52 protein-coding genes and 1 pseudogene (2 of these 53 only partly in view) are annotated in these 57514 nt (G+C 54.0%); 19 read left to right on the top strand and 34 right to left on the bottom strand.

Annotated elements, in window-relative coordinates:
- The 3 genes from TH19_RS16960 to TH19_RS16950 form a co-directional block, all read right to left on the bottom strand.
- Positions 1-636 carry the 5' portion of a tetratricopeptide repeat protein gene (locus TH19_RS16960; RefSeq protein ID WP_258548013.1) on the bottom strand. It extends 87 nt beyond the left edge of the window, so the window shows 636 of its 723 coding nt (coding positions 1-636); the start codon lies at positions 634-636; the stop codon falls past the left edge of the window.
- A 201-nt stretch (positions 637-837) separates the two neighbouring features.
- Positions 838-1194: a DUF2794 domain-containing protein gene (locus TH19_RS16955; protein WP_114103578.1), complete on the bottom strand. Its 357-nt coding sequence runs from the start codon at positions 1192-1194 to the stop codon at positions 838-840.
- A 172-nt stretch (positions 1195-1366) separates the two neighbouring features.
- Positions 1367-1792 (bottom strand): hypothetical protein, encoded by a 426-nt coding sequence (locus TH19_RS16950; RefSeq protein WP_114103545.1) that lies wholly within the window; start codon positions 1790-1792, stop codon positions 1367-1369.
- A 498-nt stretch (positions 1793-2290) separates the two neighbouring features.
- Between TH19_RS16950 and TH19_RS16945 the strand changes: the two genes are divergently transcribed.
- The 3 genes from TH19_RS16945 (at position 2291) to der (ending at position 5993) form a co-directional block, all read left to right on the top strand.
- Positions 2291-2941, top strand: coding sequence for a tetratricopeptide repeat protein (locus TH19_RS16945; RefSeq protein WP_114103544.1), 651 nt, complete (start codon positions 2291-2293; stop codon positions 2939-2941).
- 109 nt (positions 2942-3050) lie between these two features.
- On the top strand, positions 3051-4343 hold the full coding sequence (locus TH19_RS16940; RefSeq protein ID WP_258548012.1) for an outer membrane protein assembly factor BamB family protein: 1293 nt from the start codon (positions 3051-3053) through the stop codon (positions 4341-4343).
- A 111-nt stretch (positions 4344-4454) separates the two neighbouring features.
- The gene (der, locus tag TH19_RS16935; RefSeq protein WP_114103542.1) at positions 4455-5993 is read left to right on the top strand and encodes a ribosome biogenesis GTPase Der; all 1539 of its coding nucleotides are present in this window, start codon (positions 4455-4457) and stop codon (positions 5991-5993) included.
- A gap of 82 nt (positions 5994-6075) precedes the next feature.
- Here the strand turns inward: der and TH19_RS16930 are convergent, their stop codons facing one another.
- Both TH19_RS16930 and TH19_RS16925 read right to left on the bottom strand, forming a co-directional pair.
- A complete protein-coding gene (locus TH19_RS16930; RefSeq protein ID WP_114103541.1) occupies positions 6076-6564 on the bottom strand; it encodes a c-type cytochrome in 489 nt (162 codons plus the stop codon).
- A gap of 138 nt (positions 6565-6702) precedes the next feature.
- On the bottom strand, positions 6703-7740 hold the full coding sequence (locus TH19_RS16925) for an aldo/keto reductase (protein WP_114103540.1): 1038 nt from the start codon (positions 7738-7740) through the stop codon (positions 6703-6705).
- 106 nt (positions 7741-7846) lie between these two features.
- On the opposite strand from TH19_RS16925, the gene TH19_RS16920 reads away from it, so the two are divergent.
- A complete protein-coding gene (locus TH19_RS16920) occupies positions 7847-8752 on the top strand; it encodes a LysR family transcriptional regulator (RefSeq protein ID WP_114103539.1) in 906 nt (301 codons plus the stop codon).
- Between the two features lie 50 nt (positions 8753-8802).
- Here TH19_RS16920 and TH19_RS16915 read toward each other — a convergent pair whose 3' ends face one another.
- The 12 genes from TH19_RS16915 to rpsF all read right to left on the bottom strand — a co-directional run bounded on the left by TH19_RS16915 (position 8803) and on the right by rpsF (position 19994).
- On the bottom strand, positions 8803-9516 hold the full coding sequence (locus tag TH19_RS16915) for an SDR family NAD(P)-dependent oxidoreductase (RefSeq protein ID WP_114103538.1): 714 nt from the start codon (positions 9514-9516) through the stop codon (positions 8803-8805).
- Positions 9513-10973: an amidophosphoribosyltransferase gene (gene purF / locus TH19_RS16910; RefSeq protein ID WP_114103537.1), complete on the bottom strand. Its 1461-nt coding sequence runs from the start codon at positions 10971-10973 to the stop codon at positions 9513-9515. Before purF ends, TH19_RS16915 begins: the two co-directional genes overlap by 4 nt.
- Positions 10974-11038: 65 nt before the next feature.
- Positions 11039-11749, bottom strand: coding sequence for a CvpA family protein (locus TH19_RS16905; RefSeq protein WP_258548011.1), 711 nt, complete (start codon positions 11747-11749; stop codon positions 11039-11041).
- Positions 11750-11772: 23 nt separating this feature from the next.
- The gene (gene radA, locus TH19_RS16900; protein WP_114103535.1) at positions 11773-13185 is read right to left on the bottom strand and encodes a DNA repair protein RadA; all 1413 of its coding nucleotides are present in this window, start codon (positions 13183-13185) and stop codon (positions 11773-11775) included.
- Between the two features lie 34 nt (positions 13186-13219).
- A complete protein-coding gene (locus tag TH19_RS16895) occupies positions 13220-13996 on the bottom strand; it encodes an ABC transporter ATP-binding protein (protein ID WP_114103534.1) in 777 nt (258 codons plus the stop codon).
- Between the two features lie 15 nt (positions 13997-14011).
- Positions 14012-14785, bottom strand: coding sequence for an MlaE family ABC transporter permease (locus TH19_RS16890; RefSeq protein WP_114103533.1), 774 nt, complete (start codon positions 14783-14785; stop codon positions 14012-14014).
- 71 nt (positions 14786-14856) lie between these two features.
- A complete protein-coding gene (gene alr, locus TH19_RS16885; protein WP_114103532.1) occupies positions 14857-15978 on the bottom strand; it encodes an alanine racemase in 1122 nt (373 codons plus the stop codon).
- Positions 15979-16026: 48 nt separating this feature from the next.
- Positions 16027-17565, bottom strand: a complete 1539-nt coding sequence (locus TH19_RS16880) for a replicative DNA helicase (RefSeq protein WP_114103531.1) — start codon at positions 17563-17565, stop codon at positions 16027-16029.
- A 210-nt stretch (positions 17566-17775) separates the two neighbouring features.
- Positions 17776-18375, bottom strand: coding sequence for a 50S ribosomal protein L9 (rplI, locus tag TH19_RS16870; protein ID WP_114103529.1), 600 nt, complete (start codon positions 18373-18375; stop codon positions 17776-17778).
- Positions 18375-19313, bottom strand: a complete 939-nt coding sequence (locus TH19_RS16865) for a DUF2232 domain-containing protein (protein ID WP_114103577.1) — start codon at positions 19311-19313, stop codon at positions 18375-18377. Before TH19_RS16865 ends, rplI begins: the two co-directional genes overlap by 1 nt.
- Before the next feature lie 47 nt (positions 19314-19360).
- Positions 19361-19594 (bottom strand): 30S ribosomal protein S18, encoded by a 234-nt coding sequence (gene rpsR / locus TH19_RS16860; RefSeq protein WP_114098362.1) that lies wholly within the window; start codon positions 19592-19594, stop codon positions 19361-19363.
- 22 nt (positions 19595-19616) lie between these two features.
- Positions 19617-19994, bottom strand: a complete 378-nt coding sequence (gene rpsF, locus TH19_RS16855) for a 30S ribosomal protein S6 (RefSeq protein ID WP_114103528.1) — start codon at positions 19992-19994, stop codon at positions 19617-19619.
- A 692-nt stretch (positions 19995-20686) separates the two neighbouring features.
- Here rpsF and fabD point away from each other — a divergent pair.
- The 5 genes from fabD to mltG all read left to right on the top strand — a co-directional run bounded on the left by fabD (position 20687) and on the right by mltG (position 25172).
- The gene (fabD, locus tag TH19_RS16845) at positions 20687-21628 is read left to right on the top strand and encodes an ACP S-malonyltransferase (RefSeq protein WP_114103526.1); all 942 of its coding nucleotides are present in this window, start codon (positions 20687-20689) and stop codon (positions 21626-21628) included.
- Positions 21629-21670: 42 nt separating this feature from the next.
- Positions 21671-22411, top strand: a complete 741-nt coding sequence (gene fabG, locus TH19_RS16840) for a 3-oxoacyl-[acyl-carrier-protein] reductase (RefSeq protein ID WP_114103525.1) — start codon at positions 21671-21673, stop codon at positions 22409-22411.
- Positions 22412-22581: 170 nt separating this feature from the next.
- Positions 22582-22818 (top strand): acyl carrier protein, encoded by a 237-nt coding sequence (locus tag TH19_RS16835; protein WP_007090351.1) that lies wholly within the window; start codon positions 22582-22584, stop codon positions 22816-22818.
- An 87-nt stretch (positions 22819-22905) separates the two neighbouring features.
- Positions 22906-24165, top strand: a complete 1260-nt coding sequence (gene fabF / locus TH19_RS16830; protein WP_114103524.1) for a beta-ketoacyl-ACP synthase II — start codon at positions 22906-22908, stop codon at positions 24163-24165.
- Between the two features lie 32 nt (positions 24166-24197).
- Positions 24198-25172 carry an endolytic transglycosylase MltG gene (gene mltG / locus TH19_RS16825; protein ID WP_114103523.1) on the top strand — a complete coding sequence of 325 codons (975 nt, stop codon included), beginning with the start codon at positions 24198-24200 and terminating at the stop codon, positions 25170-25172.
- A 106-nt stretch (positions 25173-25278) separates the two neighbouring features.
- On the opposite strand, the gene TH19_RS16820 is transcribed toward mltG, so the two are convergent.
- Positions 25279-26058, bottom strand: coding sequence for an SDR family NAD(P)-dependent oxidoreductase (locus tag TH19_RS16820; protein WP_114103522.1), 780 nt, complete (start codon positions 26056-26058; stop codon positions 25279-25281).
- Between the two features lie 193 nt (positions 26059-26251).
- On the opposite strand from TH19_RS16820, the gene TH19_RS16810 reads away from it, so the two are divergent.
- Both TH19_RS16810 and gmk read left to right on the top strand, forming a co-directional pair.
- The gene (locus TH19_RS16810) at positions 26252-27136 is read left to right on the top strand and encodes a YicC/YloC family endoribonuclease (protein WP_114103520.1); all 885 of its coding nucleotides are present in this window, start codon (positions 26252-26254) and stop codon (positions 27134-27136) included.
- Positions 27137-27159: 23 nt separating this feature from the next.
- Positions 27160-27792, top strand: a complete 633-nt coding sequence (gene gmk / locus TH19_RS16805; protein ID WP_114103519.1) for a guanylate kinase — start codon at positions 27160-27162, stop codon at positions 27790-27792.
- Positions 27793-27816: 24 nt separating this feature from the next.
- Here gmk and rsmA read toward each other — a convergent pair whose 3' ends face one another.
- From rsmA to TH19_RS16770, 7 genes are all read right to left on the bottom strand, one after another.
- On the bottom strand, positions 27817-28686 hold the full coding sequence (rsmA, locus tag TH19_RS16800) for a 16S rRNA (adenine(1518)-N(6)/adenine(1519)-N(6))-dimethyltransferase RsmA (RefSeq protein WP_114103518.1): 870 nt from the start codon (positions 28684-28686) through the stop codon (positions 27817-27819).
- A gap of 5 nt (positions 28687-28691) precedes the next feature.
- Entirely contained in the window at positions 28692-29708 is a 1017-nt protein-coding gene (gene pdxA, locus TH19_RS16795) for a 4-hydroxythreonine-4-phosphate dehydrogenase PdxA (protein WP_114103517.1), read from the bottom strand.
- Positions 29709-29730: 22 nt separating this feature from the next.
- Positions 29731-31011: a peptidylprolyl isomerase gene (locus tag TH19_RS16790; RefSeq protein WP_114103516.1), complete on the bottom strand. Its 1281-nt coding sequence runs from the start codon at positions 31009-31011 to the stop codon at positions 29731-29733.
- A gap of 6 nt (positions 31012-31017) precedes the next feature.
- Positions 31018-33210 carry an LPS-assembly protein LptD gene (locus tag TH19_RS16785; protein WP_114103515.1) on the bottom strand — a complete coding sequence of 731 codons (2193 nt, stop codon included), beginning with the start codon at positions 33208-33210 and terminating at the stop codon, positions 31018-31020.
- 4 nt (positions 33211-33214) lie between these two features.
- Positions 33215-34318, bottom strand: a complete 1104-nt coding sequence (gene lptG, locus TH19_RS16780; protein WP_114103514.1) for an LPS export ABC transporter permease LptG — start codon at positions 34316-34318, stop codon at positions 33215-33217.
- Complete coding sequence (gene lptF / locus TH19_RS16775) at positions 34315-35433, bottom strand: LPS export ABC transporter permease LptF (RefSeq protein ID WP_258548010.1); 1119 nt, start codon at positions 35431-35433, stop codon at positions 34315-34317. The genes lptG and lptF overlap by 4 nt, the downstream gene beginning before the upstream one ends.
- A gap of 194 nt (positions 35434-35627) precedes the next feature.
- Positions 35628-37385 (bottom strand): acyl-CoA dehydrogenase family protein, encoded by a 1758-nt coding sequence (locus tag TH19_RS16770; protein ID WP_114103512.1) that lies wholly within the window; start codon positions 37383-37385, stop codon positions 35628-35630.
- 413 nt (positions 37386-37798) lie between these two features.
- Here TH19_RS16770 and TH19_RS16765 point away from each other — a divergent pair, with 413 nt between their 5' ends.
- The gene (locus tag TH19_RS16765; RefSeq protein WP_258548009.1) at positions 37799-39295 is read left to right on the top strand and encodes a S41 family peptidase; all 1497 of its coding nucleotides are present in this window, start codon (positions 37799-37801) and stop codon (positions 39293-39295) included.
- A gap of 83 nt (positions 39296-39378) precedes the next feature.
- Here TH19_RS16765 and TH19_RS23265 read toward each other — a convergent pair.
- The 3 genes and pseudogenes from TH19_RS23265 to TH19_RS16750 form a co-directional block, all read right to left on the bottom strand.
- Positions 39379-40254 (bottom strand): annotated as a pseudogene (locus TH19_RS23265) (NAD(P)-dependent oxidoreductase); the annotation flags it as partial.
- A 115-nt stretch (positions 40255-40369) separates the two neighbouring features.
- On the bottom strand, positions 40370-41404 hold the full coding sequence (ppk2, locus tag TH19_RS16755) for a polyphosphate kinase 2 (protein ID WP_181846455.1): 1035 nt from the start codon (positions 41402-41404) through the stop codon (positions 40370-40372).
- A 241-nt stretch (positions 41405-41645) separates the two neighbouring features.
- The gene (locus TH19_RS16750) at positions 41646-41909 is read right to left on the bottom strand and encodes a DUF1127 domain-containing protein (protein ID WP_181846454.1); all 264 of its coding nucleotides are present in this window, start codon (positions 41907-41909) and stop codon (positions 41646-41648) included.
- 137 nt (positions 41910-42046) lie between these two features.
- On the opposite strand from TH19_RS16750, the gene TH19_RS16745 reads away from it, so the two are divergent.
- A complete protein-coding gene (locus tag TH19_RS16745; protein ID WP_114103509.1) occupies positions 42047-42988 on the top strand; it encodes a transcriptional regulator GcvA in 942 nt (313 codons plus the stop codon).
- Positions 42989-43004: 16 nt separating this feature from the next.
- Here TH19_RS16745 and TH19_RS16740 read toward each other — a convergent pair whose 3' ends face one another.
- A complete protein-coding gene (locus tag TH19_RS16740; RefSeq protein WP_114103508.1) occupies positions 43005-43421 on the bottom strand; it encodes a DUF1489 family protein in 417 nt (138 codons plus the stop codon).
- A 228-nt stretch (positions 43422-43649) separates the two neighbouring features.
- On the opposite strand from TH19_RS16740, the gene TH19_RS16735 reads away from it, so the two are divergent.
- The 6 genes from TH19_RS16735 to TH19_RS23110 all read left to right on the top strand — a co-directional run bounded on the left by TH19_RS16735 (position 43650) and on the right by TH19_RS23110 (position 52243).
- Complete coding sequence (locus TH19_RS16735) at positions 43650-43943, top strand: DUF2849 domain-containing protein (protein ID WP_114103507.1); 294 nt, start codon at positions 43650-43652, stop codon at positions 43941-43943.
- Between the two features lie 11 nt (positions 43944-43954).
- Entirely contained in the window at positions 43955-45610 is a 1656-nt protein-coding gene (locus tag TH19_RS16730) for a nitrite/sulfite reductase (RefSeq protein WP_114103506.1), read from the top strand.
- Positions 45597-46112 carry a DUF934 domain-containing protein gene (locus tag TH19_RS16725; RefSeq protein ID WP_114103505.1) on the top strand — a complete coding sequence of 172 codons (516 nt, stop codon included), beginning with the start codon at positions 45597-45599 and terminating at the stop codon, positions 46110-46112. Before TH19_RS16730 ends, TH19_RS16725 begins: the two co-directional genes overlap by 14 nt.
- 197 nt (positions 46113-46309) lie before the next feature.
- Entirely contained in the window at positions 46310-47980 is a 1671-nt protein-coding gene (locus TH19_RS16720) for a methyl-accepting chemotaxis protein (protein WP_181846453.1), read from the top strand.
- A gap of 248 nt (positions 47981-48228) precedes the next feature.
- Positions 48229-49899, top strand: coding sequence for a methyl-accepting chemotaxis protein (locus TH19_RS16715; RefSeq protein ID WP_114103504.1), 1671 nt, complete (start codon positions 48229-48231; stop codon positions 49897-49899).
- A 214-nt stretch (positions 49900-50113) separates the two neighbouring features.
- Positions 50114-52243: a methyl-accepting chemotaxis protein gene (locus tag TH19_RS23110; protein ID WP_258548008.1), complete on the top strand. Its 2130-nt coding sequence runs from the start codon at positions 50114-50116 to the stop codon at positions 52241-52243.
- Positions 52244-52267: 24 nt separating this feature from the next.
- On the opposite strand, the gene TH19_RS16705 is transcribed toward TH19_RS23110, so the two are convergent.
- The 5 genes in view from TH19_RS16705 to TH19_RS16685 are tightly spaced (at most 7 nt apart) and all read right to left on the bottom strand, a layout consistent with a single transcriptional unit that may run on beyond the window.
- The gene (locus TH19_RS16705; RefSeq protein ID WP_114103503.1) at positions 52268-52759 is read right to left on the bottom strand and encodes a GNAT family N-acetyltransferase; all 492 of its coding nucleotides are present in this window, start codon (positions 52757-52759) and stop codon (positions 52268-52270) included.
- 3 nt (positions 52760-52762) lie between these two features.
- Positions 52763-53692: a hydroxymethylglutaryl-CoA lyase gene (locus tag TH19_RS16700; protein WP_114103502.1), complete on the bottom strand. Its 930-nt coding sequence runs from the start codon at positions 53690-53692 to the stop codon at positions 52763-52765.
- Positions 53692-55695: an acetyl/propionyl/methylcrotonyl-CoA carboxylase subunit alpha gene (locus tag TH19_RS16695; RefSeq protein WP_114103501.1), complete on the bottom strand. Its 2004-nt coding sequence runs from the start codon at positions 55693-55695 to the stop codon at positions 53692-53694. The genes TH19_RS16700 and TH19_RS16695 overlap by 1 nt, the downstream gene beginning before the upstream one ends.
- Complete coding sequence (locus TH19_RS16690; protein WP_114103500.1) at positions 55695-56507, bottom strand: enoyl-CoA hydratase/isomerase family protein; 813 nt, start codon at positions 56505-56507, stop codon at positions 55695-55697. Before TH19_RS16690 ends, TH19_RS16695 begins: the two co-directional genes overlap by 1 nt.
- A 7-nt stretch (positions 56508-56514) precedes the next feature.
- Positions 56515-57514, bottom strand: partial view of a carboxyl transferase domain-containing protein gene (locus TH19_RS16685; RefSeq protein WP_114103499.1) — the 3' portion only. The gene runs 611 nt beyond the window's last position; only the last 1000 of its 1611 coding nucleotides appear in the window; its start codon lies off the right edge, out of view; it ends in the stop codon at positions 56515-56517.

Here is a 57514-nt window from a genome sequence, read left to right as displayed (position 1 = left end):
CGCGCCAATCGGATCCATCGGTATTTCCATTTCAACACCGGGCGGCAAGGTGATCGGCCCCAGTGTCGCACGCCGCAGCCAGTAATAGGCTTCTTCGCGGTTTTCTTCCCGTCCCCAGCCACGTTCCAGCATCGCCCCAAACATGAATTGGGCTGCGTGATGATTGGTGTTGGCGGCCAGTTCAAAATATCGGGCGGCTTCGACAAAGTTTTGCCGCGCACCGCGTCCATGAAAATACTGGGCGCCGATCAAATAGGCGGCATCGCCATTTTTCGGATCGGCCTCAAGGGCGCGCTTGAAATATTGGGTGGCACGAAACTGGTCATAGTGAAGGCCATGACCATTGAAGTACAAAAGGCCGATATAGTAGATCGCGCCGCTATGATTGGCGTTTGCGGCCTTTTGGAACCATTTGGCGGCCTCGACATAATCAGGGTGCCCAATGTCGCCGCGATAATTCATCAGGCCCAGCGCGTATTGCGCATAGGGATCATCTTTGAGTGCGGCGACTTCCCAGCTTTGTCTAGCCTCTTTGAAATCACCGGATTTATAGGCGTAGTAACCGGTCTGATATTCCCGGCTCATTGTCGCACTTTGTACGACGGGTACAGATGCCAGCAAAAGCGCGCCGGTCATTGCTGTGATCTTTAATTTTCGGGGAATAGCAAAGGCCAAAGGACGCACGTTCATATCCGTATTCAAAAAAGTCGTATTCAGCACAATCAATTGGGGTGTCTGGAAAACCGCCTATATCGTCAGGTGGGATCAGATTTCCGCAACCGGTGACAGCCGCATAAATCAGATATCGGAATGCGGCTCATTGATATGGATATGTGTTCAGGAATTATTTTTAAACAGCGGGACGACCTTGCGCGCGCGCTTTTCAATGGCATCAAGCACATTCATGATATCGGAGCTTTGCTTGATCCTCTCGCCGCTATGCAATGCAAGATACTGCCCGGCATTTTGATGTTCGCTGCTAAGCTTGATAACGGTGAAAAGCGGTGTCTCGTGGGTCGAGCGGAAGATGGAAAACATTGCCATCCCGTCGAGATGATCAATCGCATAGTCGCGCCAGGCACCACTTGCGACCTGCCGGGAATAGGTGTTCATGAGCCGCATAAGTTCAGACCGGTCAAAATGAACAAAGCTTTTGGCTTTGCGGTATTTTGCCAAATCGAACAGTGTTCCCATGTCATTCTCCGGCCATGTGATCGTCTGATCGTCCGGCTCTGAAAAACAGAACATGACAACCATATGACACGGTATCGCGGATTGGCTTCTGTCTCAAGTTTCAATGGACAAAAACCGGTTCACAATAATCGTGACCGGTTTGAATATCCCTGAGATATCAGAAGGCTGACAGTTACAGGCTGCGTGACCGGGTAGGGGGCCAGTCAACGGTCTGTGCGCCGGTGTTATAGGGATCAGGCGTGCGATAGCAGCTGACAGCTGCAAGCGTACGATAGCAATAAAGTGGTGTTTCCGGCACCGGGTCCTTTTTGCAATAGGACTTGCCGTCGATTTTGCGAATGGTCGAGCAATCCTTGCCGGTCGAAAGCGACACAACATGGTCGACCAGCGTTTTGTCGGTATTGATGATACTGATCACGTCAAAGGCCAGATACCATTCGCCGCCGGTAAAGATGTGCGTACCGGTGATGTCAGACATTGTGGTGCTGCAACCTGCAACCCCCGAACCCAGCAAAGCCGCAAATAATCCTGCCAGAATACGCTGTCGAATGACGCGCTTGGCATCGAACCGGCTATACACTTTTTGACAACGTCCCATGGTGTCTCCGTCCCTTCACCGGGCAAATTTGACCGATGAACTTGTGAAATCTGTTCCCTTGCCGGATATCAAAGCAATCACTGTGCCGGAATTGTCGTGATTTTCTTCTAAACCTGCAATATGGGCAAAGTTGTTTTAATTTCAGCCGTTTCTTGCGCGATCAATTTGTATTTTTGTGATGTCGATAACACGCAAAGAAAATGCAAACCGGCGCTTTGGAACCTGTTGCAGGGGCCGAACGGGCAATTCTTTCCCTGTTTGGTGCAATGTGCCGCTTTTTTGCCCCAATGGCAGGGTTTGTCTCGATGCGAAAATTCAAAAATCCAGGGTCGAGACAGGCGCTAAACCGCCAATCTTGCAAAATAATCGACCGAATGCCCTGATTGGCTTCGAGCAGACTTGACCCTGTGCGTGCTGGCGCGTTAAATCCTTGCCAGAATTAATTCAGATAAGCGGGCAGGTTGCCCGCTTTATTGTGACCGGATTGGAGCCGTTTTCGTGGTTGATATTTTCCAGGAAGTCGAAGAAGACCTGAAGCGCGAACGCACAGAAGCCCTGTGGCGCAAATACGGGAAATATGTCATCGGCACTGCTGCTGTGATTGTTTTGGGTGTTGCCGGTCGTGAAGGCTGGAAAACCTACGAGCAGACCACCAGCATCGAAAATGGCACCCGCCTTGCCAATGCTGTTGAGCTGGCAAATGCAGGTGACGATAAACAGGATGCCGCGCTAGAGGCGCTTGATGCGATCATCGCGAACGGCAATGCCGGTTTTGTTGCCCTTGGTCATTTCCAGAAGGCTGCTGTTTACCTGCGCGCCGGTGCGGCCCCGTCTGCGATCACCGAACTGGAAGCCGTTGCCGGTAACGCTGACATTGATCAGGTTTACCGTGACCTTGCCGTCGTTCAGATTGCGATGAACAGTGCCAATGAAACCAACGCCAAGGACATGATTTCCCGTCTTGAGCCGATCGCTGTGCCGGAAAATGCCTGGTACTATTCGGCGCGTGAAATGATTGCCCTGCTGCATGTTGCGGCTGGTGAAATTGATGCGGCCAAGCCGCTTCTGACCGAGATTGCCGATGACAGCGAAGCCCCGTCGGGTATGCGCGCACGTGCAAGCGAACTTCTCAAGGCCGTTGGTGCCTAATCAGGGCCAGCACGCCTGACCGGAATGCCGGTCAGGCATGATGACAGCTTTTTCAGAGGAAACGGTTTTGACCACACGCGGTATTAAGTCAGTTCTGTGCGTAATGGGAATGACGGGCCTTTTGGCCGGGTGTTCTGGATGGCTTGGTGGCAACGAAGCGCCGCCATTGCCGGGCGAACGTATTTCGGTTCTTGCCCTGCAAAGCACGGTTCAACCTGATCTTGAGTTGTCTGACCAGCGTGTGATCCTTCCTGAACCCGAGCCAATGGTCGACTGGCCGCAGAATGGCGGTATTCCAAGCCATGCCCTGCACCATGTCGGGCTTGATAACGATGTTCTCAAGCAGGACTGGTCGGTTGGTATTGGCGACGGATCAATGGATGACAACCTGTTGCTTAATCAGGCGATCATCGCGCGTGGTGTGATCTTTACCATTGATGCCAGTGCCGAGGTTCGCGCCTTTGCCGCAACGTCGGGCAAACGCATCTGGTCACTTGAATTGACACCGGAAGACGAAGAAGACAGCACGCTTCTTGGCGGCGGTCTTGCCTATGAGCAGGGCATTGTCTATGCGACCACCGGCTTTGCCGAAGTTGTCGCGATTGATGCGCCCAGTGCAACGGTTCTGTGGCGTACTCAGGTCAGTGCGCCGATGCGCTCTGCGCCGACAGTGCGTGGCGGGCGTGTTTTCGTCATTACCGTTGATAACCAGACCATTGCCCTTAACGCGATGACCGGTGAAACACTTTGGAACCATCGTGGTGCATCCGAAGGTGCGTCATTTATCGGTGGTGCCAGCCCGGCGGTGGATCAGGGCGTTGTGATTTCGGCCTATTCGACCGGCGAGATGTATGCGCTTCGCGTTGAAAACGGTCAGGTGATCTGGTCCGATGCCCTTGCCGGTGCCGGGCGTACCGATGCGGTGTCGGCGATTGCCGATATTCGTGGCCTTCCGGTGATTGATGATGATCTTGTGATTGCCACAAGTAACGCCGGTTTGACCGTTGCGATTGACCTTCGGACCGGTTATCGGGTCTGGGAATTGGAGGCCGGCGGCATCCAGTCGCCATGGGTGGCCGGCGATTACGTATACCTGCTAACCAACACAAATGATCTGATTGCCTTGCGTCGGAAGACCGGACAGGTTAAATGGGTGACGGTTCTGCCACGTTTTGTCGATCCCGAAGACCAGGAAGAGCCGATTGTCTGGACAGGTCCGGTACTGGTCGGTGACAGGTTGATCGTAGGTAACGAGCAGGGCGAAGTGATGACTGTTTCCCCTTATAGCGGTGACATTCTCGGCAAGGACGAAGTTTCCGGGCCGATCACATTGCCGCCATCAGTTGCGGGTGACAGCCTTTACTTCCTGACTGCGGATGCCGATCTAATCGCATATCGCTGATCAGTTAGAACAGAGTTTTTCGCAAGGTTTCCTTGCAGGATTTGCGATGCGCCGAGGGCAGTGAAAGCCGTCGGCGCATAACGCCTTTTATAACGAGAGTCTGAAAGTCAGATGTCGCTTAAAGTTGCCATTATCGGTCGCCCCAATGTCGGGAAGTCGACCCTGTTTAACCGTCTGGTCGGCAAAAAGCTTGCCCTGGTCGATGATCAGCCCGGTGTCACCCGCGACCGCCGCTATGGCAAGGCGCGTCTGGGCGATATGTCCTTTGACGTGATCGATACCGCCGGTCTGGAAGAAGCATTCGATGATTCCGTCGAAGGCATGATGCGCCAGCAAAGTGAAAAGGCGTTCGAGGAATGCGATGTCGCGCTGTTCCTGATCGACGCCCGTGCTGGTTTGACCCCGCTTGATAACCACTTTGCCGATTGGCTGCGTAAGCGCCACAAACCGGTTTATGTCATCGCCAACAAACACGAAGGCAGGGATCAGGATCCCGGCCTTTACGAGGCCTATGGCCTTGGTCTTGGCGAAGTAGCACCGATCTCGGCCGAGCATGGTCTGGGCATCGAGCTTATTTATGACATTCTTGAACCGCATTGGGACGCATGGAAACACCGTCAGCGCGTCGCCAAGCAGCATGCCCGCGATGCCGCCATCGAGGCACTGGAAGAAGCCGCAGGCGAAGCGGATGACGATTTCGATGATCTGATTGATGTCGATGGCTTTGCCGATGATGAAGGCGAAGTTTTCCCGTCCTATGAAATCGAATTCAGCGAAGACGATGAAGACGAAGACGGCGAGTTGATCGTCGAAGGTTCGCGCGATAACTCCAAAATTCAGTTGGCGATTGTTGGCCGTCCGAATGCCGGTAAATCGACCCTTCTGAACCAGCTGCTGGGTGAAGAACGCGTTATGACAGGCCCGCAGGCCGGCCTTACCCGTGACTCGATTGCGGTTGACTGGTCCTATGAAGGGCGTCCGATCCGTCTGGTCGATACCGCGGGTATGCGCCGCAAGAAGAAGATTGATGACCGCGTTGAAAAGCTGTCGGTTGCCGATACCCTTCGCGTGATCCGTTATGCGCAGGTTGTTGTTCTGATGCTTGATGCGACCAACACGCTTGACAAGCAAGACCTGACGATCGCGCGTATGGTGCTTGAAGAAGGCCGTGCCTTGATCATTGCGGTCAATAAGTGGGACGCGATCAAGGACAAGGCAGGGGTCATGCAGGAACTGCGTGACAAGCTTGATGTGTCCTTTGCACAGGCGCGCGGCATTCCGGTTCTGACCTTCTCAGCCCTGACCGGGCGCGGGACCGACAGCCTGATGCCGACGGTTCTTGATATCCACGATATCTGGAGCCGCCGTATCCCGACCTCGCAGCTGAACCGCTGGCTTGAAGCAACCACCGAGCGTCACTTGCCGCCGGTTATTTCTGGTCGTCGTATTCGTCTGCGTTACATGACCCAGGCGAAATCGCGTCCGCCAAGCTTCTTTATCAACTGCTCCAAGGCGGCCGAACTGCCCGAAAGCTATACGCGCTATCTGATCAATGGTCTGCGCGAAGATTTCGATATGCCGGGCGTTCCGATCCGTATCTATCTGCGCAGCAGTGATAACCCTTATGCGAACAAGAAAAAGAAACGCTAGTTTCCAAGGTTCTTGTGCCTGAAACGATCAAAGCCGCCCCCGAGAAATCGGGGCGGCTTTTTCATTTCCGATACAGGTCCGGTCAGTTTTTGGGGATCGACGGGCCGTTATCAATGATTTCTTTGATGTGATCCGGAAGGTTCGCCTCGGTGAAGCTTTCCTGTGCTTCGCTATTTTGGACAAAGGCATAGATATCAGCCAGATCCTGTCCCGAGAAATCCACCTGATAGCCCAGGTCGGCCCGCTGCAAATGCAACATCGCGTCGGCACCGCGCCACATGCGGGCGAAAAATTCAAATGGGTTGCGCGATTGTTCAATATTGCTGGCATCAAGGCTGGGGCCAATGTCACCGCCGACATTGTTGACCGTATGGCAGACCACGCAGCCACGTTCCGCAAACAGGTCCTTGCCGCGTTCTGCGTCCATCTGGGGAACTTCGATCAAAGATGGATCATCTTGCGCTGCAAGCGCCTCTGAGGCCGATAGAAGGGGGATTGTCGCCAGAATGGCAAGTGTCAGGCCAAAGGCCCCCAAGGGCCGGAAAACGCGATTGTGATCAGCCAGTTTCATGGCAAGTCCCAGATTGTTGGTTGCGGGTTGCCGCCATGCTAACGACCCGGAGCGGGTAAATGCAATCAATTGATGATGCTTGCAAAGTTTAAATATGTTCCCGGGTGAACGACAGGAACGATCACCCGGGAAAACAACTTAGTGCGTACTTGGCGGATTAAGCAGCGCAAAGCCATCCTGGGTGTAATAGGGATAGTGCGGATAGGGCGGTGTGCGTTCACTTACCCGGTTCAGACGGGCGATCTGATCATCGCCAAGCGACCAACCGACGGCGCCAAGATTATCAATCAGCTGTTGCTGATTGCGGGCCCCGATGATGACCGATGAAACAGTCGGACGTTGCAACAGCCAGTTAATCGCGACTTGCGGGACCGTCTTTTCGGTTTCAATGGCGATCTCGTCGAGCACATCGATGATGTCATAAAGTTTTGCATCATCAACGGGCGGGCCGAACTGACTGGTTTCATGCAAGCGGCTTTGGGTGGGGGCAGGTTTATGGCGGCTGATCTTGCCGGTCAGACGTCCCCAGCCAAGCGGGCTCCAGACCAGGGCGCCAAGTCCCTGATCGGTGCCAAGGGGCATCAGGTCCCATTCATAATCCCGGCCAACCAGCGAATAATAGACCTGGTTTGCGACATAGCGTGGCAGGTTGTGTTGTTCGGCAATCGACAGCGACTTCATGATTTGCCATCCCGCGAAGTTCGACACCCCGATATAGCGAACCTTGCCTGACCGGATCAGGTGATCAAGGGTGACAAGAACCTCCTCGATCGGCGTATGGGCGTCAAAGGCGTGAAGCTGCAATAGATCGATGTAATCGGTACCAAGCCGTGCAAGTGCCTGTTCGGTTCCGGTAATCAACCGTCCGCGCGTGGTGCCATAATCATTGGGCCCGCTGCCCATCGGCAGGCCGAGCTTGGTCGATATCATGACTTGATCGCGTCGGCCCTTGATTGCTTGGCCAAGAACTGTTTCAGACGCGCCATCGGAATAAACATCGGCACTGTCAAAAAGGTTGGCCCCGTATTCGAGGCAGATATCAATCAGGGACGCTGCTTCGCGGGCATCGGTTGTTCCCCAGTTTGAAAAAAGTGGTCCTTGCCCGCCAAAAGTCCCGGTGCCCAGTGAAAGAGCCGGTACGCGCAAGCCTGATCGGCCCAGTTGTCTGTATTCCATATCCAGTCTCCTGACAGATGATCATTTGAACTGCGCCGAATATGGACAGAAGAAAGATTTTCAACTAGTACGACCCAAGGAACATTATTTGTGAGTTCAATTCCATATGGCGCGTCTTGACACAAACCGGTCGGGGGAAATGGAAGTCTATGTCCGCGTTGTTGAACGCGGCGGGTTTTCAGCAGCGGCACGTGACTTCAATATGACCCCGTCAGCGGTCAGCAAGCTTGTCGGGCGGCTTGAAACACGCCTTGGTGTCCGTCTTTTCAATCGTTCGACCCGCAAGCTGCACCTGACGCCAGAAGGACAGCGGTTTTATGATCGTTCCGTTGGGGTTCTTGCCGATCTGACAGCGGCCGAGGACGAAGCCACCCGTGCTGTGCAACCACGAGGACGCCTGCGCGTCACTGTCAATCTGCCGGTCGGACTTTTCCGGATTCTGCCACTTGTTCCGACATTCCAGACGCAGTTTCCTGATATCGATCTGGATATTACGGTAAGTGACAAGGTTGTTGATCTGTATGAAGAACGGGCCGATATCGCGATCCGCAGTGGTCCACTGCAATCTTCGGGGCTGATTGCGCGTAAACTTGGACAATGCCGCATGGTGATTGTTGCTGCACCGGACTATCTCGACCGGTTTGGTCGACCGGAAACTGTTGGGGCACTCGATCAACACCGGTTGATTGGATACAACTTTGCCCGTGTGATCAGCGAATGGCCCTTTGACGTTAAAGGTGACATCAAGACCGTGATGCCTGGCGGCAAGCTATGTGTCGGGGACGCGGAAAGTGCGCGGCAATTGGCGATTGCCGGGGGTGGTATCGCCCGATTGGCGGTGTTTCATGTTCGCGATGATGTGGTGGCAGGCAAATTGGAAGTCCTGCTTGATGAATTCAATCCGGGCGGTGGCGTTGATATTCACGCAGTCTATGTCGGGCAGGGCGGGCATATGCCAGCCAGGGTAAGGGCATTCCTTGATTTCTGTATTGAAAATGTCGACCTGAACTGAAAAAGGCCAGACAGTTTGTCTGGCCTTTCGAATTCAGTTTTGGATCGCGATCAATAAGCGTCGACCACTTCACCGTGTTTGGTGCAGCTGGCTTCTGCCAGATCGACAAACACGTCGGTGATGCTGTCAGGTGTCGGAAGCGTTTCGGGATCTTCACCCGGATAGGCTTCGGCGCGCATCTTGGTGCGGATACGGCCCGGATTGACCAGATTGACGCGGACCTTGCTTTCCTCAAGCTCTTGGGCATAGGACAGCACAAGGGCCTCAAGGGCGGCTTTGGTGGCGGCATAAAGCCCCCAGAAGGCACGACCCTTGGCCGAGGCATTCGACGTTACGAAAATCGCGCGACCAGCATCGGAAAGCTGCAACAGCTTGTCGACGGTGCGGATCAGGCGGAAATTCGTTGTAACGTTGGTGGCAAGGGTATTGTCAAAAATCTGGGTGTCGATATGACCGACCGGGGCAATTTCACCCAGAAGGGCCGCATTGCCAACCACGATGTCGAGTTTACCGAACCGTTCGAAAATGGTCGGGCCGATGGCATCGACCTTTTCGAACATGGTCAGATCAAGCGGCAGAAGCGAAATCTTGCCGCCTGCCTCGGTGATCTCGTCGCTCAGTTCCTCAAGCGCGCCGATATTGCGACCAATCGCAATAACCTGTGCGCCTTCGGCGGCAAACCGCTTGGCAACAGCATAACCGATCCCGTGCGAGGCACCGGTGATCAATGCCACGCGTCCTTCAAGGCGCTTTGTGTTGGTCATGCAGGCTGCCTTTCGACCAGCTGGCTCAGCTTGCGGTCTTTGTTTTCGGCATTGTGATCGGTCAGCTTGATCGGGTAATCACCGGTGAAGCAGGCATCACAGAATGCCGGGCTGTCATTGTCGCGGCCCGGAAGACCGGTCGCACGATACAGACCGTCGATGGTGACGAATGCCAGGCTGTCGACACCAATGATCTTTGCCATGCTTTCAATGTCGTGATTTGCCGCCATCAGTTTGTCTTTGGACGGGGTGTCAACGCCATAGAAGCACGGGTTCGTGGTGGGCGGGCTTGTGATGCGCATATGCACTTCGGCGGCACCGGCCTGACGAACCAGATCCACGATCTTGGTCGAGGTCGTACCACGGACAATCGAGTCATCGACCAGAATAACGCGTTTGCCCTTCAGCTTGCCGGGGTTGGCGTTATGTTTCAGCTTCACGCCAAGGTGGCGGATCTGATCGGTCGGTTCGATAAAGGTACGGCCGACATAATGGTTACGGATGATGCCAAGCTCGAACGGAATACCGCTTTCCTCAGCGTAACCCAGTGCGGACGGAACGCCTGAATCAGGGATCGGCACGACAACGTCGGCATCAACAGCTGACTCACGGGCCAGTTCACGGCCGATATTCTTGCGCACGTCATAAACGCTGGTGCCTTCGACGATGCTGTCGGGGCGGGCGAAATAGACATGTTCGAAAATGCAGAAGCGCGATTTGACCGGTTTGAACGGCTTGATCGAACGCAGGCCTGCATCGGTAATTTCAACGATTTCACCCGGTTCGATGTCGCGAATGAATTCCGCGCCCACGATATCAAGGCCGACCGTTTCCGATGACAGGATGTAGGCATCATTCAGCTTGCCCAGAACCAGCGGACGGACGCCCAGCGGATCACGCACACCGATCAGTTTCTTCTGGGTCATGACGACCAGAGAATACGCACCCTCAACCTGGCGAACCGCATCGATCAGACGATCAACGATCTTCTCATACAGGCTGGTTGCGATCAGGTGAATGAAGGTTTCGGTATCCGAGGTCGACTGGAAGATCGAGCCGCGTTTGACCAGACGGTCACGCACCGCAAGCGAGTTGGTCAGATTGCCGTTATGGGCAATCGCCAGTCCGCCAAATTCAAAATCCGCAAAAAGCGGCTGAACGTTGCGAAGGCCTTTGCCGCCTGCTGTCGAATAACGTACATGGCCAACGGCCCGTTCGCCTTGCAGGCTTTTGATTACGTCCTCGGAGCCAAAGATATCACCAACCTGGCCAGAAGCCCGGTGGGCGGGAAAATCTTCGCCGTCATAGGAAACGATACCTGCGGCTTCCTGTCCGCGGTGTTGCAAAGCATGAAGGCCAAGGGCCGTCAGTGCCGCAGCATCGGGGGAGCCAAAAACGCCAAAGACGCCACATTCTTCACGTAGCTTGTCGTCATCAAATGGATTGGTGGTCAGCATTGAGTGGGTTCCGCTCTCTCGCCGGTGGCGCACGGACTACGTAAACTCTACGAAACCCACACGCCTCACTCGTTAGTGGTCGCCTCGATCAGGCGATCCAAATCATCGCGCGAGGGCCTTGTATACCCGTTTAGGGGCTTGGGTCCAGTCCCTTTTGGTTCCGGACCAAGAAGTTGACGGTAGGTTTGCTCGTTTGCATCGGCGTTACGCTGAGCGCGCTCAAGCTCTTGGGCCGTGGTATCGAAAATTTCGTCAGGAGCCATGCGCATAATGAGGAACGCACCTTCCTCCAGAACCGGGCGGGTGCGGGCGTCGCGTACCCAGTCGGGTTGCGAGTCTGCGGGCAGAAGCCAGGACAGTGCCAAAAAGCCGATACAGACGATCAGCGCACCGCGCAACAGACCAAAAACAAAGCCCAGCGTACTATCAAGGCTGTCCAGCCCGGAATTCTGAACTGCACGGCCGATCCGTCCGCTGATGAACGAGAAAATCAGGAATGTGATCAAAAACAGGCCAACACCGGTTGCCAGATCGGCAATCAGTTCGGACGGGATCAGATCACGGACATAGGGACGTGCAACCGGATAGCCATAAAGTGCACAAAGACCGGCACCCAGCCATCCCATCATCGACAGAACTTCGTGGATAAAACCGCGGAAAAAGGCGAACAGACCCGATATCAGCAAAATGCCGACAACAATCAGGTCAAAGACGTCACGTGCGCCAAGATCGGGCAGGGCGGAAAAATCCATTTGTTCGTAAACCTTGTCAGTCAATCAGCGTATCGCGTGAAATGGCCTTAATACATGCCTTCACGCGGACGCACTTTGTCGCGCACATCGTCGCCGAATAGGTTTACCAAATCCTGAAGATGGCCGATTTCGGTCTGGTTAAGGCCCTTGATCGACAGCTTCTTTTTTCCCTGCGTACCGTTCTTGGGGGTATAGGCATTGCCAAAGCCAAGTTTGGTGGCTTCTTTCAACCGCGATTCGAGTTGCCCGACCGGGCGGACTTCGCCCGAAAGCCCGATTTCCCCGACAATCACGGTTTCTGCCGGAACCGGCGCATCGGCTACGGCCGAAATAAGGGCGGCGGCAACCGCCATATCGGCGGCCGGTTCACCAACCCGCATCCCGCCGGCAACGTTCAGGTAAACGTCAAACTGGCTCAGCGGTAATCCGCAACGGGCATCCAGAACCGCAAGGATCATATTCATGCGCGCAGAATCCCAGCCAACAACCGCACGACGCGGTGTTGCAAGGGCCGATTGCGCGACAAGGGCCTGGATTTCAACCAGCATCGGGCGCGTGCCTTCAAGTCCGGCAAAGACCGCGGTCCCACTGACCGGTGCTTCGCGATCGGCAAGGAAAAGCGCCGACGGGTTGGGGACTTCGACCAGTCCGGCATCACCCATTTCAAAGACGCCGATTTCATCGGTTGCGCCAAAACGGTTTTTGACGGCACGCAGAATGCGGAACTGATGGCCACGTTCGCCTTCGAAATACAGAACCGTATCGACCATATGTTCAAGAACACGCGGGCCGGCAATCTGGCCTTCCTTGGTGACGTGGCCAACCAGCAGAACTGCAAATCCCTTGCGCTTGGCAAGGCGGATCAGTTCAAGTGCACAGGCGCGAACCTGCGAAACGGTGCCCGGCGCACTATCAAGCGTGTCGGCATACATGGTCTGGATCGAGTCAATGACCACGACGTCATGGTTGCTGGCTTCGAGCGTTGTGATGATGTCACGCAGGCTGGTGGCGGCGGCAAAATCGACCTTGGACTTTTCAAGACCAAGACGGGCGGCACGCATACGGACCTGATCAACCGCTTCCTCGCCCGAGATATAGGCACATTTGTTTTTGGCAGCCATCGCACCAACCGCCTGAAGCAGGATGGTGGATTTACCGATGCCCGGATCCCCCCCAACCAACAGGGCCGATCCCGGGACAAGGCCGCCACCACAGGCGCGATCAAGTTCGGCAATGCCGCTTATGATGCGTTTGGGGCTGGCACTTTCGCCTTCCAGGGCGACAAATTCGATGGTTTTACCCTTGGCGCCACCGGCTATGCCACCTGCTGCCTTCGGGCCGCTTTCAACACGTTCTTCCTCGATGCTGTTCCATTCGCCACAGCCGTCGCAGCGTCCGGTCCATTTGCGATATTCCGCACCACAGCTTTGACAGATGAAACGGCTTTGGGTTTTGGCCACAGAATGCTCCGCAGGTCGTAAAAGTGGTCAGGAATCAAAGATGTTTGAGATCAAGGTCAAGCGGACCTTCGATGTCACCGGCAACGAATTGCTTCAGATACGGGTTGTCGGACTGATCAATCTCGCTGACCGGGCCGTCCCAGATGATTTCACCCTTGTAAAGCATGGCAACCCGGTCGGCGATCTTGCGCGCACTTGCCATGTCATGGGTAATGGTCATCGCACTGGCACCCAGTTCGCGGGTACATTTGACAATCAGATCGTTGATCACATCGCCCATGATCGGGTCGATGCCGGTTGTCGGTTCGTCAAAGAACAGGATTTCCGGTTCGGTCGCGATGGCACGTGCCAGTCCGACGCGTTTTTGCATGCCGCCCGATAGTGATGCGGGGGACATATCGGCAATTTCCGACCCAAGTCCGACATCTTCGAGCCGGGCAATCGCAATGTCGCGCGCCTGACGCGGCTTCATACCGCGTCCTTCGATCAGGCCAAAGGCAACATTTTGCCAGACCGACAGGGAATCAAACAGGGCAGCACCCTGAAACAGCATCCCGGTTTTGGCAAGCATCGCATCACGGTCGGCCGTCGAGGCATCGGTCATTTCAATGCCGTCAACGGTGATTGACCCCTGATCCGGGGTCAAAAGACCCAGCACACATTTCAGGGTCACCGATTTTCCCGTCCCAGATCCGCCAATGATGGCGACAGATTCACCGGGGGCCACGTCAAGGTTAACCCCCTGAAGCACCTTTTTCGGGCCGAATGCCTTGTGAACGTTACGCAGTGATATCTTGGCGGGATTGCTCATGATGCGGTCCGGCCCTTATCGCGTAAAGAACAGTTCGGTGACGATATAGTTCGAAATCAGGATCAGGATGGAGCTTGAAACAACCGCGTTGGTGGTCGCCTGACCAACACCCTGCGCACCACCACGGGAATGATAACCGTGATAGCAGCCCATAAGCGTGATGATAAAGCCGAACACAGCGGCCTTAACCAGGCCGGAAATGACATCAAGCTGTTCAAGATACTGGAATGTATTGCGGATATAGGACCCGTCATTGAAGCCAAGCTTGTTGACCCCGACCAGATAACCACCAAGCACCCCGATGATATCCCCGATCAGAACCAGAATGGGCAGGGTGATCAGACCGGCAACAACGCGTGGCACCACCAGATATTTGAACGGATTGGTCGACAGCGTCACAAGGGCATCGATCTGTTCGGTAACGCGCATGGTGCCGATCTCGGCGGCAATGGCGGCACCAACACGACCGGCCACCATAAGACCCGCCAGAACCGGACCCAATTCGCGGGTCATGGAAATGACAACGACCGTTGCAACCGCGCTTTCAGCCGAAAACCGTGAAAACCCGGAATAGGACTGCAAGGCCAGAACCATACCGGCAAACAGGGTGGTCATGGCGACCACCGGCAACGAGAAATAGCCGATCTCGCGCATCTGTTTGAAAATCAGCCGGAAATAGATCGGCGGTGTGACCATGTGACCGATGGTCCGACCCGCAAATACCGTAACGCGACCGACAAGGGCCAAAAAAGTCAGAAAGATATGCCCAACCGGCGCAAAGATCGGCATCGGTACTTCGAAGTCCCCTGTTATCGGCCTGCCGGGTTTACGGCATGATTTGGATGGCCGGTTCTTATGGATCAGCTCTCTGTATAGACCCGACGATAGCGATGTCCAAGCGAAGTTAGAATTTCATAACCTATTGTACCAGCAGCAGATGCAACATCGTCAACCGTCATCTTGTCATCAAGAAGCGATACCATGTCACCCGCCTTGATCGGCTTGCCTGGAAGATCGGTGATGTCGACCGTGATCGCATCCATAGATACGCGCCCGACATAGGGAACTTCGTGCCCCTTGATCAGCAACTTGCCCGCATTCGAAAGCGAACGCAGCCAGCCGTCGGCATAGCCAAGGGCAATGGTCGCAATCCGGGATTTGCGTTTGGCCTGCCAGGATGCGCCATAGCCAACGGTCTGCGGTTCGTTGATTTCGCGAACCTGAAGAACCTTGACCTTAAGATTGGCGACCGCACGCATCGGGTTTGCGGCCTCGGGCGTCGGATTGCCGCCCCAAAGCGCATAGCCCGGACGGCAGAATTCAAGGTGATATTCCTTGTCGCGGAAAATAGCGGACGAGTTACAGAAACCGCGCGGTGCCGGCGGCAAACGACGATACCATTTCATGAACAGGTCGTACTGTTCCTTGGTGATCGGATTGTCGGCCTCGTCGGCAGCGACCGGATGGGTCATGTAGCCAGCTTTTTCAAACCCGTAAAGCAGGGATGAATAACGGTCGACCAGATGGCTGACATCCATTGGCGTCAGGCCAAGGCGGCTCATCCCGGTATCCAGATGAATGAAAGCCGGGGCAGGGCGTTCATATTCACGGCACAGATTAGACCAGCGTTCGATCTGTTCGAGATCGTTCAGAACCGGAATGACATCGTTTTCGATGAAGAATTCTTCGTCGCCGGGCAATACGCCATTGAGAACCGCGATCCGTCCGCCACCACGCAAAACCGGGAAAAGCTCGGCTGCTTCGTTGGCTTGTGCCACGAAGAACAGGCGGCATCCCTGCTTCTTGAGAACCGGCACAATGGTGCTTGCCCCAAGACCATAGGCATCTGCCTTTACCACAGCGCCACAGGTGCGCCCGGTATAGCGTTTGGTCAGACGTTGATAGTTGTCGGCAACTGCTTTCAGATTGATCTGCAGTTCCGCGCACTCGGCCGCACGGCCGACGGCGGGAAGAACGGTCATTCTCAATACCCCGTGGAATTCAATTACGGACGGGAGCGTTCCCGGTCCCTATTCATATTCTTCTTCGATGTGATCAAGATCACCAAACTTGGTGTAGTTCCCGTCAAAGAACAGCCGCACGTTGCCCACCGGGCCGTGACGCTGCTTGGCGACGATAACTTCTGCGGTGTTGTAGACATGGTTCAAACGTTCCTGCCACTGCGCATAGCGTTCACCGAACTTGTCGGTGGCCTCTTCCGGGCGCTGTGCTGGTTCAGCACGTTCGAGGTAATATTGTTCACGGTAAATGAACATAACAACGTCGGCGTCCTGCTCGATCGAGCCGGACTCACGAAGGTCAGAAAGCTGCGGACGTTTGTCTTCGCGCTGTTCGACGGCACGTGAAAGCTGCGACAGGGCAAGAACCGGAACCTCGAGTTCCTTGGCAATCGCCTTGAGCATACGGGTAATTTCCGAGACCTCCTGCACACGGCCATCGCCGCGGAAGTTGGTCGGTGGTGCCAGAAGCTGAAGGTAATCGACGACGATCATGGCAAGGCCATGCTGACGCTTCAGGCGACGGCAACGGGTACGCAGCGTCGAAACCGGAAGGGCCGGGGTATCATCGATGTAAAGCGGAACGGTGTTAAGTTCCTGGGTCGCCAGCAAAAGGCGTTCGAAATCCTGTTCGTTCAGATCACCGCGGCGCATGTTATCGCCCGATACTTCGGCGGCCTGCGACAAAAGACGACCGGCAAGCTGTTCTGCCGCCATCTCGAGTGAGAAAACAGCAATCGCACCGGTACGGACCTCGTCGCGGGTATCTTCACCCGCAGCACGGTTCTGATGCGATGCGATGGCGGCGTTAAAGGCAACGTTCATCGCAAGGGCGGTTTTACCCATCGACGGACGACCGGCAAGGATCAACAAGTCAGACGGGTGCAAACCGCCAAGTTTGCGGTCAATATCGCGCAAACCCGTGGTCACACCAACAACGCGACCGGCGTTCTTATAGGCGTGATCGATGTTTTCATATGCCTTGGCCAATGCCGGGCCAAAGGCAACAAAGCCTGATTCAGCCGCACCCGCCGTCGCCAGCGAGAACAGTTTCTGTTCGGCTTTTTCGATCTGGGTGGTGGCATCGGTATCGAGTTCGTATTTATACGCCTCGTTGACCACATCTTCGCCAAGCTCGATCAGCTCGCGGCGAAGATACAGGTCATAGATCAGTTTGCCGTAATCGCCGGCATTGATAACCGAAACAAGGTTGTTCGACAGTTCTGCCAGATATTGCGCACCGCCAATTTCAGCCAGTTCCTCGTCCTGCTTGAAATAGGCTTTCAGCGTTACCGGGTTGGCCAGCTGACCGCGTTCGATCTGTTTGCCACAGGCTTCGAAAATGCGGCCGTGGCGGCCATCGGCGAAATGTTCCGGGCGCAAGATATCTGAAACGCGCTCGTAAGCGGCGTTGTTGTTCAGGATTGCACCAAGAAGGGCAGCCTCCGCTTCAAAGTTATGCGGAGCCATACGTTCGAGCACCATATCGGCGTCGTCGCCGTGGCTGAAATCCATCGGTGCAAAGAGGGCGTCAAGATTGGGATCTGTCATGGGCGGAAAAGGTATCAGTCATCCGGTTGGCCGCAAAGAGTTAATCGGTATAACTCATAGCGGGTATTCCGCAAGCGCAGAGGTCGCTCATATAGCAGGTTTTTGCATCGGTTCGGAACCGGGGGCCCGATCCGGCATGCAGGCAAAAAGAAAACGGCATATCCATGGGGATATGCCGTTTCTTGATTGGTTTCTAGAGAAAACCCGCAATTAAGCGTTGGTTTCTTCTTCGCCTTCAGCAGCTTCTTCAGCCAGATCGTCTTCTTCGAAGACTTCTTCAGCAGCTTCGTAAGCTTCTTCTTCTTCCATCTCGTCGATGGTGCCGAGAACTGCGCCGCCTTTGCGGAGCTGTTCTTCTGCGTCTTCTTCAGAACGTGCAACGTTGGCAGTTACTTCAATAGCAACTTCCGGGTGCAGGTTGATTTTAACCTGGTGCAGACCAAGGTTTTTGATCGGCTGATCAAGAACAACCTGGGTACGAGCAACAGTGTAACCTGCTTCGGTTACTGCGTTCGCGATGTCGCGTGCAGTTACCGAACCGTAAAGCTGACCAACGTCGGATGCCTGACGAACGAGGGTAACAGCAAGTTCACCCATGGTCGCAGCAACCGCTTCGGCGTCTTTACGACGGTCAAGGTTGTCAGCTTCGAGCTGTGCTTTCTGTGCTTCGAACACAGCAAGGTTTGCTTTGGTTGCACGAAGGGCCATGCCCTGCGGCAGCAAGCGGTTGCGGGCGTGGCCCGGCTTGACGGAGACTACGTCACCCATCTGACCGAGTTTTTCTACCCGCTGGAGCAGAATAACTTCCATCACCGATCCTCCTCATTGCTACGGGTCATCGGTTCTTTCCCCCGCAGCCTGATTAAATGCTCAACAATTCCAAGTCCGGTGATCGCGATAAAGGACCAACTGGACAGAACCGCGACGATGTAAAACACCGTCAGTATCATACGTTTTTGCGGCCATCGGGCTGCCTGCCCATGCACCAGTGCCAATCCCTGAAACAGGAACGGCACTGCCAGTACCACCGCGACGTTTCGCGCCACATAGGCCAAGGAACCATCGGCAAAGCCGACCGTAAACCCGGCCAGGGCGAACGCAAACAGTGACCAACCAGGCAAGGCGAAAGACGCCATTTTTGGTGTCGGACGCAGGTTTTTGCCTGCACGCACCAGAATTGCCTGTGCGATTGCGGCATTGGCGAACAGCATGAAAAGCCAGCTCACCGCAGCAATCGCCGGGAAGTAAACCTGGAACATACCAATCACACCCTGCGTATCGGATGTCATAGGGACACCCATTTCAGCGTACATTTGGTTCAGAAACTGCGAAAACAGATCCTGAAGATCCAGACCTTCCGCCGCCAAAGTCCCGGTAATGAAGATCATCACCGTTGCGACCATGACGGCCATGGCACTTACGACAATTCCGGATGGAAGAAAGGCAAAGTTGCCATTTTCATCTTTCCGGATGACCAGCGCCATGCGGGTCAACAACATCGCCGGTCCGGCAAACACGATCATAAAGACCGTGAAAGGCAGCAATCCCCCCAGAAGAACGAGGGCACTGCATGCGGCTACTGCCGCAACCAGCAGGCGTTTGGGTCCCTGCCAAAGCCCCGTAAGGAGCAGTGGCAAATGCCCGAAATATGAGAGCAAAAGAGCAAGCGGATTTCCTGATAGGACCAACAGGAACAGAACGGCACTGCCTAATCCTGATCCAATTGCTATGAGGGTGTCACGTTGCATCATTTACTCCCGGCCCGAGACCACAAAAGGGTCTCTTGCCGACTGCCTCAGACCTGGTCTGCGTAAGGCAGCAGCGCCAGGAAGCGTGCACGTTTGATGGCTTTTGCCAGCTCGCGCTGCTTCTTGGCCGAAACCGCAGTGATACGGCTCGGAACGATTTTGCCGCGTTCGGAAACGAAACGCTGCAGCAGTTTGACATCTTTGTAGTCGATCTTCGGCGCATCATCACCCGAGAACGGGCAGGATTTGCGACGACGGAAAAACAGACGACGTCCAGCCATGATATTATCTCCTCGCTATCTGTTAGCCGTGCTGACGGGGACCGCCACGGCGATTACCGCCACGACCGCCGCGCTCGTCGCGGTTACGCAGAATGGCTGACTGTTCTTCTTCGAACTCTTCAACCTTGACAGTCATCTGACGCAGAACGTCTTCGTTCAGGCGCATCTGACGCTCATATTCCGCGATCACATCTTTTTCAGCTTCGATCTGGAAGAGAGTATAGTGGCCTTTGCGGTTCTTTTTGACACGGTATGCCAGGGAACGCAGACCCCAATATTCGGTTTTAGCGATTTTGCCACCGAGACCTTCGATGGTCTGGGTCAGCTTTTCATTCAGGCTTTCGACCTGTGCGGTCGAGAAGTCCTGACGTGCGATGAACACGCTTTCGTACTTGCTCATAATACTCCTAATCACTCCTTGTGGCTTATCTCTTCCGTACATGACCTCATGTCATGCAGGCATAGCCGGGCAATCCCGGCAAGGAGCCGTGAGACGGCGGAATATACACTTTTCGCCCATTAGTGCAACGCCAAATGCGGCTTTTCCACAATTGTCGGTTATGGCCCGCCTGTCGGGCAAAGCCGCAGGAATGCTTTGCTTGCGGAATGTTGTCCGGGGTCGAACAGAGTTGCGGTTTTGTGATAACCGCCATGCAGAGGCGGGAAAAGGTATTTTTTGTGTTGTGCCCGATATGCGATTTGCGTTTTAAGGGCGCACATTTTTTGAGGCCACAGGGTTTGTCAGGGGTTGAAAGCAACTGGTTTGGTGCTATGCCGGATGTGCGGAGCAGGCGGGAAGATGCCGACACTATATATAAGGTGTCAAAATCCCTGCTGTTTTGTGCGCTGCGCAACAGCCAGTCCTTCGTAAATGATGGAAACTATGCCATAAACGCCTGACAGTAATTCGACGTCTTCGGCTTGCAATCGGGATCGGGCGTGCCAATTTTGGGGCAACGATGACCGAATGCATGTCGAACAAAGGTATCTGTCCTTGACAGTGCGGTCGCGCACGTTATCAAGGGTGGCTTGATTTTAAAGCCGAATATTCGGCGCAGCCTTCGTAGAAGCGACAAGGGTATATTTGATATAATGACACGCGCACTCGTTTTCCCCGGTCAGGGGTCGCAAGCGGTTGGTATGGGCAAAGAACTGGCAGATGCATTCCCGGTTGCCCGCGAAGTTTTCCAGGAAGTTGATGACGCGCTTTCCCAAAAGCTCAGTGCATTGATGTTCGAAGGTCCGGAAAACGAACTGACCCTGACGGAAAACGCACAGCCTGCTTTGATGGCTGTTAGTCTTGCCGTTACCCGTGTTCTGGAAAATGAAGGCGGTTTCACCCTGACCGACAAATGCGATCTGGTTGCCGGTCATTCGCTTGGTGAATATTCTGCGCTTGCTGCCGCGGGCACCTTTGCGATTGCCGATGCGGCCCGTCTTCTGAAAATCCGTGGTCAGGCGATGCAGGCTGCTGTGCCGGTTGGCGTTGGTGCGATGGCGGCCCTTTTGGGTCTTGATTATGCCGATGCAGTTGCCGTTGCCGAAGAAGCCGCACAGGGTGACGTTTGCACCGCAGCCAACGACAATGCCAATGGCCAGGTCGTTGTATCGGGCCACAAGGGCGCTGTTGAGCGTGCAATCGAAATCGCCAAGGGCAAGGGCGCAAAACGCGCCGTTCTGTTGCCGGTATCGGCACCGTTCCATTGCGCATTGATGCAGCCCGCAGCGGATCGTATGGCCGAGGCCCTTGGTACTGTTGCCATGAATGCACCGGCAAAACCGGTTGTTGCAAACGTCACGGCAGAAAAAACTGCTGATCCGGAAACCATTCGTAAACTCCTTGTGGAGCAGGTTTGCGGCACGGTGCGTTGGCGTGAGTCCGTTCTTTACATGAAAGAACAGGGAATCACCGAACTGGTCGAGATCGGCGCAGGCAAGGTCCTGACCGGTATGGTCCGCCGTATTGACCGTGACATGAACGGCATTGCCGTCAATGGTCCGGCAGATATCGAAGCATTCCTTGGCGCTCTTTAAGAGCGTTCCGAGTAAAGACGAACCCAAAGGGAAAGAAAGTTAATGTTTGATCTTGCAGGGAAAACAGCACTCGTAACGGGCGCGACCGGCGGTATCGGTGGCGAAATCGCCAAAGTTCTGGCCGCAGCCGGTGCGAAGGTTGCCTTGTCGGGCACGCGTAAGGAACGCCTTGAAGCAGTTGCCGCCGAAATCGGCGAGAATGCTGTTGTGGTTCCGGCGAACCTTTCGGATTCTGAATCTGTTGATGGTCTGATCAAAGCTGCCGAAGAGGCGCTTGGCGGTCAGCTTGACATTCTGGTCAATAATGCGGGCATCACCCGTGACCAGCTTGCGATGCGCCTGAAAGACGAAGACTGGCAGGCCGTTCTTGATGTGAACCTGACGTCTGCATTCAAACTTGCACGTAATTCCTTGCGTGGCATGATGAAGCGTCGCCATGGCCGTATCATCAACATCACGTCGATCGTTGGTGTCACCGGTAACCCGGGGCAGACCAACTATGCCGCTGCCAAGGCCGGTATGATCGGCTGGTCCAAGTCGCTCGCACAGGAAGTTGCGGCACGTGGCATTACGGTTAACTGCGTTGCGCCTGGTTTCATTACCACCGCAATGACGGAAGAACTCGGAGACGCCCAGAAAGAGAAGCTTTTGGGTGGAATTCCGGCAGGTCGCATGGGCGACAGCAAAGAGATCGCAGCAGCGGTTCTGTATCTCGCAAGTGACGAAGCAGCTTATGTCACGGGACAGACCTTGCATGTGAACGGCGGAATGGCGATGATTTAACCCGTTGCGGGTTGCCTTCTTTTCTGTTTAAAAGAGGCCGCTATACCAAATATTGAAACCGGCAATTGTTTGTTGTCTGTTTCCGGTTCCCGGGACGTCCTTCAATAGGGGGAATAAACGGGCACCATATGAACACTAACTGACAGAAAACCTATTGAAGGATTTGAGCTATGAGTGATGTCGCAGATCGCGTGAAGAAGATCGTTGTCGAGCACCTCGGTGTTGAAGAAGACAAGGTCACTGAAAACGCAAGCTTCATCGATGATCTGGGCGCAGACAGCCTGGACACCGTTGAGCTGGTTATGGCGTTTGAAGAAGAATTCGGTTGCGAAATTCCGGATGACGCGGCTGAAAAAATTCTGACCGTTAAAGACGCGATCGACTTCATCGAAAAGGCGAACGGCTAATTCTGCCGTGAGACATGGGCGTCGGAGGACATCCTCAGACGCCCTTTTCGTCTTTGCTGGATTCATAAAATAAAGGCGTAATGCGGGATGAGACGCGTAGTTGTTACTGGTGTTGGTGCTGTAACGCCGCTTGCTAGCGGTGCACAGAATACTTGGCAGAAACTGCTCAACAGCCAATCCGGGATCAAAAGCATCGACACCTTTGATGTGTCGGATATCCCTGCCAAAATCGCGGGGCTCGTGCCGCGCGGTGTTGGGGAAGGACTTTTCAACGCGGAAGATCATGTCTCGGTAAAAGACATGAAAAAAATGGACGATTTTATCGTCTTTGGTGTTGCTGCTGCTGACCAGGCGCTTGCGGACTCCGGCTGGAAACCAGAAACCGAAGAAGACCAGGAAGCCACCGGCGTTCTGATCGGTTCGGGTATCGGTGGTTTGCCGAAAATTGCCGAAGCGACCGAACTGGTCAATGGCGGTAAAACCCGTCGCGTTAGCCCGTTCTTCATTCCGTCCTGCCTGATCAACCTGGTTTCTGGCCAGGTTTCGATCAAACACGGTCTTAAGGGTCCGAACCACGCGGTTGTTACCGCATGTTCGACCGGTGCACACGCCGTTGGCGATGCGTCGCGCATGATTATGCTTGGCGATGCGGATGTCATGGTTGCCGGTGGTGCAGAAGCAGCTGTTTGCCGTCTCGGCATGGCTGGCTTTGCTGCTGCCCGCGCGCTTTCAACCGGTTACAACGATACGCCGACCGAAGCATCCCGTCCGTGGGATGAAGGCCGTGACGGTTTCGTCATGGGCGAAGGTGCAGGCTGTGTCGTTCTTGAAGAATACGAACATGCCAAGGCACGCGGTGCAAAGATTTATGCCGAAGTCGTTGGCTATGGCATGTCAGGTGATGCCTATCACATCACCGCACCGGCTGAAGACGGCAATGGTGGTTTCCGTTCGATGCGCAACGCGCTTCGCAATGCGGGCCTGAACCCGGAAGACGTCGACTATGTCAACGCACATGGTACTTCGACTCCGCTGGGTGACGAAATCGAACTGGGCGCGGTCAAGCGTCTGTTCGGTGACCATGCCTCTAACATGTCGATGTCATCAACGAAATCGGCAACCGGTCACCTTCTTGGTGCTGCGGGTGCGATTGAAGCAGTGTTCTCGATCCTTGCGATCCACGAAGGTGTCGTACCGCCGACCCTGAACCTGCGCAATCCGTCCGAAGCCTGCAAAGGTATCGATCTGGTTCCGCTTGAAGCAAAGCAGCGTAAAGTCAATGTTGCCCTGTCGAACTCGTTCGGCTTTGGCGGCACCAACGCATCGCTGGTCTTCAAGGCCATCTAAACAGCAGAGCCAACCTTTACGGGAGCTTTCGCTTGAAGCGTTTTCTGCTTTTACTTGGCTTGCTTATCATCACCGCTGCTCTCGCCGTTGGCGGGGCAGCGGTGTATGTTTATGTGCAATACACATCCCCAAGCAAGCTGGCGCAAGGTCGTGATATCATCATCCCGCAGGGGACCGGTGTCCGAGGGATCGCCGAAATTTTCCGTCGCGAAAACATCATTGAAGAACCGCTGATCTTTCTGGCAGGTGTGCGTGTTACCGGGCTTGACCGGTCTTTGCGGGCCGGTGAATATCACTTCCCGGAACGGGTAAGCCCGAAACAGGCTGTTGAAATCCTTGCCAGTGGTGACACCGTCAAACGGTTCGTAACCATCCCCGAAGGTCTGCGTTCGGGCGAGATCATCGACCGGATCAATCTGGTTGACGGTCTGACCGGCGAGATTGCCGATATCCCCAAGGATGGCACATTGCTGCCCGAGACCTATCAGTTCTCATACGGCGATTCCAAACAAAGCATTGTTGACCGGATGCGGGCCGCCCATGACGAGATGGTCGAACAGCTTTGGCCGGGTCGGGACGCGAATCTTCCGTTTGATACGATTGACGAGGCGCTTGTTCTTGCCTCTATCGTTGAACGTGAAACCGGTGTTGCAGCCGAACGTGCGCGTGTGGCCGGTGTGTTTGTCAACCGGTTACGGATCAACATGCGTTTGCAGTCAGATCCGACGGTGGCCTATGCAATCAGCCCGGATAAACGCCTTGATCGTGCCCTGACGCGCAAGGATCTACGGTTTGAAAGCCCGTACAACACTTATGTGACGGGCGGTTTGCCACCGTCACCGATTACCAATCCCGGGCGCGAGGCGTTTTACGCCGTCCTGCATCCCTCGGCCACGAAGGAGCTTTACTTCGTTGCAGACGGCACGGGGGGCCATGCCTTTGCCCATACGCTTAAGGAACATAACCGTAATGTTGCCAAGTGGCGGCGTATTCGGGATGGGCAATAAGCAGACTGATAATCGCCAATGAAGTAGCCAAGAAAGAACAAGGGCTGCATCCGATGACAGGATGCAGCCCTTTTGTGTTTCAGTTTTCAGCAGAGTGGTGGATTTTTTACTGATCTGTGGCGGATGCCTTGCGCGGCACGCGACCGGCAATCAAATCCATGATCCATTGCGGGGTCATTTTTAACATCCCGATGATCATGTTCATCTGCCAGGGGAAGGCAATCATGCCGCGATCACGTTCAAGTCCGCGGGCAATCTTGCGGGCGGCTTTGTCAGCCTGCATGAAAAATGGCATCGGAAAATCATTTGCATCGGTGATGCGGCTTTTGACGAAGCCTGGACAAATGACATTGACCTTGACGCCGGTCGGGGCCAATGCCCCGCGCAGACCCTCGCCATAGACGCGTACAGCGGCCTTGCTGGCGCAATAGGCCGGGGCAGAGGGCAAACCCCGCCAGGATGCTTGTGATGCCACCAGCGCGACCTGACCGCGCCCGCGAACGCGCATGACCTCAATCGCCGGATCAATGGTATTGAGAACCCCGGCAATATTGGTGGCAAATATATCACGAACCTGTTCCGGGCTTTCGCCCTTACCGCCGGTTCCTGCCGAAATGCCTGCATTGGCAACAACAAGGCTCAGGGGCGCTAGTTCATCGCAATGGGTGACATAGGCATTCATGGTTTCGCGATTGGTGACATCAAGCACATCGGCATAGACATTGGCACCAGAAGCACGGCACTCGTTTTCAACGAGGCGCAAACGTGTTTCGTCCCGGCCACTGATAAACAGTGTCACCCCGGTACGGGCGAAATGCCGGGCAAGTGCTGCGCCGATACCAGAACTGGCACCGGTAATCAGAATGGCGTGATACTGGAAGGACATGTTTGCTCTATTTCAGTTCGAAACTTGGTGTGTCGATTTTTGCGGACCATGATGCAGCAATAGGGCAGCATTATGAAATGCGCGCAACCAATACCATATTGTTGCTATTGCCTTGCCGGGAAGTGTTGACCCTTGGCGTTGCCCAAGGCAACCGTTATAAACGCGCAAACATGAAATCAGACTGGATGGGAATATGACCGTATCGAGCATGACCGGATTTGCCCGTGTCGATGGCGCAACCGACGGCTTTGGCTGGACTTGGGAGCTTCGCAGTGTCAATGGCAAGGGCCTTGATGTGCGCGTGCGCCTGAATGGCGGGTTTGAACGGCTGGAAGCCAAGGTCCGTGATACGGTTTCCCAGCACTTCAAACGTGGCAATATGGGGGTGACGCTTAATGTTGTGCGCACGGCCGAAACCAGTGCCTATACGGTTAATCGCGAATTGCTTGCCGAACTGATTTCAATTGCCGAGGAATTCGACAATACCAGCAGCCTGTCTGCCGGGACGATTGCCGATCTTATGAATGTGCGCGGGGTTCTTGAAGCGGTTGAGGCACAGGAAGATGAGGCGACCCGTGATGCCCGCGATGATGTGGTTCTTGGTAGCCTGAACGAAGCGATTTCCCAAATGGCAGCACACCGTGCCGAAGAGGGCGAGAAACTTGACGCAATGCTGCGCGGGCATGTCGATAATATCGAGGCAACCGTAATTCGGGCGGGAAACTGTGCCGCTGCCCGTGGTGATGCAATCAAGGAGCGGCTTAAACGCCAGATCGAAGAACTGATGGATGCCGGAAAGTTCGAACCGGAACGCCTGCATCAGGAAGCAGCCCTTCTTGCAACCAAGGCCGACATCCGCGAAGAAATTGATCGCCTCAAAGCGCATATTACTGCTGCGCGCGACATGCTGACCAAAGGCGGTTCTATCGGGCGCAAGCTTGACTTCCTGTGTCAGGAGTTCAACCGTGAAGCCAACACGCTTTGTTCCAAGGCCAATGACATCGAACTGACCAATTGCGGTATGGAGCTTAAAGTGATCATTGATCAGCTCCGCGAGCAGGTCCAGAACGTCGAATAAGCGGACAGGGAAGGAAAGACACAATGACCGATCCACATAACCGTCGTGGTGTGATGCTTGTTTTCTGTGCCCCGTCCGGTGCCGGTAAAACAACCATTACCCGTCAGTTGCTTGAAAATGATGACCGGATTTCTCTCTCGGTTTCGGCAACCACCCGTGCTGCCCGCCCCGGCGAGGAAGAAGGCGAACATTACTTCTTCAAATCCGTTGATGAATTCAAACATATGATTGCCGATGACGAGTTGCTTGAATGGGCAGAAGTCTTTGGCAATTATTACGGCACGCCAATCGCGCCGGTGGAAAAGGCTTTGTCCGAGGGGCACGACGTTCTGTTTGATATCGACTGGCAAGGTGCCCGTCAGCTCCGTGACAAGGGTGGTGCGGATGTGGTTTCAGTCTTTATTCTTCCCCCGTCTTCGGGGGAACTTGAACGCCGCCTGCGCGATCGCGGGCAGGATGCCGATGACGTCATCATGAAACGCATGGCCAAGGCCGGTGCGGAAATCAGTCATTGGGAAGAATTCGACTATGTTCTGATCAATGACGATCTTGATCGCTGTATTGCCGACGTTCAGCACATTATCGGTGCCGAACGGATCAAGCGGACCCGACAGACCGGGTTGCCGGGCTTTGTCAAAAAGCTTCTGACGGATTGATGATCTGAATTGAAGATGGCCGCTTTACGAAGCGGCCATTTCATCATGAACCTGTGTCAGGCGGACAAAGTCCGCGACACTGAGTTCCTCGGCACGGGCGGTTTCGGTAATCCCGGCCTTTTCAAGTAATTCACCCACATTGATATTGAGTGTTTTCAGACTGGCGCGCAGCATCTTGCGACGCTGTCCGAATGCGGCCTGGGTAATTTTGGCAAGGCTTTTAAGATTGATGTCTGTGCCTCGGTCGGCTTTCGGACGCAGTTGCACGACCGCCGATGTCACCTTTGGCGGCGGGGTAAAGGCACTGCGGTGGACATCAAACAGGATGTCGCAGTCACACAGATACTGGCACAGGACCGACAGGCGGCCATAGGCCTTGCTTTTGGGGCCGGCGACAACCCGTTCGGCGACTTCCTTCTGAAACATCAGGGTCAGGCTTGCGAACTGGTCAATCTGCATCAGCCAGCCCAGTAAAAGCTGTGTGCCGACATTATAGGGCAGGTTTGCGACAATCTTTCGCGGTGCCGGGCCAAGTGTGGTGACGTCGACTTCCAGTGCGTCGCCATCAATCACATGCAGGGCATCGGGATAGTGATTGCTGATCTGCTCCAATACCGGCTGGCAACGTGGATCGCGTTCGATCACGGTCAGGTTCTTGGCCCCATGGAACAGCAAGGCACGTGTCAGGCCGCCCGGGCCGGGGCCGATTTCAATGACGGTTGAACCTTCAAGCGGGGCAGCAGCACGGGCAATGCGGCCGGTCAAATTCAGATCGAACAGGAAGTTCTGGCCAAATTTCTTTTGGGCAGACAGGCCATGGGTCGCAATCACCTCGCGCAGGGGCGGGAGGCCATCATTGGCAAGCTTTCCGGTGGTATCGTTATCTTCTGACACGTGTGTCAGGCTCCTGTCGCGAGACGTTTGGTGGCCATTTCGGCCGCCATTTTAAGGGCTGCTATCAGGCTGTCCGGGCGGGCAATACCCTTGCCAGCGATATTCAGTGCTGTGCCATGATCGGGTGATGTTCTGATAAATGGTAATCCCAGTGTCACATTTACACCGCCATGAAAATCAAGCGTTTTGACCGGGATCAGGGCCTGATCGTGATAGGGGCAAAGTGCCACGTCATAGTTTTCACGTGCCTCGTCATGGAACATGGTGTCAGCCGGCATCGGACCAATGACGTTCAGCCCCTTGGCGCGCAATGCGTTGATTGCGGGCATCATGATTGTTTGTTCTTCGGTTCCCATCGTTCCATCTTCACCGGCATGCGGATTTAGCCCGGCAAGGGCAAGACGGGGGTGTTCAACACCAAAGTCGCGCTGAAGGGCAGCGGCGGTGATCTGGCATTGCTCCATGATCAATTCGGGGGTGAGCTGTTTGGGAACTTCGGTCAGTGCGATGTGAATGGTCAATGGCACCACACGCAGCTTTGCATTTGCAAGCATCATTACCGGGACGGTGCCGGGACCGGCAAGCTCCGCAAGAAATTCGGTATGGCCGGGATGTCTGAAGCCCGCCGCGTAAAGCGCACTTTTCTGGATCGGATTGGTTACAACCGCACTGGCATTGCCTGCTTCGCAAAGCTTGACGGCCTTGGTGATGCTTTCGATCACAATGTCTGCTGTGGCAGCAGATGCAACGCCGCAAACGGGGGGGCTGTCACCTGCATCAAGTGCGAGCACCGGGAGGGCGTCATCAAAGATGCGGGATGTTTCGGAAATGTCGGAAACGACCTTGATCTGGATATCCTGACCAAGCTGCTCTGCCGCACGGGTAAGGATGGTGATTGGTGACAGAACGCAGAAAGGCGCAAGGTTTTGCTCCTTGCGCTTAAGCCATGCCTTAAGGGCAAGCTCTGGCCCTACGCCACCTGGCTCCCCGATGGTCAGGGCAATTGGTGCAATCTTCGTCATGTCGGTTCCGACTTCGCAAAAATTACATGCGGATATCAATGAATGCCTGACGGCGCAGTTCACGCAGCTTGCGTCGTGCAAGGATATCAAGACGCTCGATCTTCAACTTGTTCTCGATGTCCTGACGGCCAGGCAAGTTGCTTTCTTCGGTCTTGTTACAAATCATGATCATGAGTGCACCGCCATCGACCTGAACTATATTCGATGCCTTGCCGGTGTTAAGATTGGTAACGGCTTGTCCAACCGGTCCAGACAGTTCCTGCGGGGAAATGCCTTTCATCTCGCCACTCATTTCCGAACCGATTTCAACGGCAACGTTGGCAAGGTCCTGACAGCTGTTGGCTGTTTCCTGCGTGTTGCGGAGCAATGCGAGCTTCGCATCAATCAGGTCTTTGGGCATCTGTGCGCTCAGAGGAACAAACAACTGATAAAGGTCGAGACGGGTATCTGTAATGGCACCTTCGTCACCAACGCGGCGGTCAAGAAGCTTGATGATATAGTAACCGCGAATGGTCTGAACCGGGGCACTGACTTTGCCCGGTTCAAGCTGGTTAACCACCTGTTGCAGATCACTTGAAAGCTCCCCGGAATAAAGCCAGCCCAGATCGCCGCCATTGGCTGCACTCGCACTTGCCGAGAATTGGCGGGCGAGGGCGCTGAAATCGGCACCCTGTTTCAACGCACCAAGAACTTCCTGTGCCGTGTGGTAGACCTGTGTGCTGTCTTGCGGGTTATCGACAGGCAGGAAGATTTCCTGCACCCGGTTACGCGGTTTACCCTGGTTATTGATAATGCGTTGCAGGCTGTCGTCAATTTCTGCTTCTGAAATTTCGACTTGGCTACGCATACTGCCCAGCAGCTTTTGCCAGGCAACCTGCGGACGGATCTGGTTTTCAATCGTACCCGGTGCAATACGGCGCTGCGTAAGATATGCATCAAGTTGCCCATCCGGCAGGCCCGCATTTTGCTCGATCATTGATTTGCCACGGGCAACATCTTCATCCGTGACTTCAATGCCCCGGCGCTCGGCTTCCTGCATCTGCAAGGTTTCATTGATCAATTGTTGCAGAATTTGAGGGGCGATCTCGTTACTTTTCTCGGGAGTCATCTGAATATTGGAAGAAACGGCAACCAGCTTGATCCGTTCAACCAAATCAATGATCGAAATCGGATCATCGTTGACAACCGCAGCAACACCGACCGGGGATTGAGCCTTGACCGGTGCCGTGAGAGAAAATATCGCAACAGCACTCACGACAGCGCAGACGGTCGCAATTTTGAAATTCGAAAGTTTTGAAATCATCTTTTCTTACAATCCGGCTGCAGAGGCAACTTCACCGAGGGTTTTAAATACCAGACGGAACAGGAACTCATCCGATTCACCAAGATCCTGATCCTGGTAGAAGGTCCTGCGGACACGTCCATCGAAGATAAAGCACTCATCCTCATACACAAATCCGATGCCATACTCCAGAGGATCAGACTGATCTATGTCGTAGCGTCCATACGCCATCCCAGACCAGTAGTCTGAGAAACGACGTTCGGCTTTGAAGTAAAGTTCTTCACGTTCGTTGAATTCTTCGCTTCCAGCATCATCCGAAAAATGAACGTAAGTTAAATTAAGCCGTAAGGTGTCTTCGGAACCCCCAGTTGCCGACACCTGATTTCGACGGGGAGAGAAGTTCTCATTGTCAAGGCGGTAACGATATGTGAGGTCAAGGTATCTGCTTGGGGATACAGTTATACGGCCAACATAATCTGATAAATGCTCGTCAAGGCCGGAACCTTGAGAGAACGTGTCATTTTTGTTTGCACGGTAACTTTGACCAAACATGGCGCTGCTATAACCATCATTTGGACCATATATGCCCCACTCTAAGCCGTAACTAGCTCTAAAGCCATCTTCAGCGCGGTCAATTCCGCCAAAACGGTCATGAGAAAACAAGTTGATATCGTCGAGTTCGAATGATTGGGAATCTTCGTTTGGAATTTCATCAGGGTTTCCGCCATTTGGCGACCATGCAGCCATTGCAATTGGCGTGATAACTTGATGATATGCGCCTTGATCACTCACGAATGGCATCTGCCAGTCTATAGCGGCCACTGGAAGAATACGGCCTGCGTAACCACTGTAATCTGACTTGTTGTCACGCTCGACATCTGAAACCATATAGCTGTCACCGCGCACTGACAGACTTAGCTTGGTTACGTCGCCCATGGAGCCGACATGTGGCAATTCCCAGCCGACTTTGCCGGATGCCCGATGCGAGTCCGCACCATCTTCACGTGTTAAGGAAAGGCCATCAAGGTCAAGGGTTGTGATGCTTCCGTATTTTCCCGGCTCTGTCTGTCCGTGGAACTGCATATGCGGCAGGACGATCGGGGTTGTGTCTCGATCATCACCGGACTTCAGACCTTGGAAATAATATCCGTCAACACGAGTGTAGCTCGCACCTCTGAAGCCCTCAGTGAAGAGGTTCGACGTCAACACAGATGGAGATTCAAAACCGTATCGGGAGAGATAGGTTTTCTCGCTGGCTTGCTTCGCATCAAAGCCCCACCGCCAAGTCCTATCAATATCAAAGCGGCCTTCTGCATCAATATGACCTTGCAATTCATCATTGCTGTCAAACGTTACGCTGGTAAGCGCTTCCAATTCGCCACTATCAAACCTTTGTCTGTACTCGGTGGCGAGCAGTGGCCCTTCATCTATGGTGTAGGTCGGCGTAAATGTCATATCCTTGCTTTTATCAATTGCCCAGTAATAGGGTTGACTGAAGTAAGAGCCGACATAACTTGTGCTGCCAAATGAAGGCGCCAAAAAGCCAGACTGACGTTTAACCGTGGGATCAGGGTGCTGGAAATAGGGGGTGTACAAAATCGGGACACCGGCGATTTCCAATCTGGCGTCCTTATATTCGACGGTTTTGTTCTCTGCGTCATGAAGAACACGTGCGGACCGAATTCGCCACAAGGGTGTTCCGCCGTTTCCATCATCGTCTTCACAAACTTTACACGGTGAATAAACGGCCTTGGCTATTTCAGTGAAATTACCAGCACTTCGACGGGCGCCGGTGCCTGCGATGCGGGTATTTTCGTCAAGCAGCACGTAGATATCTGTCACGATACCATTTTTGAAGTCACCACTCAGTTCAACATAGCTCGCAAAGGTGACTTCACCACTTGGTTCAGTGATGCTGACATTTCCCGAAGCGGTCAGAACATCCTGACTGCGATCATAACTGACCGTATCGGCAAGAAGTATCCTGCCTTCTCGCGATATTTCAACGTTACCGCGCGCTGTGACGGTCTGGAGTTCACGGTTGTAGTCGACTTCATCTGCGCTAAACAGAATTGCCGGTTCTGCCTTCTCGGGTTGTTGTGTTGCTGCATCTTGTGCGTTGGCCGAGAGGGCAATCACCTGACTGCCAAAAAACACAACGCCACAGCCCAGTATAGTACTGGTTGCAAGTCTTTTTATCATTCCCCCCGCAATGGCCATCTATCTAGCCATCCTCAAGATGTAGCAATGTTGAAACCCCAAGCAGCAACGAAATCCCGGCAGGTGCCCATGCGGACAATATTGGGGGAATACCCCCTGACACACCCAGCGCGGAAATAACATCTGTGCAGAAATAAAGGATAAATCCGGTTGTTACTCCACCACCGATAACAAGGGATGCCCGTCTGCGTCGAGAAAATTTAAGACAGAACGCGGCTGCAATCAAAACCATGGCGCATAGAAGAAGCGGCCGAGACAGCAGGCTGTGAAAGTGAATTCGATGGCGGGTTGCATTGAAACCAGCCCGTTCTAGAAGATTGATGAACGGTTTCAGGTCCCAGAACGACATGGTTTCCGGAGACGCGAAGCTGTCCTGAATTTTCCGGGCCGTCAAATTGGTTGGAAGCTTCAGGCTATCGGAGAAGTTGCTAGCTTTTCCGGGAATGAAAGTCCATGCATCATAAAAATGCCATGTACCCGGTTCCAGAACAGCACGAGCAGCATCAATACGGGTAGTGAAGTCATCGGAGTTCTGGAAACGGAAAATAGTGACATTGCGCAGATCAATCTGGTCACCCTGCTGACTGCTCACAGCACGGGCATAGATAACGGCTTGCCCATCCTGGGTACCCTGACGTAGCCACAACCCGCTTGAGGACAGGTTCATCACGCTGACATTGTTCTGCAGGTACCTGGCTTCCAGCGTTTCGTAACGTTGCAATAGAATGGAAGACAACGGATTAAGTGCTGTCACTTGAATGCTGCCAAGAACAAGTGCGCAAAGAATAGGGGGCAGAAGAAACTGCCAGGCAGAAACACCCGCTGCACGGGTTACGACAAGTTCCTGATTTCCCGTCAACTTCCAGAAAGAGAACATTGACCCGAACAGCACGGCAAAAGGTAGAACTTTTTCCGTCATAAAGGGAATGCGGCTTGCTGCCATCTGCAGGATGATGCCAACAGTGGCATCAGGCTTACCACCGGCACGTCTAAGCAGTTCAATGACATCGCCAATCAGGATCAAACCGATTAGCAAGGCCAGAATAGCCAGAATGGAAAGCAACACATGTTTTCCAAAATACCAGGTCAGAAGCGGCGAAATTCTCATGCTTCTGCCTCTTCAGTTGCTGCACGTTTGGCTTGAACTTGTGGCCCCCGCATTGTCCAATAGAGTCCAAGCAAGATTGGAAGGAATGCGTTTGCATACATCAGAGGAATAAGAGCAGGGTTTTTGGCTGCAAGGTTTTTCATGCCAATGCTCATCGCCTGACAGAGAACCATCACACCAATTGCAAGGAGCAAACGACCGTTCTGTCCCCGGCGCGAGAAGCTGCTTGATACCAGAACGGCAAGCGCAATGCTGGCAAAAGCAATCGCATTCAGAGGGGAAATCAGGCGGTCATGCCCTTCGGCGCGAAATGCACCGATGTCATTGGGATTGATGTCGGGCACTTCGGCGGTCAAAAGGTTATAGACACTGCGTTCACGAGCTTCCTGATATCGAAGTGCCGGGTCTTCCGAGCTATGTGCGATATCAACGGCATAGCGATCAAAATACAGGATCGACATTGTGCCGTCCTCTGCATTGACTTCTTGCCGGTTGCCGTCAAGCAACACAATCCGTGGGCCTTCATCTGTGCGCAGCAGGGCCCCATGCTTGGCCATCATGGTTGTTTGCTGGTCGGGATTGCGTGAATCATGAACCAGAATACCAAGGAGCTCATTGTCACGACCGACTTCACGCACATAAACCGTCAAACCATCCAGCTCGGTAAAGCTTCCTTCCTGAAGAAGAACCGACGAAAAGTCATTTCGGATGGAAAATTGCAGTTCCTTGAATTGCTGATAGCTGTACGGCAGATAAAACAGCGTCAGGAAATAACACACACCCGTTGAAAGCAACGCAACCATCAGGGCGGGTTTCGCCAATGCCCACTGATTTAACCCGGCAGATCGCATAACAATAAGTTCGCGGTCCTGAATAAGCTTGTTGTAGGTGAAAACAATCACGAAAAACAACGCGATTGGAATGATGATTGTCAAAAAGCTTGGAAGAAGCAGCGAAGTCAGCTGCAAAAACACCGAAATCGAAAGACCCCGGTTCACAATCATTTCGACAAAACGCAAGCTTTGCGACAGCCATATGACACAGAGAAGCCCCAGCGTCACAAACACCATCATAATCAGCTGCTGTTTAAGCATATATCGGGTTAAGCGATTCATCGGGCGGATTATAGAGAAGCAATCAAAAACCGAAACAGGAAATTCACGCCAAATAGGGACAATCCGTACGGAATTTCCGAATGTTGGCGTTTATAAACGCTTCGATGATGTGGGCCGATAGGTGCGGTAGAAAAGGATGCGCCATCGTCCTTCAAAAAGAACGATGGCGCAGAGCAATCTCGACAAAGAGTTTGTCAAAATAGTGGCTGGGTGTCGTGGAGTTCGATCATGTCACTGTTGATGATCTGGGTTGCCATAAAACTCGCCTCGGGAAGCAATTGCCCGAAGAAGAAATGACAGGAACGGCGTTTGGCCTCCTTGAAGCTGGCAGAAGCATCGGATGTGTCAAGAGCATCGAGTGCGCGCAGCATCAACCAGCCTGAAATGCACAGGGCACCCTGGCGGAGATACGGTGTTGCAAGGGTTTGCATCATCCGGTCATCTTTGCTGCAACGGTTGATGACTATACCTGTTGTCTCTTCCAGCTGTGAAACAGCGTGATCAAGGCCCACAGGTGTGTTTGCGGAGTTTCTCATTGTTTCGCGAATGTCGGCGAGCAACGCCTTCAATGTTGTTGCGTTATCGCGCAACACTTTGCGGCCAATGAAATCAAGCGCCTGAATGCCGTTGGTGCCCTCGTAGATCGGAGCAATACGGGCATCGCGCAGATGTTGGGCTGCGCCGGTTTCCTCGATGAAGCCCATGCCGCCATGAACCTGTACGCCAAGTGACGCGTTATCAACACCAAGGTCGGTTGACCAGCCTTTAACCAGCGGGATCAACAAATCTGCACGGGCTTGTGCGTTCGCGCGTGCTGTTTCATCAGAAAGGTGATGGGCAAGGTCAAGCTGGCAGGCCGCGTAAATTGAAAGGACGCGGGCGGCATCGGTTGATGAACGCATTCTCATCAACATGCGTTGAACGTCCCCGTGGACAATGATGGGTGCTTCGTCACCGGTTTGCGGATCACGGCCCTGTTTTCGGGTGTGGGCATAGTCCAGCGCCTGCTGAAAAGCCCGTTCCGAAATGGCAACGCCCTGCTGACCAACGGCAAGGCGTGCGTTGTTCATCATGGTGAACATATAGGCCAAACCCTTGCCTTCTTCGCCAACAAGGTAGCCGGTCGCACCGCCCTGATCGCCAAACGACAAAACAGCGGTGGGGCTGGCATGAATGCCAAGTTTGTGTTCAAGCGAAACGCAGGTGACATCGTTGCGTGCGCCAATCTCGCCGTTATCGGAAACCAGATACTTCGGCACAATAAAAAGCGAGATGCCTTTGACCCCGGCGGGGGCGTCGGGGGTACGTGCCAAAACAAGATGAACGATATTTTCCGTCATCTCGTGATCACCATAGGTGATGAAGATTTTTTGTCCGGTGATGGCGTAGCTGCCATCATCTTGCGGGATGGCCTGGCTGCGTACCTTGGAAAGATCGGAACCGGCCTGCGGTTCGGTCAGGTTCATGGTGCCGGTCCATTCACCACTGATCATCCGCGACAGGTAAAGGGCACGCTGATCATCTGAACCATGTGCTGTCAGGGCCTCAATCGCACCGGCTGTCAACATCGGGCAGAGTGCAAAGGCCATGTTGGACGCCTGCCACATTTCGGCAACGGCTGCGCCCAGAAGGATCGGAAGCCCCATGCCGCCTTCGGCCTCGGGGGCAGAAATACCCTGCCAGCCACCTTCGCAAAATTGTGCATAGGCCTCTTTCCATCCGGTCGCGGTCTGGACCGTTCCGTTCTCGAGCAAACGGGCACCTTCCTGATCGCCGATCCGATTGATCGGGGCGAGTACAGAAGATGCAAACTTGCCTGCTTCTTCGAGAATGGCATCAACGAGATCGGAACTGATTTCGGAAAAAGCCGGAAGGTTGGCGACGGTGCCAAGACCGATCACGTCATGAATAAGAAACCGGAAATCGGAAACCGGTGGCGTAAAATCGCTCATGAAAAAAGACGTCTCCCTGAATTGTGAGCCGCCCGCTCGGTATAGTCAGCTTTTTGCCAACTTTAATTGTTTGATCGCAGCATAGCGCTGCAATGCACCAAGATCGAGTCCGTTTCGATCAGTTGATCAAATTTACCAATGCGACATTGGTTTAAGTTTATCTGCGGATGACTACTGGCGGATGGCCTTTAAGCTTCCGATATGTGCATATGTGACAACAAATATTCGGACTTAAGCGAAAACCGATAACAAATCCGTGCCCGGGGGTCGCCAATCACAAAAAGGCAGGCTAGACTTGCTGCAATCAAGACGCATTTATATTTGATGTACTTAATGATGCGCTCGATGCTTGGGTGTTAAGTAAGGTTCGGTGGACTGATCCCGAATTTAAGAAACAGGACAGGAGTGGGCTTTTGCTGCGTAAGGGAATATTGCCGATTTTGTTTGCGGTGCTGATTTCTTTTGCCGGAACGAGGTTGGTGGCCTGTGCCGGGCCTGCCTGGCCCAGCGACGAGGAACGCAGATTTCTTGACGCATATCGCGACAGTGTGACTGCTGGCGCGACTGATGATCAATTTGCCCACGCAGACAAACTGTATGTCGAGGCGCTTCAGGTGCTTTCCGAGAATTACGTCGAAACGATCGACCGTGCTTCTTTTGTCGAAAGCAGTATCGCAGCGCTTGGCGAAATCGAAACCGAGGATAAAACGCCAACGGGTATTGTCGGGGCTGTTCTTGATGACAGCCTGCATAATCTTGACCCGCACAGCGCCTATATGACGGACGATATGTTCCGCCGTTTGCAGGAAAGTACAGAAGGCAGCTTTGCCGGGGTCGGGATCGTTATCGCCCTTGATGACGAAAAACGTATCCGTATCGTTTCCCCGATTGATGATACCCCTGCGGCAAGGGCCGGTTTGCGCCCGGATGATCGAATTACCCATATTGACGGCTATCAAATGACGGGGGAGCCGATTTCCGAAGCCGTTCGAAGAATGCGCGGGCGTGTCGGTGATCCGGTGACACTGACAATCCAGCGCGTTGAAGAAAGCTTTGATGTGACGGTCAAACGTGCGCGCATTGAAGTGCCGTCTGTCAGTGCCGGGGTGATTGATCAGGATATCGGTTATATCAGGGTGTCGCGTTTTGATGCCACGACACTTGATCAGACACAGGAATATCTGTCCGAACTGGAAAGCAGAATTTCCAAGCCGCGTGGCATCATTGTCGACTTGCGACGCAACCCTGGTGGATTGCTTGATAGTGCCGCCGATATTGCCGATCAGTTTCTGACCGATGGCCTGATTGTTGCGACCGAAGGGCGTGGCGAGCGCAAAATGCGCAGCTACGAGGCAGATCGGGCTGATTACTTTGACAAGGTACCAATGGCCATTCTGCTGGATCGCGGCTCGGCGTCGGGTGCGGAATTGATGGCGGCGGCTTTGCGTGAAAACGGACGTGGCGTGATTATCGGCGAACGTTCCTTTGGCAAGGGATCCATGCAGCGCATTATGCCCCTGACGTCTGGCGGTGGGCTTAAGGTTACTACCGGCTATTATACGACGCCGGAAAACCATATCGTTCAGGGCAATGGGGTGATCCCGGATATCGAAGTCATTCGTGCTGATGCAGAAGAATTTGAACGCGAGGTCGATCTTGACCATGCGTTGCCATCACGTCGTCGCGATCCGCGCCAGGCATTGGCAAAACTGGATGCGAAAAGCTGCGAGCAGGATATCGAGATCGAGCGTCTTGGAAAGAACAACCGCGAAAATCTTGAACAAGAGACCGAAGGCGATGAACCGCCGTATCGTGATTCTGTTCTCGAATGTGCGGTGGGCTATTTCGACGATGGTCCGCTGGCAATGTATCGCAATCAGGTGGAACCGTTGCTGCGCGCAGGGCTGTGAGCCGATCTGAATGAGACGGATATCGTAATAAAAAAGCGCGGTCCATATGGACCGCGCTTTTTCTTTTGTGATCTGTTTCGCGCTTAGCCGCGGGCAAGCAGGTCAATCAGGCTGGACGTGTCCCAGCGATTGCCGCCGCGTTCCTGTACCTGTGCATAGAACTGATCCACAAGGGCGGTTACCGGCAGGCGCGCACCATTGCGTTTGGATTCTTCAAGGCAAATGCCAAGGTCCTTGCGCATCCAGTCAACGGCAAAGCCGAAGTCGAACTTGTTCTGGGTCATGGTGCTGCCGCGATTTTCCATCTGCCAGCTTCCTGCCGCACCCTTGGAAATCACATCAAGAACCTTTTCCATATCGAGCCCGGCTTTGACGCCGAAATTGACACCTTCGGAAAGGCCCTGAACCAGACCGGCAATGCAAATCTGGTTGACCATTTTGGTCAGCTGACCGGCACCACTGTCACCCATCAATTTGCAGGACCGGGCAAAGGCATCAATGACCGGGGCTGCACGGTCGAAGGCTTCCTGATCGCCGCCACACATGACGGTCAGGACACCGTTTTCAGCGCCTGCCTGTCCACCGGAAACCGGCGCATCGATAAAGGAAATGCCCATTTCCTTGGCCGCAGCATAAAGTTCGCGTGCGACATCGGCCGATGCGGTGGTGTTGTCAATAAGGACCGATCCCTTGTCCATGCCAGCAAACATGCCGCCATCGCCAAGCATTACACTGCGCAGGTCATCATCATTGCCCACGCAGGAAAACACGAATTCGGCACTTTTGGCAGCCTCGGCCGGGGTCGGGGCGGATGATCCGCCATATTCCGACACCCATTTTTCTGCCTTGGCGTTGGTACGGTTGTATACGGTTACGTCGTGACCTGCTTTTTGCAGGTGACCGGCCATCGGGTATCCCATGACACCAAGACCGATAAATGCGCATTTTGCCATTGTTTGCCTCCCAAATACTGATGGGCACCAGTAAAGGTTGCGAGGCGAACAATGTCAATGAAGGCAAATGTTACCGCGACAATGTTTTCACGATCTGGAAGACCAGACGATTTTCGAGTGCTTAATCCTCGTCGAGTTCCTCGGCGACGCTGTGAATGATCCGGCGGTCATAGACCAGAATTTCGGGCCGTTTTCCGGGGTAATCGAACTGGGACAGGTAAAACCGCATGGCATTGATGCGGGCGCGTTTCTTGTCGTCCGATTTGACAATGACCCAAGGGCTGTCTGCGGTCGAGGTATGGAAAAACATCTCGCGTTTGGCTTCGGTATAGGAGTCCCAAAGGTTTTGGGATGCCAGATCAACCGGGCTGAGTTTCCATTGTTTTAGCGGATCGTTCTTGCGCTGTTTGAAGCGTCGCGCCTGTTCTTTCTTGCTGACCGAGAAATAGAACTTGGTCATCCGGATGTTGGAGCGGATCAGCATCCGTTCAAGTTCGGGCACGGATTGCAGGAATTCGCTGACATCGAACATGCTGCAAAATCCCATGACCCGTTCAACCATCGCACGGTTATACCAGGATCGGTCAAACAGCGTGATTTCACCACCACTGGGCAGATGTTCGACATAGCGCTGGAAATACCATTGCGTCAGTTCGCGGTCATTGGGTTTGCCCAATGCAACAATGCGTGCACCGCGCGGGTTAAGATGTTCGGTAAACCGTTTGATAGTGCCGCCTTTGCCAGCGGCGTCACGGCCTTCAAAAATGATCAGGGATTTCAGGTTTTCGGCCTTGATCCAGTTTTGCAGCTTCAACAGTTCGATATGCAGTGGTGCAATCAATTCAAGATATTGCTTGCCGGGCATTTTCTTGGCGCGCGCCTTGGGGTCCGGGTCGATATCGGGCGGAAGATCGCCGCTTGGTCCGGTCATCACGCTGTCTCCGGACGGTTTGTCATCAAGGCGGTCCATGGTCATGTTTTCGGAATCCAGCAGAAAGCGATCCTTGGTTTCCTTATCAAGCCCGGAAAGTGCAGGGGACTTATGTGCCGCTGACCGGCTTTTGGCCGAGCGGCGCGCCGCGGCATTCACGGGATCACCCGCGTTGTCCTTTTGCGGGGCGGTTGCCTTCGGGGATGATTTCTTGCGCGTGCTCATGGGCAGGATTCCACAGTTCTTGATTATCTAGTTTGAAACTGTGCGTGATAAATCAAAGATATGCAATGAATTGGATCAAATCTGAGATAACGTTGGAATTGGTGAAATTATAAAGAAAACCGGCTGATCAGGGACCTGATCAGCCGGGGCGAATTGGTAAATGTCGTTGGTGGCACGAAGAGGAAGCCTGTTTTGCCGTTGTGAACCGTGGGGGCGGTTACAAAACAGGCCTGGTTCGATGTCAAAGCAGTTTGAAGGACTGCCGGTATTCTTCCTCGGCATCGGCGCGGGTCAGGCCGATATCAAGAAGCTGTGCGTCTGTCATGGCCAACAAGTCCCGGCGTTGACGACGGATGGCAACAAACCGGGCATAGCGGTCTGAAAGAGTATTCAGGCTGGCAACCAGATGTGCCGGACGCAAGAACGTGCCGACGGCTGATAGCGTACGTTGGGTGTTCTGTCGGGGCTCCCGTGACGCAGGAGCAGGGCAAGCCGTGTAAGCCATGATCTTCTCCATGAGTTAATATTGCTAATGCAATGTTTGCTGTGAAACCCATATTGCGGTTATGCTTCTGACATGACAAACGACTATTTCTGATCAATTGGATTAGTTGATCTAATCCATAGCCCCGGAGAGTTTCGATGCGGCTTCCGCCCCTGCAATCCTTGCGCGCTTTTGATGCGGCTGCCCGGCATCTGAGCTTTACCAAAGCCGCCGAAGAATTATTCGTGACCCAGGGCGCAATCAGTCAGCAGGTGCGTCAGCTTGAGGACTTTCTGGGTTTCAAACTGTTTCACCGTTTGCCGCGGCAGATTTATCTGACCGAGGAAGGTGCGCAGCTTGCCCATGCGACGACCGCCGGATTTTCACGCATCTCGGATGAAATTGAGCGTTTGATGCTGGTCGAGGAAACCGGCGTTGTCACCGTTAGTGTCCTGCAAAGTTTTGCGGTGAAGTGGCTGGTGCCTAGGCTTGGATATTTCCGCGAAGCTTATCCCGACATTGATGTGCGCATTCACGCCGATGACAGGATGGTTGATTTGCGGACCGAGGGCATTGATCTGGCCGTGCGGTTCGGGAATGGCAAATATCCCAACCTGCATTGTGAAATGCTGATGCGTGACGAGTCTTTTCCGGTTTGTAGCCCGGCTTATCTTGCAAATAACCCGGCCTTGCAAAGTCCCAAGGATATCGTCGGTCACCAGTTGTTGCATGATGCGACGGCGGTGATGGATCATCCCCATGCTGCCGATTGGGAATTCTGGCTTGATGGTGTCGGGGTAAGTGGTGTTGATGTCAGTCGCGGCCTGCGGTTTAATTCCGGCGATATGGTTATTCAGGCGGCCTTGATGGGGCAGGGGATCGGGATGGCGCGCACAAGTCTTGCTGCCCTTGATCTTAAGGCCGGGAACCTTGTCCGGCCATTTCCGCAAACCGTGGCATCAAGTGCGGCCTATTATCTGGTCTATCCCGAAGAACATATGCGCCGCCCGCGTGTGCAGGCCTTTGTCAGCTGGCTTAAAAACGAGGTCGCGGCAACACTTCGCGAAATCGATGATGACGGGGCGATGGCACCGGAATAGAGCCGGTTAACGCAATCTAGATCAGACCCAGATCACGCAATTCATCAGCCATATCATCCGGCAGAGCTTCCGAACCGCCACCCTGTTTGTCGTCGGGCGGGCATTTATCCTCGGTCAGATAACGCCATCCCTGGAATGCGCGATGCGGATAGGGGCGGGTATCAATCAGTTCGGGATCAAGAACGATGCGGCAATATTTGATGCCTTCTTCGTTGGTGAATTCTTCCAGATCAATAACGCGCTGGCGGCAACGGATAGCACCTTTGAATACCCAATAGATTGATCCGCCATTCAGAATTTCATCACGGCGCTTTGGTGTCATGCGGGTGGTATGGAACACCCGGCCATAAGCCGATTGAAACCATGTCTGCCATTCACGCAAACCTTCGGGGGTTTCTGTTCCGACACTGAGTTTAATGATGTGAAGGGGCATATGCAGGGCTTCTGTTCAGGCGTTTGATCGCGGGGATATGTTCTGTGTTCTGACCTAGAGCGACTGGCTTTTGCGGTCAAGGGTGGAATAATAAAACACATAAAATTGTGTAATTAAGTCTATTTAACAAAAAAACTTGACCAATTTAGATCAATCAGCCAAATTCTTGTGCAGAAAAGGTCCCGCCAAAGGACCAAACCCGAGAGATTTAAAGGCTGAGAGAACCGAATGTCCCTGCAAGTTGTCACGGCAAACCGTCTGGGTGACGGGTTGGTGGTGTTCCTGACCGCAGATGGTGGTTGGAGCGAAAACATCGACGATGCCCGTATTGCTGAAGGCAAGGAAGCCGCTGACGCGCTTCTGGCCGAGGCAAGTGCCCCCGAACTCGACGTTGTAATTGTCGGGCCGTATCTGATTGATGTCGAACAGCAGGACGGTGGACTGGTTCCGACAAAATACCGTGAAGTTCTGCGCACCAAAGGTCCAAGCGTCCGCGAAGACCTTGGCTATCAGGCGGTATAAGGAGAGACCCCATGTATCGTTACGACGATTTTGACCGCCAACTTGTCCAGGAGCGCACTGAACAGTTCCGCGAACAGGTAAAACGCCGACTGGCCGGTGACATCACCGAAGAACAGTTCCGCCCGCTGCGTTTGATGAACGGTGTTTATCTTCAGCTGCACGCTTATATGCTGCGCGTTGCCATTCCGTATGGCACGCTGCGCGCCGATCAGCTCCGAGAGCTTGGCGGCATTGCCCGCAAATATGACAAGGGCTATGGCCATTTCACCACGCGCCAGAACATCCAGTATAACTGGCCGAAGCTTGATGAAATCCCGGACGCTTTGCTTGATCTTGCCAATGTCGAGATGCATGCGATCCAGACATCGGGCAACTGCATTCGTAACACTACGACCGATCAGTATGCCGGTGCCGCGGCCGATGAAATCGAAGATCCGCGTCCCTATTGCGAACTGATCCGCCAGTGGTCGACATTCCACCCGGAATTCACCTATCTGCCGCGTAAATTCAAAATTGCCGTCACCGGTTCACCCAATGACCGTGCAGCGGTCAAGGTGCACGATATCGGCCTTCGCATGCATCAGAACGATGCAGGCGAGACCGGCTTTGAAGTCATCGTTGGTGGTGGCCTTGGCCGTACGCCGTTTGTTGGCAAAACCATCCGTGATTTTATCGGCAAGAACGACCTGTTCTCGTATCTTGAGGCGATCCTGCGCGTTTATAACCGTTTCGGTCGTCGTGATAACAAGTACAAGGCACGTATCAAAATCCTCGTTCACGAGGAAGGTATCGAAAAAATCCGCGATCTGGTCGAAGAAGAATGGGCGCAGATCAAGGACGGTTCGCTTCGTGTTGGCGATGAAGAAATTGCGCATTACATCGCGCAGTTCACCCCGCCTGCTTTCGAAGCCCTGTCGGATGATGATGCCGATTTTGAAGTCCATAAGGCTGCAAACCGTCGCTTCTTTAACTGGGTACGTTCGAACGTTATCGCCCATAAACAGCCGGGCTATGCGATTGCCAACGTATCATTGAAGCCGATTGGCGGTATTCCGGGTGATGCAACCGATACCCAGATGGAACTGGTTGCCGATCTTTCGGAAAAATACAGCTTTGGCGACGTCCGTGTGACCCATGAACAGAACCTTGTTCTGCCGCATGTGAAAAAGGCCGACCTGTTTGCGCTTTGGACTGCCCTTGATGCGGCTGGTCTTGGTACGGCAAACCTTGGTTATGTCACCGATATCATTTCCTGCCCGGGCCTTGATTATTGCGCACTGGCAACCGCCCGTTCGATCCCGCTGTCACAGCGTATCTCCGAACGGTTTGGCGATCTTGAACGTCAGCACGATATTGGCGAGCTCAAGATCAAGATTTCCGGCTGCATCAATGCCTGCGGGCATCACCATGTTGGTCATATCGGTATTCTTGGCCTCGATAAACGCGGCAAGGAATTCTATCAAATCACCCTTGGTGGTGACGCCAGCCAGGATGCCGCGATTGGCAAGATTGCCGGTGCCGGTTTCTCCGAGGCCGAGGTGGTTGACGCCATCGAAAGTCTGGTGACCAAATACATTGATATCCGCGAAAGCGGTGAACGTTTCATCGACACCTATCGTCGTGTCGGCATGGACCCGTTCAAGGAGGTGCTTTATGGCGATCGTTAAGAATGACAGCGTGATCGAACAGGATTGGATCACCGTTGACGCCGAAGGCGACCTGCCATCCAGCGATGAAAACCTGATCGTGCCGCTGGCACGGTTCAAGGAAGAACGCGACACCCTTTTGGGCCGTAATGGTGGTTTGGGCGTGCAGCTTAATCCCGGTGATGCGCCCGAAGATCTGGCTGATGATCTTGATCGTCTGTCTATCATTACGGTCAATTTCCCGGCCTATACCGATGGTCGTGGGTATTCGTATGGCCGTGTCCTGCGTGAACGGATGGGGTTCAAGGGCGAATTGCGCGCCATTGGCGACGTCCTGCGTGACCAGATCCTTTACATGCATCGTTGCGGCTTTGATTCGTACGATTTGAAAGTCGATGGCGAAACGGCACTGACCAAAGTACGTGCCGCACTTAAGGAAATGTCGGTCTATTACCAGCCAACGGGTGATGGTCGTGCGACCGCGCAATCGCTGCGTGAACGCCGCCGTGCAACGCTCGGCTAAAAAGTGTCTAACTTGCATCGGATCTACTTGATCTAATTTAGGTTGAGTATTATTCCTCTACCTATAGGGCGCCCTAACGGGCGCCTTTTCTTTTTTTCCGTGTGATTTTGTTCACACGAAATCCGACGCCTTTTCTTGAATTGCTTATATGCAGATAATCTGGATTTTCCTGAAAACCCGATGTGATGGGGCCTCACATGATCTCGGCATTTAATAATCTGAAGATATCGACAAAGGTGTTTGGCGGGTTCGGGCTGGTTTTGCTTTTGCTTGCCGGAATTGCGCTGCTTGGTGTGGTTTCGATCAGCAATGTAAGCGGTGATTTTGTGCGTTATCGCCAGATCGCCCTGCAATCGATGCAGGCCGGTCGGGTGCAATCCAACCTGCTTGAAGCACGTGTGGCATTGAAAGATTTCCTGCTGACGGACAATCAGGAATCTGAGCAAAATGTCCGCAAAAGGCTCTCTGCGACACTTGATCTTAATCAGGAATTGGTAGGTTATCTGATCAGGCCGGAGCGGATATCGGTGGCGACAGAAGCTGGCAAGAACCTTAAGGTTTATCAGGAAACCTTTGAGCAGGTTGCAGCGCTGCCTGCAAGTGATCCTGCTCGAGCTGATCTTGTGACAAATAAACTAGATAAAATCGGACCTGTTGTCGCCGGCGAACTTGAGCAGCTGAAACTAGTTATCAAGTCAGAGCAGGATGAAATTGGTCCGCGCGCAACGAAGGCGGCCGAACAATCGACGCTGATCACCGAAATACTGTCGGGGCTTGCCATTGTTCTTGGAGCTGCTGCTGCGTGGTTGATCGGAAAGGGGATTTCCAACCCGATCCGGGCAATCACGGATGCGATGAACGAACTTGCTGGCGGCAACAAGCAAACCGATATCCCGGGGCAAGGGCGGCAGGATGAAATCGGTGACATGTCCAAGGCGGTTCTGGTCTTTAAGGAAAACATGATCAAGGCCGAAGAACTTGCAGCCCAGGAAGTAGAAGCCAGTCGCGCCCGTGAAGCCCGGGCGCGCAAGATCAGTGAACTGACATCCGGGTTTGACGCGGAAATTTCGGCCGTCCTTAAAACCCTGGCCTCGGCGGCAACTGAAATGCAAGCCACGGCAACCGGTATGAGCAGCACGGCAGAGGAAACCAGTCGCCAGTCGGGAATCGTTGCCGCCGCCGCAGAACAGGCGTCGACCAACGTGCAAACCGTTGCCAGTGCGACAGAAGAACTTAGTGCCTCCATCGCCGAGATCAATCAACAGGTCAATCAGTCCTCGGCTGTGGCGGGTCGGGCGGTGGATGACGCCGAAAAGACCAATGCGCAGGTAAGGGGGCTTGCCGAAGCGGCGCAAAAGATCGGTAATGTTGTTGGCCTGATCAGTGAAATTGCCGAACAAACCAACTTGTTGGCACTGAACGCAACGATCGAGGCGGCCCGTGCTGGTGATGCCGGTAAGGGATTTGCCGTTGTTGCGGCCGAGGTCAAAAACCTTGCAACCGCAACGTCACGGGCAACCGAAGATATCACCTCGCAAATCACCAATATTCAGAACGAAACCGAAGATGCCGTCGAAGCAATTGCATCCATCTCTTCAACCATTGCCGAGATCAGCGAAATTTCGGCGGCCATTGCAAGTGCGGTCGAAGAACAGGGCGCAGCAACGCTTGAAATTACCCGCAACGTTCAGGAAGCATCCGTCGGGACGTCCGAGGTGACGACAAATATTGTCAGTGTCAACGAGGCGGCCGGATCAACCGGTGCTGCCGCCGAGCAGGTACTGAGTGCTGCATCGGAGCTTTCGCACGAATCCGAAACCTTGCGCAAAAAAGTGCAGGCGTTTCTTGATGCGGTTCGTGCGGCCTGACGGGGCTGATTTAACATCACAATTGATGTCTGTATTTGTTACGAGGGCACCCGGTTGGGTGCCCTTTTTTGTTGTATGGGCTGTCACGGTTTTATCATTGATTGCAACGAAGGAACTGGTTGCATCTTTTCGTTTAGTTAACTCTTATATTGTCTGATGATTACAGTGCTGGTTGCTGCCTAATTGATTAATTTCATTGGGGAAAAGGTGGCAACCTGTTGGGGGAGAGTAGCCTTGAAGGGGATGAAATGAGCTTGGAATTTAATAATCTGAAAATCTCGACGAAGGTGCTCGGGGGATTTGGGGTGGTTCTGGTGTTGCTTGCCGGAATCGCGATATTCAGCACCTTGTCAATTGACGGTGTCGGGGATGATTTTTTGCACTACCGCAAGGTGGCGTTACAGTCCAATCAGGCGGGACGCGTACAGGCGAATTTGCTGGAGGCGCGGGTCGCGGTTAAGGACTATTTGCTGACCGGAAACCGTGACTCGGTCGCGTATGCCAATGTGCGCCTGACGGCAACGCTTGAGCTGAAACAGGAATTGATCGGTTATCTGACCGATCCGAAACGCAAACAGGTTGCCGAAGACGTCGCCAATCAGATCAAGCTCTATGAGCAGGCCTTTGCCAAAGTCGTAACCTTGCCGGCAAATGACCCGGAACGTTCCAATCTTGTGACCAACACCCTGGATCGGGTTGGTCCGGCAGTTGCAGCCGAGATCGAAGACCTGAAACTTGAAATCAAGGCCGAGCAGGATGAAATCGGTCCGCGGGCAACCAAGGCCGCAAAGGATTCGATGACGGTCGTTAAAATCATTTCCGCAATTGCCATCCTGATGGGGATCGGGGCGGCATGGGCAATCGGGACTGGCATTTCGCGTCCGATCCGTTTGATTACGGCATCAATGAACGCCCTGGCTGCCGGGGACAAGCAGATTGATATTCCCGGACAAGGACGAGGGGATGAAATCGGTGATATGTCCAATGCGGTGCTGGTGTTCAAGGAAAACATGATCAAGGCCGAAGAGCTTGCCGCACTGGAAGAAGAGGCGTCGCAAAGACGCGAAATACGTGCACAAAAGATCAGTGATCTGACATCCGGGTTTGATGCCGATATCTCGTCTGTTTTGAAAACGCTGGCATCCGCGGCAACCGAAATGCAGGCAACTGCAACCGGTATGAGCAGCACTGCCGATCAGACAAGTCGCCAGTCCGGCATCGTTGCCGCCGCGGCAGAACAGGCGTCCGCCAATGTTCAAACTGTTGCCAGTGCAACCGAACAACTCAGTGCATCCATCTATGAGATCACCAAGCAAGTCACACAATCCACAGCCGTGACCGGCCGTGCTGTGGATGACGCCGAAAAAACCAACAGCCAGATCCGTGGTCTTGCCGAAGCCGCCCAGAAAATCGGGGATGTGGTCGGCCTTATCAGCGAGATTGCCGAACAAACCAACCTTCTGGCCCTTAATGCAACAATCGAGGCTGCCCGGGCGGGCGATGCAGGCAAAGGTTTTGCTGTGGTCGCAGCCGAGGTCAAAAACCTTGCGACCGCAACATCTCGGGCGACCGAGGATATCACCAACCAGATCACCAGTATTCAGAACGAAACGGATGATGCGGTCAACGCCATCGCGACAATTTCGGCAACGATTGCAGAAATCAGCGAGATTTCATCGGCAATTGCCAGTGCCGTTGAAGAACAGGGCGTTGCCACACAGGAAATCACCCGCAATGTTCAGGAAGCATCGGTTGGCACATCCGAGGTAACGACGAATATTGCCAGTGTCAGTCAGGCGGCCGGGTCAACCGGGGCGGCTGCGGATCAGGTTCTGAGTGCTGCGGCTGAGCTGTCCCAAGAGTCTGAAACCTTGCGTGCAAAGGTTGAAGCGTTCCTGACCTCTGTTCGTGCAGTCTAGGTTATCGCGACCCTGTCCTTATGGAAGATGGGGTCTTGAGGGCTAAGTCAAAATAATGGACTAAAAACACTGCCCGGTTCCAAGCATTTGCAAGGATGTGACTGGAATTCGGGCAGTTTTTATTGGTGCCTGTTTTTTGTTTCCCATACTATTGAATAGGTGGCTGGGATGCTCACTTAAAAGGATATGGAATTGAGTTCTTTTAGGATGAGTTATGAAAATCGCACGAAAAATACCAGTAACGATTGTAGTCTTGGCACTGGTGTCGGCTGTGACGACGGGGGCGTTGTCATATATACGCGCGGCTGACGAGTTGCATGTCAGCGCCGAGGACAAGCTGATTGCGCTGACCATGGCAAAGCGCAGCTTTGTGTCGAACTATTTGCAAACCATCCGTCAGGACCTTCTTGCGCAGGCTGAAAGCCCCTTGATGCGCGAAGCCGTGCAGGAATTTACCGCAGGCTGGAAGGCGATGGGGTCGAATGTCGGTTCCGACCTTACCAAGATTTATATCACGGATAATCCGAACCCGGTCGGCGAGAAGCTGCGTCTTGATATGGGCAAGGATGGCTCGGACTATTCAAAAACGCACGGGCAATATCACCCCTGGCTGCGCGGGTTTCTTGAAAAGCGTGGATATTACGACATCTTCCTGTTTGATCGGGATGGCGACGTTGTCTACACGGTGTTCAAGGAAGCAGATTTCGCAACCAACATCTTGAACGGGGCCTGGAAAAACACCGATCTGGCAGCCGCCTTCAAGGCATCCATTGCAGCCAAGGATGGCGATGTTGCGTTCTTTGATTTCAAACCCTATGCACCAAGTAGTGACGCCCCGGCCAGCTTCATCAGCACCCCGGTAACCGACGCCGCGGGCAAGGTTATCGGTGTTCTGGCCTTCCAGATGCCAATTGGCCGTATCAATGAAATCATGCAAACCAGTGACGGCATGGGGGAAACCGGTGAAAGCTATCTGGTGGGTGAAGACAAACTTATGCGCAGTGATTCGCGCTTTTCATCAGAAAGCACCATTCTGAAAACCAGAATTGATACGGAATCCGTCGCGCAGGCCATGGCGGGGAACAGCGGTGTTGTCGAAATCGATGACTATCGCGGGATCAAGGTGGTTTCGGCATTCGCACCGGTCGAGTTCCTCGGAACAAACTGGGCAGTGGTTGCCGAAGTCGATCAGGAAGAGATTTACGCGCCCCTGTTCTGGTTGATGATCTCGATGCTGATCGGTCTTTTGATCCTTTCGGTCATAATTGCGCTTATCGGAATGTATCTGGGACGTGGTATTTCCGCGCCAATTACCATGATTACCAAGGCCATGCGTGTACTTGCCGATGGTGACAAATCCGTTGAAATTCCGGGGCATGATCGCGCCGACGAAATCGGCGATATGTCGGGTGCCGTGGTCGTGTTCAAGGAAAACATGATCAAGGCCGAACAGCTTGCCGCCCAGGAAGCCGAGGCCCAGAAACAGCGCGAAGTTCGTGCCAAGCTGATTGAAAAACTGACCAACGACTTTGATGCCGAGGTATCGCTTGTTTTGAAAACGGTGGCATCGGCGGCAACCGAGATGCAGGCAACGGCAAGCTCAATGACGGCCACAGCCGAACAAACCAGCGAACGTTCCACCATTGTGGCATCCGCAGCGGAAGAAGCATCAAGCAACGTTCAGACCGTGGCAGCCGCATCCGAAGAGCTTAGTGCGTCAATCGCCGAGATCGGCCAGCAGGTCACCCAATCGTCAACCGTCGCCAGCCATGCGGTGACACAGGCCGAAAACACCAATGCGCAGGTGCGCGGACTTGCCGAGGCCGCCCAGAAAATTGGTGATGTCGTTGGCCTGATCAGCGATATCGCGGCCCAGACCAACCTTTTGGCACTCAACGCGACTATCGAAGCCGCACGTGCGGGCGAAGCAGGCAAGGGCTTTGCCGTGGTCGCAGCCGAGGTCAAAAACCTTGCCAACGCGACCGCCAAGGCAACCGATGAAATTACCGCCCAAATCACGTCGATCCAGTCGGAAACCGAGGGTGCTGTCGTGGCGATTGAATCGATCGGTAAAACCATCGGCGAGATCAGCGAAATCGCGGCAACCATCGCAAGCGCGGTCGAAGAACAAGGGGCCGCGACCGAAGAAATCAACCGCAATGTTCAGGAAGCATCGACCGGGACCACTGATGTTTCGTCAAACATTGCCGCGGTGAACGAGGCCGCAAGTTCGACCGGGGCCGCCGCCGAGGAAGTTCTTGCTGCGTCGGGTGAGCTTTCCCAGCAATCGGAAATCCTGCGTCACAAGGTCGAGGAGTTTTTGGTTGCCGTTCGCGAAGCCTGATCGTTAAGGGGCTTTTGGAACCGTCTATGGGGTCAGTGTCATTAAAAGGCACGGCCCCTTTGCCGTTTCATATTCCTGTCCGGCGACAAAGCCGATGGCCTCGTAACAGCGAATGGCGCGTTCATTTTCCGGATCGGGATCAATGCCAATCATCGGGGTGCCACGTTCAAACAGCATCCGTGTCAGGATTTTCAGAAACATCTGACCATGTCCGCATCCCGTCATGTCGGGCACACCGATAAAGGCATCCAGACAGCGTGTCTGTGCGGGCAGGGGATCGAAATGTGCCTGTGGCCATTGATGGGCGTCGTAATGCTGGACAAAGGCAAATGGCCGATTGCGATATGACACAATCAAGGTCGCCATTTCGGCCAGTTCGACATCTTCGGTAATCAGTTCAATTTGCTCTACCGGGTCGCCCCACCAACGCACAACTTCGGGAACATGGAGCCAGCGGCCAATCATCGGCAGATCATTTGGGGTGGCCCGTCGGAAGCTGTAATTTGACGGGCCCATTCATTATTCCCCGGAAGGTTGGCGCTTTGCCGCAAAGGTCAGATTGACCTTCGAAGCACTTGATCTTCCTATCTGATCACAAATCCAGCTTCCTGTCTCGGCAAGCTTTTCAAGATCGATATTGGTCTTGATGCCAAGGCCGTTCAGCATATAGACAACGTCCTCGGTCGCGACATTTCCGCTGGCGCCTTTGGCATAGGGGCAGCCGCCAAGACCCGCAACCGAACTGTCGATGGTGGCAACACCCATCTGAAGAACCGCCAGCAAATTGGCAAGTGCCTGACCGTAAGTGTCATGGAAATGTGCGGCGAGTTTTTCGACCGGGACATGTTTGGCAACGGCGTCGATCATCGCCTGTGCCTTGGTCGGGGTGCCGGTGCCAATGGTGTCGCCAAGACTGATTTCATAACAACCCATTTCATAAAGGGCCTTGGAAACCTCGGCGACCTTTTCAGGGGCAATTTCACCTTCATATGGGCAACCCAAAACACAGGACACATAGCCGCGTACGGCAAGACCGGCTTCACGGGCGGCATCCGTTACCGGACGAAAGCGATCCAGGCTTTCGGCAATCGAACAATTGATGTTCTTTTGCGAGAAACTTTCCGATGCCGCACCAAATACCGCCACTTCGGTCGCGCCACTGGCGATGGCGGCTTCCAGCCCCTTGAGGTTTGGGGCCAGAACCGGATAGGTCACACCGGCCTTGCGGGTGATCTGTGCCATGACCTCAGACGCATCGGCCATTTGCGGCACCCATTTCGGGCTGACAAAGGCTGTGGCCTCGATCACGGATAGTCCGGCATCATTAAGCCGGTTGATCAATTCGACCTTGGTGGTGGTGGCAACCATGGTCTTTTCGTTTTGAAGGCCGTCGCGCGGGCCGACTTCAACGATTTTGACCCGGCTTGGCAGATCGGAAATCGCGGCCATTATTCGGCCTCCTCAATCGCGATCAGTTCGGCACCATCATCGACCTGGTCGCCAACGGCAAAGAACACTTCCTTGACCGTGCCCGAAACGGGGGCGGAAATGGTGTGTTCCATTTTCATCGCTTCCATGACGACAAGCTTGTCCCCGGCGGTTACGGTCTGACCGGCTTCTGCCATCACGGCGATGATTTTACCGGGCATCGGGGCCGTCAGGCCGCCACCGGCACCTTCATTGCCACCTGCTGCTGCCAGCGGGTCAAAGATATCAAGACGATCAAGGCGACCGGTGCGGAATATGGTCATCCGATTGCCGTCACACAGGGCCGTTGCCCGTTTGCGAACATTATCGAGTTTGGCAACAATCGCGCCGCTTTCATCATAATCGGCGGACGCGATGATCGCGCTACCATCGGGCATATCGATGACATAGCCGCTGTCGCGGTAATGAACCTTGACCGCAATGTCCGATCCTTCGTGACGCAGGATCAGGTCATGGTGGTTGTCGTCATTCAGGCGGAAACCGGCCGTGCTGTTCCAGGGTGAATAGGGATCGTTGCTTTGGGCTGCATGGCGGGCGGCCTCGGCATCGCGGGTCAACAGGATATCAAGGGCGGCAAACGCCAGTGCCTCGTTATCGGGTGTTGCCGGTGCCGGGATCAGATCATCCTGATAATGCGGGATAAAGCCGGTTTCGACTTCGCCACGTTCAAAGGCCGGATGACGGGCAATATTGCCAAGGAAGCCGGTATTGGTAGTGACACCTACAATCTGAACATCGTCAAGAGCGGATGCCATACGACGCAGGGCCGATTTACGGTCCACATCCCAAGTGATCAGTTTGGCGATCATCGGATCATAATGGATCGAAACTTCGCCGCCTTCATACACGCCGGTATCCACGCGAACATGGTCGGTTTCACGCGGCATCCGCATATGGACAAGCTTGCCAGTGGCGGGCAGGAAATCATTCTGCGGGTCTTCGGCATAGATGCGAACTTCAAACGAATGGCCGTTAATGGAAAGCTCTTCCTGTGCCTTTGGTAGCTTTTCACCATCAGCAACACGAAGCTGCCATTCCACCAGATCTTCGCCGGTGATTTTTTCGGTTACCGGATGTTCGACCTGAAGGCGGGTGTTCATTTCCATGAAATAGAAACTGCCCGACGCATCAAGAAGGAATTCAACCGTGCCAGCCCCCTGATAGCCAATGGCCTTGGCGGCATCGACGGCGGCTTGACCCATCTGGGCGCGGAGTTCCTGGCTCATGCCCGGTGCTGGGGCTTCTTCGATCACCTTCTGGTGGCGACGCTGAAGTGAACAGTCACGTTCAAACAGGTATACCGCATTGCAGTGGCTATCGGCAAAGACCTGAATTTCGACGTGGCGCGGTTTAACAATCAGCTTTTCAATCAGGCAATGGTCATCGCCAAAGCTGCTTGCGGCTTCGCGCTTGCAGCTGATCAGGGCATCCTTGAAATCGGACGCCTTTTCAACGGCACGCATACCTTTGCCGCCACCGCCAGCGGATGCCTTGATCAAAACCGGATAGCCGATTTTGTCGGCCTCGGCGGCCAAAAGGTCCGGGTCCTGATCTTCGCCGTGATAGCCGGGGACCAAGGGTACACCGGCCTTGTCCATGATTTTCTTGGCTTCGGATTTTGATCCCATCGCCCGGATGGCACTGGCCGGTGGTCCGACAAAGACACAACCGGCCTTTTCAAGCGCATCGGCAAAACCGGCATTTTCCGACAGGAAGCCATAGCCCGGATGAACCGCATCTGCCCCGGATTGTGCAATGACTTCAAGCAGGCGGTCGGTGCGCAGATAGCTGTCTTTTGGGGCGGGGGCGCCGATATGATAGGCCTCGTCCGCATGTTTGACATGCAGCGCATTGGCGTCCGCATCGGAATAAACAGCAACGGTCTGGATGCCCATGCGACGGGCGGTCTTGATCACGCGGCAGGCAATCTCACCGCGGTTGGCGATCAGTAATTTACGCGGCATTATTTCTTGCTCCAGTTCGCGGGACGTTTTTCCAAAAAGGCACCAACGCCTTCGCGGCCTTCATCGCTTGCGCGCTGATCGGCGATGCGATGGGCGGTATCGTCGATGACGGCATCGGAAATCGGTTTATTGGCAACCGCATAGATCAGGTCCTTGGCGGCATGCATGGCTGCGGGCCCGTTGGCCAGCAGAATATTCGCCATGTCATCTCCGCGTGCAGCCAATTCACCGCCAGCGACGATTTCATGAACCAGTCCGATCTGTTTGGCGGTTTCGGCATTGAACCGTTCTGCGGTCAGGAAATAACGCCGGGCCTGATTGACCCCGATTGCCTCAACCACATAGGGCGAAATCACGGCGGGGATCAGACCAAGTTTGACCTCGGACAGACAGAAACTTGCGCGATCAGATGCGATCACGATGTCACAACACGCAGCCAGGCCAACCCCGCCGCCAAAGGCAGCCCCGTTGACCAGTGCGATGGTCGGCTTTGACGCAAAGTTCAAAACCTTCATCAGTTTGGCAAGTGCACGTGAATCAGCAAGGTTCTCGGCATGGCTATATCCCGCCATGCGCTTCATCCAGTTCAGGTCCGCACCGGCCGAGAAGCTTTTGCCAGCCCCGGTCAGAATGATGACGCGGACAAGTGGATCGGCATCAAGCGTTTCGATCTTGCTCGTCAGGTCGGCGATCAGAACATCATCAAATGCATTGTGAATGTCCGGACGGTTCAGAGTGATGGTCGCGACACCGTTTTGCGCAATTTCGCAGATGGCGGCGTCGGAAATGTTATTGCTGTTTACATTGATCATGGCGGCCTCACATTCTGAAGACGCCAAACCGGGTTTCTTCGACCGGTTTGTTCAGTGCCGCCGACAGGCCAAGGCCAAGAACCATGCGGGTATCGGCCGGATCAATCACACCATCATCCCACAGGCGCGCAGACGCATAATAGGGATGCCCCTGTTCTTCATACTGGTCGCGGATCGGGGCCTTGAAGGCTTCCTGTTCTGCTTTGGGCCAGGTTTCACCGCGCTTTTCAGCCGCATCGGCACGAATTTGCGTCAATACATTTGCTGCCTGTTCGCCGCCCATGACCGAGATGCGGGCATTTGGCCACATCCACAGGAAGCGCGGGCTATAGGCGCGGCCGCACATGCCATAGTTGCCAGCGCCAAACGATCCACCGATCAGAACGGTGAATTTCGGCACATTTGCGGTGGCAACGGCTGTAACAAGCTTTGCACCGTCCTTGGCAATGCCGCCGCTTTCATATTTGCGGCCAATCATAAAGCCGGTGATGTTTTGCAGGAACACCAGCGGAATTCCGCGCTGTGCGCAAAGTTCGATGAAATGCGCACCTTTAAGCGCGCTTTCGGAAAACAGGATGCCGTTATTTGCAATGATCCCGACCGGATAGCCAAAAATGCGGGCAAAGCCGGTAACAAGGGTCGTACCGTACTGGGCCTTGAATTCATCAAACTCAGAACCGTCGACGATGCGCGCAATGATTTCGCGCACGTCATAGGGTTTCTTGGTGTCGGTTGGAACCACACCATAAATCTCGCGCGGGTCATAGGCCGGGGCGCGGGGTTCGGTCAAAGTCAGGCCGGGATTCTTGGTCCAGTTTAGGTTTTTGACAATGTCGCGTGCAATCGAAAGCGCGTGATTGTCATCCTGTGCATAATGGTCGGTCACACCCGATGTTTTGCAATGAACGTCCGCACCACCAAGGTCTTCGGCCGAGACGACTTCGCCAGTCGCGGCCTTTACCAGCGGTGGGCCACCCAAGAAAATAGTGCCCTGTTTGCGAACGATG

Origin of the sequence: Thalassospira profundimaris (genome assembly GCF_003326675.1) — a bacterium.
GTDB classification, from domain to species: Bacteria; Pseudomonadota; Alphaproteobacteria; order Rhodospirillales; family Thalassospiraceae; genus Thalassospira; species Thalassospira aquimaris.
This window is presented reverse-complemented; position numbering and strand designations above follow the sequence as displayed.

Excerpts from the sequence above, each read along its gene's own strand:
- der (WP_114103542.1), top strand. The coding sequence starts at position 4,455 with ATGTCGCTTAAAGTTGCCATTATCGGTCGCCCCAATGTCGGGAAGTCG.
- TH19_RS16810 (WP_114103520.1), top strand. The coding sequence starts at position 26,252 with ATGACCGTATCGAGCATGACCGGATTTGCCCGTGTCGATGGCGCAACC.
- fabF (WP_114103524.1), top strand. The coding sequence starts at position 22,906 with ATGAGACGCGTAGTTGTTACTGGTGTTGGTGCTGTAACGCCGCTTGCT.
- TH19_RS16770 (WP_114103512.1), bottom strand. The coding sequence starts at position 37,385 with ATGAGCGATTTTACGCCACCGGTTTCCGATTTCCGGTTTCTTATTCAT.
- rpsR (WP_114098362.1), bottom strand. The coding sequence starts at position 19,594 with ATGGCTGGACGTCGTCTGTTTTTCCGTCGTCGCAAATCCTGCCCGTTC.
- TH19_RS16790 (WP_114103516.1), bottom strand. The coding sequence starts at position 31,011 with ATGATTTCAAAACTTTCGAATTTCAAAATTGCGACCGTCTGCGCTGTC.
- rplI (WP_114103529.1), bottom strand. The coding sequence starts at position 18,375 with ATGGAAGTTATTCTGCTCCAGCGGGTAGAAAAACTCGGTCAGATGGGT.
- TH19_RS16915 (WP_114103538.1), bottom strand. The coding sequence starts at position 9,516 with ATGACCAACACAAAGCGCCTTGAAGGACGCGTGGCATTGATCACCGGT.
- TH19_RS16940 (WP_258548012.1), top strand. The coding sequence starts at position 3,051 with ATGACGGGCCTTTTGGCCGGGTGTTCTGGATGGCTTGGTGGCAACGAA.
- fabD (WP_114103526.1), top strand. The coding sequence starts at position 20,687 with ATGACACGCGCACTCGTTTTCCCCGGTCAGGGGTCGCAAGCGGTTGGT.
- TH19_RS16880 (WP_114103531.1), bottom strand. The coding sequence starts at position 17,565 with ATGACAGATCCCAATCTTGACGCCCTCTTTGCACCGATGGATTTCAGC.
- TH19_RS16705 (WP_114103503.1), bottom strand. The coding sequence starts at position 52,759 with ATGGGCCCGTCAAATTACAGCTTCCGACGGGCCACCCCAAATGATCTG.
- fabG (WP_114103525.1), top strand. The coding sequence starts at position 21,671 with ATGTTTGATCTTGCAGGGAAAACAGCACTCGTAACGGGCGCGACCGGC.
- TH19_RS16920 (WP_114103539.1), top strand. The coding sequence starts at position 7,847 with ATGGCGCGTCTTGACACAAACCGGTCGGGGGAAATGGAAGTCTATGTC.
- TH19_RS16865 (WP_114103577.1), bottom strand. The coding sequence starts at position 19,313 with ATGCAACGTGACACCCTCATAGCAATTGGATCAGGATTAGGCAGTGCC.
- TH19_RS16690 (WP_114103500.1), bottom strand. The coding sequence starts at position 56,507 with ATGATCAATGTAAACAGCAATAACATTTCCGACGCCGCCATCTGCGAA.
- TH19_RS23110 (WP_258548008.1), top strand. The coding sequence starts at position 50,114 with ATGAAAATCGCACGAAAAATACCAGTAACGATTGTAGTCTTGGCACTG.
- lptG (WP_114103514.1), bottom strand. The coding sequence starts at position 34,318 with ATGAGAATTTCGCCGCTTCTGACCTGGTATTTTGGAAAACATGTGTTG.
- TH19_RS16750 (WP_181846454.1), bottom strand. The coding sequence starts at position 41,909 with ATGGCTTACACGGCTTGCCCTGCTCCTGCGTCACGGGAGCCCCGACAG.
- gmk (WP_114103519.1), top strand. The coding sequence starts at position 27,160 with ATGACCGATCCACATAACCGTCGTGGTGTGATGCTTGTTTTCTGTGCC.
- alr (WP_114103532.1), bottom strand. The coding sequence starts at position 15,978 with ATGACCGTTCTTCCCGCCGTCGGCCGTGCGGCCGAGTGCGCGGAACTG.
- TH19_RS16730 (WP_114103506.1), top strand. The coding sequence starts at position 43,955 with ATGTATCGTTACGACGATTTTGACCGCCAACTTGTCCAGGAGCGCACT.
- TH19_RS16720 (WP_181846453.1), top strand. The coding sequence starts at position 46,310 with ATGATCTCGGCATTTAATAATCTGAAGATATCGACAAAGGTGTTTGGC.
- TH19_RS16950 (WP_114103545.1), bottom strand. The coding sequence starts at position 1,792 with ATGGGACGTTGTCAAAAAGTGTATAGCCGGTTCGATGCCAAGCGCGTC.
- TH19_RS16820 (WP_114103522.1), bottom strand. The coding sequence starts at position 26,058 with ATGTCCTTCCAGTATCACGCCATTCTGATTACCGGTGCCAGTTCTGGT.
- TH19_RS16695 (WP_114103501.1), bottom strand. The coding sequence starts at position 55,695 with ATGCCGCGTAAATTACTGATCGCCAACCGCGGTGAGATTGCCTGCCGC.
- TH19_RS16735 (WP_114103507.1), top strand. The coding sequence starts at position 43,650 with ATGTCCCTGCAAGTTGTCACGGCAAACCGTCTGGGTGACGGGTTGGTG.
- TH19_RS16740 (WP_114103508.1), bottom strand. The coding sequence starts at position 43,421 with ATGCCCCTTCACATCATTAAACTCAGTGTCGGAACAGAAACCCCCGAA.
- TH19_RS16835 (WP_007090351.1), top strand. The coding sequence starts at position 22,582 with ATGAGTGATGTCGCAGATCGCGTGAAGAAGATCGTTGTCGAGCACCTC.
- TH19_RS16925 (WP_114103540.1), bottom strand. The coding sequence starts at position 7,740 with ATGGAATACAGACAACTGGGCCGATCAGGCTTGCGCGTACCGGCTCTT.
- rpsF (WP_114103528.1), bottom strand. The coding sequence starts at position 19,994 with ATGAGCAAGTACGAAAGCGTGTTCATCGCACGTCAGGACTTCTCGACC.
- TH19_RS16955 (WP_114103578.1), bottom strand. The coding sequence starts at position 1,194 with ATGGGAACACTGTTCGATTTGGCAAAATACCGCAAAGCCAAAAGCTTT.
- TH19_RS16785 (WP_114103515.1), bottom strand. The coding sequence starts at position 33,210 with ATGGCCATTGCGGGGGGAATGATAAAAAGACTTGCAACCAGTACTATA.
- TH19_RS16745 (WP_114103509.1), top strand. The coding sequence starts at position 42,047 with ATGCGGCTTCCGCCCCTGCAATCCTTGCGCGCTTTTGATGCGGCTGCC.
- ppk2 (WP_181846455.1), bottom strand. The coding sequence starts at position 41,404 with ATGAGCACGCGCAAGAAATCATCCCCGAAGGCAACCGCCCCGCAAAAG.
- TH19_RS16700 (WP_114103502.1), bottom strand. The coding sequence starts at position 53,692 with ATGGCCGCGATTTCCGATCTGCCAAGCCGGGTCAAAATCGTTGAAGTC.
- purF (WP_114103537.1), bottom strand. The coding sequence starts at position 10,973 with ATGCTGACCACCAATCCATTTGATGACGACAAGCTACGTGAAGAATGT.
- TH19_RS16725 (WP_114103505.1), top strand. The coding sequence starts at position 45,597 with ATGGCGATCGTTAAGAATGACAGCGTGATCGAACAGGATTGGATCACC.
- TH19_RS16895 (WP_114103534.1), bottom strand. The coding sequence starts at position 13,996 with ATGAGCAATCCCGCCAAGATATCACTGCGTAACGTTCACAAGGCATTC.
- TH19_RS16930 (WP_114103541.1), bottom strand. The coding sequence starts at position 6,564 with ATGAAACTGGCTGATCACAATCGCGTTTTCCGGCCCTTGGGGGCCTTT.
- TH19_RS16715 (WP_114103504.1), top strand. The coding sequence starts at position 48,229 with ATGAGCTTGGAATTTAATAATCTGAAAATCTCGACGAAGGTGCTCGGG.
- pdxA (WP_114103517.1), bottom strand. The coding sequence starts at position 29,708 with ATGACGAAGATTGCACCAATTGCCCTGACCATCGGGGAGCCAGGTGGC.
- lptF (WP_258548010.1), bottom strand. The coding sequence starts at position 35,433 with ATGAATCGCTTAACCCGATATATGCTTAAACAGCAGCTGATTATGATG.
- TH19_RS16890 (WP_114103533.1), bottom strand. The coding sequence starts at position 14,785 with ATGCCGATCTTTGCGCCGGTTGGGCATATCTTTCTGACTTTTTTGGCC.